The sequence below is a fragment of the Pseudonocardia sp. genome (genome assembly GCF_050250275.1).
GTDB lineage: Bacteria > Actinomycetota > Actinomycetes > Mycobacteriales > Pseudonocardiaceae > Pseudonocardia.
On sequence record NZ_JBFWOY010000011.1, the window covers coordinates 115,344 to 160,753 of the forward strand.

At 69.6% G+C, this 45,410-nt stretch carries 35 protein-coding genes and 3 pseudogenes; 25 read left to right on the forward strand and 13 right to left on the reverse strand.

Annotated elements, in window-relative coordinates; genetic code table 11:
- Positions 1-89: 89 nt before the first annotated feature.
- From AB7F12_RS12605 to AB7F12_RS12625, 5 genes are all read left to right on the forward strand, one after another.
- On the forward strand, positions 90-368 hold the full coding sequence (locus tag AB7F12_RS12605) for a hypothetical protein (RefSeq protein ID WP_428501523.1): 279 nt from the start codon (positions 90-92) through the stop codon (positions 366-368).
- Entirely contained in the window at positions 341-847 is a 507-nt protein-coding gene (locus AB7F12_RS12610; protein ID WP_428501522.1) for a BBE domain-containing protein, read from the forward strand. Before AB7F12_RS12605 ends, AB7F12_RS12610 begins: the two co-directional genes overlap by 28 nt.
- Positions 848-1,007: 160 nt before the next feature.
- Entirely contained in the window at positions 1,008-1,727 is a 720-nt protein-coding gene (locus AB7F12_RS12615; RefSeq protein WP_428501521.1) for a CoA transferase subunit A, read from the forward strand.
- Positions 1,724-2,377, forward strand: coding sequence for a 3-oxoacid CoA-transferase subunit B (locus AB7F12_RS12620; RefSeq protein ID WP_428501520.1), 654 nt, complete (start codon positions 1,724-1,726; stop codon positions 2,375-2,377). The genes AB7F12_RS12615 and AB7F12_RS12620 overlap by 4 nt, the downstream gene beginning before the upstream one ends.
- A 136-nt stretch (positions 2,378-2,513) precedes the next feature.
- Positions 2,514-3,602 (forward strand): substrate-binding domain-containing protein, encoded by a 1,089-nt coding sequence (locus tag AB7F12_RS12625; protein WP_428501519.1) that lies wholly within the window; start codon positions 2,514-2,516, stop codon positions 3,600-3,602.
- A 191-nt stretch (positions 3,603-3,793) separates the two neighbouring features.
- Here the strand turns inward: AB7F12_RS12625 and AB7F12_RS12630 are convergent.
- The 4 genes and pseudogenes from AB7F12_RS12630 to AB7F12_RS12645 all read right to left on the reverse strand — a co-directional run.
- A pseudogene (locus AB7F12_RS12630) lies at positions 3,794-4,138 on the reverse strand (hypothetical protein); the annotation flags it as partial.
- Positions 4,107-4,572 (reverse strand): annotated as a pseudogene (locus AB7F12_RS12635) (IS3 family transposase); the annotation flags it as partial. The pseudogenes AB7F12_RS12630 and AB7F12_RS12635, both read right to left, overlap by 32 nt.
- A 614-nt stretch (positions 4,573-5,186) precedes the next feature.
- Positions 5,187-5,606: a MaoC/PaaZ C-terminal domain-containing protein gene (locus AB7F12_RS12640; RefSeq protein WP_428501820.1), complete on the reverse strand. Its 420-nt coding sequence runs from the start codon at positions 5,604-5,606 to the stop codon at positions 5,187-5,189.
- Positions 5,603-6,064 carry an FAS1-like dehydratase domain-containing protein gene (locus tag AB7F12_RS12645; protein WP_428501821.1) on the reverse strand — a complete coding sequence of 154 codons (462 nt, stop codon included), beginning with the start codon at positions 6,062-6,064 and terminating at the stop codon, positions 5,603-5,605. The genes AB7F12_RS12640 and AB7F12_RS12645 overlap by 4 nt, the downstream gene beginning before the upstream one ends.
- A gap of 1,029 nt (positions 6,065-7,093) precedes the next feature.
- Between AB7F12_RS12645 and AB7F12_RS12650 the strand changes: the two genes are divergently transcribed.
- Complete coding sequence (locus tag AB7F12_RS12650; RefSeq protein WP_428501822.1) at positions 7,094-7,978, forward strand: SDR family NAD(P)-dependent oxidoreductase; 885 nt, start codon at positions 7,094-7,096, stop codon at positions 7,976-7,978.
- 174 nt (positions 7,979-8,152) lie between these two features.
- Here AB7F12_RS12650 and AB7F12_RS12655 read toward each other — a convergent pair whose 3' ends face one another.
- On the reverse strand, positions 8,153-9,688 hold the full coding sequence (locus AB7F12_RS12655; protein WP_428501830.1) for a FadR/GntR family transcriptional regulator: 1,536 nt from the start codon (positions 9,686-9,688) through the stop codon (positions 8,153-8,155).
- Between the two features lie 401 nt (positions 9,689-10,089).
- On the opposite strand from AB7F12_RS12655, the gene AB7F12_RS12660 reads away from it, so the two are divergent.
- The 5 genes from AB7F12_RS12660 (at position 10,090) to AB7F12_RS12680 (ending at position 15,255) form a co-directional block, all read left to right on the forward strand.
- Entirely contained in the window at positions 10,090-10,482 is a 393-nt protein-coding gene (locus AB7F12_RS12660) for a Zn-ribbon domain-containing OB-fold protein (protein ID WP_428501823.1), read from the forward strand.
- Between the two features lie 10 nt (positions 10,483-10,492).
- Positions 10,493-11,692 carry a thiolase family protein gene (locus tag AB7F12_RS12665; protein ID WP_428501824.1) on the forward strand — a complete coding sequence of 400 codons (1,200 nt, stop codon included), beginning with the start codon at positions 10,493-10,495 and terminating at the stop codon, positions 11,690-11,692.
- A 448-nt stretch (positions 11,693-12,140) separates the two neighbouring features.
- Complete coding sequence (locus AB7F12_RS12670; RefSeq protein WP_428501825.1) at positions 12,141-12,956, forward strand: SDR family oxidoreductase; 816 nt, start codon at positions 12,141-12,143, stop codon at positions 12,954-12,956.
- A gap of 590 nt (positions 12,957-13,546) precedes the next feature.
- On the forward strand, positions 13,547-14,746 hold the full coding sequence (locus AB7F12_RS12675) for an acyl-CoA dehydrogenase family protein (protein WP_428501826.1): 1,200 nt from the start codon (positions 13,547-13,549) through the stop codon (positions 14,744-14,746).
- A gap of 59 nt (positions 14,747-14,805) precedes the next feature.
- Positions 14,806-15,255: an AMP-binding protein gene (locus AB7F12_RS12680; protein WP_428501827.1), complete on the forward strand. Its 450-nt coding sequence runs from the start codon at positions 14,806-14,808 to the stop codon at positions 15,253-15,255.
- Positions 15,256-16,254: 999 nt separating this feature from the next.
- Here the strand turns inward: AB7F12_RS12680 and AB7F12_RS12685 are convergent.
- Positions 16,255-17,379: an amidohydrolase family protein gene (locus AB7F12_RS12685; RefSeq protein ID WP_098960321.1), complete on the reverse strand. Its 1,125-nt coding sequence runs from the start codon at positions 17,377-17,379 to the stop codon at positions 16,255-16,257.
- 263 nt (positions 17,380-17,642) lie between these two features.
- The gene (locus tag AB7F12_RS12690) at positions 17,643-18,422 is read right to left on the reverse strand and encodes an enoyl-CoA hydratase/isomerase family protein (RefSeq protein ID WP_428501828.1); all 780 of its coding nucleotides are present in this window, start codon (positions 18,420-18,422) and stop codon (positions 17,643-17,645) included.
- A gap of 1,032 nt (positions 18,423-19,454) precedes the next feature.
- Between AB7F12_RS12690 and AB7F12_RS12695 the strand changes: the two genes are divergently transcribed.
- From AB7F12_RS12695 to AB7F12_RS12720, 6 genes are all read left to right on the forward strand, one after another.
- Positions 19,455-20,255: an MBL fold metallo-hydrolase gene (locus AB7F12_RS12695; protein WP_428516507.1), complete on the forward strand. Its 801-nt coding sequence runs from the start codon at positions 19,455-19,457 to the stop codon at positions 20,253-20,255.
- The gene (locus tag AB7F12_RS12700) at positions 20,248-20,391 is read left to right on the forward strand and encodes a hypothetical protein (protein ID WP_428501909.1); all 144 of its coding nucleotides are present in this window, start codon (positions 20,248-20,250) and stop codon (positions 20,389-20,391) included. Before AB7F12_RS12695 ends, AB7F12_RS12700 begins: the two co-directional genes overlap by 8 nt.
- A 206-nt stretch (positions 20,392-20,597) precedes the next feature.
- Complete coding sequence (locus tag AB7F12_RS12705; protein ID WP_428501910.1) at positions 20,598-21,830, forward strand: CaiB/BaiF CoA transferase family protein; 1,233 nt, start codon at positions 20,598-20,600, stop codon at positions 21,828-21,830.
- A 702-nt stretch (positions 21,831-22,532) separates the two neighbouring features.
- Positions 22,533-23,270: a thiolase C-terminal domain-containing protein gene (locus tag AB7F12_RS12710; protein ID WP_428516505.1), complete on the forward strand. Its 738-nt coding sequence runs from the start codon at positions 22,533-22,535 to the stop codon at positions 23,268-23,270.
- Complete coding sequence (locus AB7F12_RS12715; RefSeq protein ID WP_172457757.1) at positions 23,267-23,662, forward strand: Zn-ribbon domain-containing OB-fold protein; 396 nt, start codon at positions 23,267-23,269, stop codon at positions 23,660-23,662. Before AB7F12_RS12710 ends, AB7F12_RS12715 begins: the two co-directional genes overlap by 4 nt.
- On the forward strand, positions 23,659-26,097 hold the full coding sequence (locus tag AB7F12_RS12720) for a CoA transferase (RefSeq protein WP_428501912.1): 2,439 nt from the start codon (positions 23,659-23,661) through the stop codon (positions 26,095-26,097). The genes AB7F12_RS12715 and AB7F12_RS12720 overlap by 4 nt, the downstream gene beginning before the upstream one ends.
- Positions 26,098-26,261: 164 nt before the next feature.
- Here the strand turns inward: AB7F12_RS12720 and AB7F12_RS12725 are convergent, their stop codons facing one another.
- Together AB7F12_RS12725 and AB7F12_RS12730 are read right to left on the reverse strand one after the other, a co-directional pair.
- Positions 26,262-26,678: a nuclear transport factor 2 family protein gene (locus tag AB7F12_RS12725; RefSeq protein WP_428501913.1), complete on the reverse strand. Its 417-nt coding sequence runs from the start codon at positions 26,676-26,678 to the stop codon at positions 26,262-26,264.
- A 76-nt stretch (positions 26,679-26,754) separates the two neighbouring features.
- Positions 26,755-27,684: an alpha/beta hydrolase gene (locus tag AB7F12_RS12730; RefSeq protein ID WP_428501914.1), complete on the reverse strand. Its 930-nt coding sequence runs from the start codon at positions 27,682-27,684 to the stop codon at positions 26,755-26,757.
- Positions 27,685-28,193: 509 nt separating this feature from the next.
- Here AB7F12_RS12730 and AB7F12_RS12735 point away from each other — a divergent pair.
- From AB7F12_RS12735 to AB7F12_RS12750, 4 genes are all read left to right on the forward strand, one after another.
- Positions 28,194-29,894 carry a flavin-containing monooxygenase gene (locus AB7F12_RS12735; protein ID WP_428501915.1) on the forward strand — a complete coding sequence of 567 codons (1,701 nt, stop codon included), beginning with the start codon at positions 28,194-28,196 and terminating at the stop codon, positions 29,892-29,894.
- 139 nt (positions 29,895-30,033) lie between these two features.
- Positions 30,034-31,146 (forward strand): alcohol dehydrogenase catalytic domain-containing protein, encoded by a 1,113-nt coding sequence (locus AB7F12_RS12740; protein WP_428501916.1) that lies wholly within the window; start codon positions 30,034-30,036, stop codon positions 31,144-31,146.
- 1,115 nt (positions 31,147-32,261) lie between these two features.
- Entirely contained in the window at positions 32,262-33,890 is a 1,629-nt protein-coding gene (locus AB7F12_RS12745; RefSeq protein ID WP_428516503.1) for an acyl-CoA carboxylase subunit beta, read from the forward strand.
- A 91-nt stretch (positions 33,891-33,981) separates the two neighbouring features.
- Positions 33,982-35,052, forward strand: a complete 1,071-nt coding sequence (locus AB7F12_RS12750; protein WP_428501918.1) for an FAS1-like dehydratase domain-containing protein — start codon at positions 33,982-33,984, stop codon at positions 35,050-35,052.
- A 160-nt stretch (positions 35,053-35,212) separates the two neighbouring features.
- Here the strand turns inward: AB7F12_RS12750 and AB7F12_RS12755 are convergent, their stop codons facing one another.
- The 3 genes from AB7F12_RS12755 to AB7F12_RS12765 all read right to left on the reverse strand — a co-directional run bounded on the left by AB7F12_RS12755 (position 35,213) and on the right by AB7F12_RS12765 (position 40,492).
- Entirely contained in the window at positions 35,213-35,989 is a 777-nt protein-coding gene (locus AB7F12_RS12755) for a FadR/GntR family transcriptional regulator (RefSeq protein ID WP_428516501.1), read from the reverse strand.
- A gap of 1,167 nt (positions 35,990-37,156) precedes the next feature.
- Positions 37,157-38,635, reverse strand: a complete 1,479-nt coding sequence (locus AB7F12_RS12760) for an ABC transporter substrate-binding protein (RefSeq protein WP_428502432.1) — start codon at positions 38,633-38,635, stop codon at positions 37,157-37,159.
- Between the two features lie 660 nt (positions 38,636-39,295).
- Positions 39,296-40,492: an acyl-CoA dehydrogenase family protein gene (locus AB7F12_RS12765; RefSeq protein WP_428502431.1), complete on the reverse strand. Its 1,197-nt coding sequence runs from the start codon at positions 40,490-40,492 to the stop codon at positions 39,296-39,298.
- 332 nt (positions 40,493-40,824) lie between these two features.
- Here AB7F12_RS12765 and AB7F12_RS12770 point away from each other — a divergent pair, with 332 nt between their 5' ends.
- The 4 genes from AB7F12_RS12770 (at position 40,825) to AB7F12_RS12785 (ending at position 45,288) form a co-directional block, all read left to right on the forward strand.
- On the forward strand, positions 40,825-41,949 hold the full coding sequence (locus tag AB7F12_RS12770) for an acyl-CoA dehydrogenase family protein (RefSeq protein ID WP_428502430.1): 1,125 nt from the start codon (positions 40,825-40,827) through the stop codon (positions 41,947-41,949).
- A 279-nt stretch (positions 41,950-42,228) separates the two neighbouring features.
- Positions 42,229-43,413 (forward strand): acyl-CoA dehydrogenase family protein, encoded by a 1,185-nt coding sequence (locus tag AB7F12_RS12775; protein ID WP_428502429.1) that lies wholly within the window; start codon positions 42,229-42,231, stop codon positions 43,411-43,413.
- A gap of 58 nt (positions 43,414-43,471) precedes the next feature.
- Positions 43,472-44,245, forward strand: a complete 774-nt coding sequence (locus tag AB7F12_RS12780; RefSeq protein WP_428502428.1) for an SDR family NAD(P)-dependent oxidoreductase — start codon at positions 43,472-43,474, stop codon at positions 44,243-44,245.
- Between the two features lie 65 nt (positions 44,246-44,310).
- On the forward strand, positions 44,311-45,288 hold the full coding sequence (locus AB7F12_RS12785) for a phosphotransferase family protein (RefSeq protein ID WP_428517932.1): 978 nt from the start codon (positions 44,311-44,313) through the stop codon (positions 45,286-45,288).
- Here AB7F12_RS12785 and AB7F12_RS12790 read toward each other — a convergent pair.
- Positions 45,285-45,410 (reverse strand): annotated as a pseudogene (locus AB7F12_RS12790) (IS630 family transposase); the annotation flags it as partial. The gene AB7F12_RS12785 and the pseudogene AB7F12_RS12790 overlap by 4 nt on opposite strands.

Here is a 45,410-nt window from a genome sequence, read left to right on the forward strand (position 1 = left end):
GGGCGCTGCGCGGCGGCGGCGGCAACTTCGGCATCGTCACCGAGTTCGTCTTCCAGCTCCACGAGATCGGCGAGACCGCCGACGTCGGGATGTTCTTCTTCCCGCCGGACCGTGGCGTCGAGGCCATGCAGCTGTTCCGGGACCTGCCCTCGCAGCTGCCCGACGACATGGCGATCATCGCGTTCGGCATGCGGGCGCCCGACACCCCGTTCGTGCCCGACGAGTACAAGCACACCTACGGGTACTTCATCCAGCTCGAGACGGTCGGCCCCACTCCGAGCTCGCCGCCGCCGCCGAGATCGTGCGGGAGCACTCGCCTGCGTTCGAGCTGGTGGAGCCGATGCGCTACGTCGACCTCCAGTCGATGAACGACGCGTTCAACCCGTGGGGTGTGCACGGCTACGAGAAGGCCGACTACCTTCCCGCGATCTCCGACGACGCCATCGACGTCATGCAGAAGTACCTCACCGGCACCCGGGGCGCGTTCTCCTACTTCGGCGCGATGACCCTCGGCGGCGCCTACGCCCGGGTCGCCGACAAGGACGCCGCCTGGGCCGGCCCGCACGACGCGGGCTACCACTTCATCATGACCGGGACCTGTGAGACGGCCGAGGAGCTCGTCCACGACCGCCAGTGGGTCAAGGACTTCTGGGCGGGCCTGCAGCCGCACGGGATGGGCTCGGGCAGCTACATCAACAACATGAACAAGTACGACGAGAACCGTGGCCGGGCGGCGTACGGGGCCGAGAAGTACGAGCGCCTCTCGCGCATCAAGGCGACCTACGACCCGGAGAACGTCTTCCACCACAACCAGAACATCAAGCCGGCCGCACCGGCGCCGGCCTGATCGCCGGGCCGCCCACCCCGCCGGGAGGCGGCCGACGGCACCGTTGCCGGGTGCCGCGCGTCCGACCGACGCGCGGCACCCGGCGTCGCGGTGTCCGGTCCTACTGCGGGCCGGCGGTTCCTGCACCGTTCGGATCGACGTGAAGATCGGAGGACAGCGGATGTCCGCTGTGAACACGACCGCCGCCGAGGCGATGGAAGGCCTGTTGTGCGACGGCATGACGATCGCCGCGGGCGGGTTCGGAATCTGTGGCGTGCCGGTGGACCTCATCGACGTGGTGCGCGACTCCGGGGTACGTGACCTCGTCGTGGTGTCCAACAACATGGGTATCGACGGGAAGGGCCTCGGCCTGCTCCTGGAGAACCGGCAGGTGCGCAAGGTCGTCGCCTCCTACGTGGGGGAGAACCGCACGTTCGCGCGCCAGTACCTCGACGGCGAGGTCGAGGTCGAGTTCGCGCCGCAGGGCACCCTCGCCGAGCGCCTGCGCGCCGGCGGCGCCGGCATCCCGGCCTTCTACACCCGTACCGGCGTCGGTACCCAGGTCGCCCAGGGAAAGCCGACGGCCGAGTTCGACGGGCGGACCTACCTGCTGGAGCGCGGGATCGTGGCCGACCTGGCACTGGTCCGCGCGCACACCTGCGACCGGTGGGGGAACCTGACCTACCGCTACACCGCGCGCAACTTCAACCCGGTCGTCGCGACCGCGGGCCGGGTCACCGTCGCCGAGGTCGAGCACCTGTCCGACGACGCGATCGACCCCGACCACGTGGTCACGCCCGGCGTGTACGTCGACCGGCTCGTCCTCGCCCGCGAACGGGAGAAGGACATCGAGCAGCGCACCGTCCGCGAACGAGGTGTCCCGCAGGAGGTAGCGGTATGAGCTGGACCAGGGACGAGATGGCTGCCGTCGCGGCACGCGAGCTCCGCGACGGCGACCACGTCAACCTCGGGATCGGCATCCCGACGAAGGTCGCCAACCACATCCCGCCCGGCGTCCACGTGACGCTGCAGTCGGAGAACGGCCTGCTCGGGATGGGCCCGTTCCCCTTGGCAGGCGACGAGGACGCCGACCTCGTCAACGCGGGCAAGCAGACCGTCACGGCGCTGCCGGGGGCCAGCTTCTTCGACTCGGCCCAGTCCTTCGCGATGATCCGGGGTGGACACATCGACGTCGCGATCCTGGGTGCGATGCAGGTCGCGGAGAACGGCGACCTGGCGAACTGGGCGGTACCGGGAGCGCTCGTCAAGGGGATGGGTGGCGCGATGGACCTCGTCGCGGGCACGCGCCGCGTCGTCGTGCTCACCGACCTCGTCGCCAAGGACGGCACCGCGAAGATCGTCCCCCGATGCACGTTGCCGCTCACCGGTGTCGGCGTCGTCGACCGGATCATCACCGACCGCGCCGTCCTCGACGTGTGCGACGACGGTCTGCGGGTGGTCGAGCTCGCGCCCGGCACCACGGTCGACGACCTCCGGGCGGTGACCGGGGCACGGATCCTCGGGGGCGAGGACTCTCCGGCCACCCGGTAGCAGCAGGTTCGCCGTCCCATCTCGGGACAACTCGACCGCTGGGCGGGTCCCTACCGTCGATCGCGATCCGATGGACGGATCACGTCCGAGTGTCGAGGAAGATCGAATGCAACCCGCTCGTGTCTCACGTTCCCGCGTGCTCACCGTCGTCGCGGTGGCGGCCGCGGCGCTCACGCTGACCGCCTGTTCCCCGGCACCGTCCGGGGGCGCCTCGCCCGCGGGCGGCGCCACCGCCGGGGCGGCCGCGGCGGCTGCCGGCGACATCACGCCACTGTGCCCGACGGAGCCGACGAAGGTCGTCTACGTCAAGTCCGCAGGCGGCCAGGTCTGGGCCGCGATCTCGCACGCCGAGTTCGCGGCCGAGGCCGCGAAGTGTCCGACGCTGCAGACCAGCTGGTACAACGGCACGACCGGTCAGCAGGGGGCGATCGCGGCCACGAACGCCGCCGTCGCCCAGGGCGCGAAGGTCATGGTGATCAGCCCCGACTTCGGCCCCTCGCAGCTGCCGTCGATGCGCAAGGCGATGGAAGCCGGTGTGAAGGTCGTCAGCACCGTCAACGACGTCACGGGGCTGAAGGGCACCGACTACGTCGAGTCGCTGGTGTGGGACACCGACGCGATCGCCCGGAACCAGGCGCAGTGGCTCGCCAAGAACGTCGGGACCGGCAAGGTGGCGTTCCTCGGCGGCCAGCCGGGCGCGCCCTCGACCGAGAAGACGTTCACCGCCTTCGCCGCGGCTCTCAAGCAGTACGCGCCTCAGATGCAGCTCACCCCGGACACCTGGGTCCCGACCAACTGGGACGCCGCGCAGAAGCGGCGCAGCGTCGCCGGCCTGATCGCCCAGAACGGCGACTACGCCGCCTTCGTGAGCGACTACGGCGCCTCCGACATCGGCGCCGTGCAGGCGATCGTCGACTCCGGCGCGAAGATGCCCGCGTTCCTGAACATCGGCTCGTCGCAGGGCTTCGTGTGCGCCGTCGCGCAGCACAAGATCGCCTGGCTCGGCCAGGACGGGACCACCCAGATGTCCGCGGCGTCGCTGCGGGTCGGGCTGGCGTCCCTCGCGGGCAAGCAGAGCGCCGAGCCGGTGCCCTACGTGCTCCCGGTGTACGCCGACACCGCCGCCGGGAAGGTTCCGGCGTGCGACCCGTCGATCTCACCGGACGCCGACCTGTCGTCGAGCCTGCCCGTCGACAAGCTCAAGGCCGTCCTCAGCGGCGGCTGAGCGGGTTCGGGGCCGGCCCACCCGCGCTGTGACGGGTGCGGCCCCGCCCACGAACCCGACACGTCGCAGGCCGGTCCGTCTCGGGCAGGCCCCGCGACGGTGTGTCCGTGTCGGAGCACCGCCGGGAGCTCGCGCCGCCGGTACCGGCCCGGCGACTCGCCCATGATCCGGCTGAACGCGTGCGAGAACGAACTGTGCGCGGAGTAGCCGAGCTGTCGGCCGATATCGGTCACCCCGACGCTCCAGGACGGCGCAGCAGCGTGACGGCGTGCCGCATCCGCAGCCTCAGCACGTAGTCGGCCGGTGGGCGTCCGACCTGTCGGCGGAAGCGGCGCGAAGGCCGAGGGGGGCGAGGTGTGCGAGAGCGGCGAGCTCGGGGACGCTCCACGGTCGCATCGGGTCGGCGTGCACGGCGTGCAGCGCCGGACCGACGCGGGGGTCGGTGAGCGCCCCGAGCCAGCCCACTGTCTCTTCGTCGTGCGTGGTCCGGAGTCGCTCGACGGGGTACCCGAACTCGGGATCGTCGTGATGGACATCGACGGCGGCGTTGATCAGGTGGGCGTCGTCGTAGTCGCGGTCGGCTAGAGGTTTGGCTTTCCCACTGGTAGAAGGCTTGCTTGCTGAAGCCGAGTACCCGCAGGCCACCGCGACGGGGATCTTGTCGGCGGCGAGGTCGAGGACCAGCGGGTACATCATTTTTGGGAGGACGTCGCGGGCGGAGTAGGCGGTGGCTCGGCGCAGGATCTCGTTCTCCTGCTCTGAGCTGCTTGGCTCGTTCACGCAGCTCGCGGTTCTCCGCTTCCACGTCCGCTGCGGTGGTGCCGGGCCGTGCCTGGGTGGTGTCGGTGGTGAGTCCCGTCGTCGCGGTCGGCAATCTTGAGCCATCGTTGCAGGGAGGCGATGGACTGGTCGCCCTGGCGGGCCACGGCGATCACGTCGCGGAGAACTCCTTCGGGAACGGCTTGGGCACGATGTCGACCCTGGCAGCGAGGAGCGCGTCCTCACAGGCCAGGAGTCAACCGAACCCCTGGGCAGTCCCACCCGTCTGAACACCAGCAGCTGCTGAACGACGGGCGTGGAATCAAACGTGGTGCGAATCAGCGGCGCGGTCTGGCGACAGGGGCACAAGAGGCCGCCCGGGCTGACATAGTCGCTGGTAGAGGCCCCTGTCGGGTGAGTCTTGCCGCCTTACACCCGAGAGGTCGCAGGTTCGAACCCTGCCGCGCCCACCATGTTGACCGGCCGAAACAGCGGTCCAGGCTCCGATCGGTGCGACGCGTGACACGAATGTGACACAGGCAGCCGCAGGCGCATTGTCCGGCAGGTTCTTGGCCCAGGTCGACGAGTAGTGACACCCACGGACGAACGCGACGGTGGCCCGTTCCTCGACGGGTGCCCGGGACTCCTCGATGCCGGCCCCACCACGCTCCGGATGTACACGAAGTACCTGGCGAGTCATGTCCGGCCTTTCACCGGCGGACGCAAGGCCGGCCCGTTCGCCGCCGACGCCCTCGACTCGCTCCACGCCGGGCTGCGTCGCTGCCAGACCCATTGCGAGGTGTCCCGCCGCCGCCGTCGCCTCGGTCACGAGGTGGCGGGGACCACTACCGTCGCCTCCGCGGTCACGGCGACCCCGCCACCTTCCCGGCGGACGGCCAACTCCAGTTCCAGCCGCTGCGTCCCGTTCTGGCTGGTGGTCGCCAACACGACCCGGCCCGAGCAGACCAGGACGTCACCGGGCCACACCTGCTCCGAGAAGCGGACCTTGATGCGCCGGACGCTCTCCGGTCCGTACAGGTCCGTGCAGTAGGTGCCGAGGTAGCCGGCCTGCAACATGCCGACACTGAACGCCCCCGCCATCCCGCCGGCCCGCGCGAACTCGTCGTCGTGGTGGATCGGGTTGAAGTCACCGCTGGCGCCCTGGTAGCGCACGATGTCGGTACGGCTCTGCGGGCCGACGTTCCACTCCGGGAGCGCGGCCGAGACCTCGCGAGGTCCGGTCACGACGCCGCTCCCCGCTCGATCGTCGTCGCCCGGCTCTCCGCCACCACCACGCCGTCGGGGGCGAGATACCGCGTGAGCAGCACTATGAACGTCATGTTGCCGCCGCGGCGCCCCGCCTTCTCGGTCACGGACTCGACGGTCAGGCGCACCGTCAGCCGGTCCCCGGCGCGCGGCAGCCGACCGGGGAAGGAGAACTCCTGTCCGCCGTGCAGGACGCGCGGCAGGTCCAACCCCAGCCGCTGAACCAACGCATCGTCCCCCTCCGGTGCCCAGAACGACGAGGTCACCAGGAAGGTGGGCGGGATCGGTGCGTCGTCGCCGAAGTACTCCGGCGACCGGGATCCGGTCGCTCGCGCGAACTCGGCGATCTTGCCGCGCTCGATCACCATTTCGTACTCGTCGAGCACCGTGCCCACCAGTCGGGCCGCAGGGTGCTGGGACGCGGTCGGCGCGCTCACAGGATCAGCACCGCGGGCTCGCGCACGATCCTGCCGGCCGTCTCGCGGCGGTGGGCGATGAACAGACGCTGCACGTCCACTCCTGTCGGTGTCGGAAGGCGATGCGGTGGTCGGGCCACGTCCCGTGCGGGTCGGCGCCGGTGGCGTCGACCCGCAGCGCGCGTTCGACGACGCCCGGCACTCCGGCCGGGACGGTCCCCGCAGCATCTGCCATGAACCCTCACCGCATCGGTTGTAGCTCGAACTGAACCAGGCCACCTCTGTTGCCGACAAGTGGGGGCAGGGCCTCTGGTCCCTCGCTCCGATAAAGGCTACTCTTATCTGCATGGCGGGCGCGGCCGGCCGCGTCACCGGCGCCAGTCCCCGATCGCCCGCACCCACACGCTCAGGGACCGATGTGGAGCGGTCCTTGCACCCATCAGTCGTAGCTGGAGGACGTCCTGAACAACCCACGGGTGGCCGAGGAGCATGACGGCGCCGCGACGCCGCCCTCACATTCGAAGGCCACGGCCGGGGCCGCTTTCATCGACCCGCCCTTCAGGGACTCCACGGCGGTCGCCCGGTTCCGACCCCTGCCGGCGCAGGCCGATCTCCGTTCCTCCGTGACCGGCCACAGCGCACGCGGCTCCCTCCGCCGAGCCGACGGGGGACGCCGTGGGAGCTCGATCCCCGGGCCTTCGCCGGCCCCGCCCGCTGCTGCGGGACCTTTCCGCCCCAAGCCCTGTTCCGGTGCGAGGCAGGGCTGGTCACACCCGACGCCGGTCATCACCCCGGCTCGACCGGCCGTTGGCGCCGGCGACCGGTCTGCGCACGCTGCTCGCTCTCCGGCCGGCAACCCCGACCCATCCCGCTTCCACCGGGGAATCGGGCACGAACGTCGGGTGCAGGCCAGGCGACGTACTCGGACCAGGACGCCGAGTCGCCGTGCCGGTTCGGCTGCGCTCGTGACGGTCCCGACCGCCGGCAGCAAGGCCGGCGGCACAACGATGTTCAGAAGAGGATGACGTGGAACGAATCTGTGAAGGCCGAGTGGCCATCGTCACGGGAGCCGGGCGGGGGCTGGGCCGCTCCCACGCCCTTGCGCTGGCACAGCACGGCGCGCGGGTCGTGGTGAACGACCTGGGTGGGGAGCGCGACGGGACCGGTAGCGACCCCACCGTCGCGCAGCTCGTGGTCGAGGAGATCCGAGCCGCCGGTGGCGAGGCGGTCGCCAGTGCGCACGACGTGTCGGACTCCGCGAGCGCCCGGGAGATCGTTCGGCTCGCCGTCGACACGTTCGGTGGCCTCGACGTCTTGGTCAACAATGCCGGCATCCTTCGCGACCGCACGCTGGCGGGCATGACCGACGAGGACTGGGACACGGTGGTCCGGGTGCACCTCCGGGGCACGTTCGCGTGCTCGCGGGCGGCTGCGGTGTTCTGGCGGGACCGGTCCAAGGAGACCGGCGCCCCGGTCGACGGCCGGATCATCTGCACGACCTCGCCGAACGGCCTGTACGGCAGCTTCGGCCAGACCAACTACATCGCCGCGAAGGGCGCCATCGCGTCCTTCACGCTCGGTGCGGCCAAGGAGATGACCCGCTACGGGGTCACCGTGAACACCGTGGCGCCGGCCGCCACGACGCGGTTGACGGAGGGCCTCATGCCCGAGGAGCTCGTGGAGAAGTTCGCTCCTGCTTTCGTCTCGCCGATCGTGGTCTGGCTGGCGAGTCCGCAGAGCGCGGCGATCACAGGCCGGACGTTCGACGTCCGCGGCAACAGGATCGCTGTCGTGGAGTCATGGCGCATCGGCTCCGAGATCCTGCACGACGAGCCGTGGGACCCGGCCGCGCTCGGTGATGTGGTGCCCGACCTCGTGGCGAAGGCCGCGCCCACCCCGGACGACAGCGGGTACGTCGCCCCGGCGCAGAACTGAACCGCCCTGCGCCGCCGCGGACTCCGGGTCGGGCGGTGGGCGGCGGCGAGCAGCCGCTCATGATCCGCCGCTACATCGCCTGGCCGAACACCCAGGTCACCGACCCCGAGCTCCGCGTGGTGGTCGAACGGGCCTCGACCATCACACAGGCGACGGTCGGGTGCCGAGCGCGCGCTACTGCCACCACGCGTCGAGGGCCTCGAGGTGGCGGCGCATGCGGTGGCGCGCGAGCGGCAGGTCGCCGGCGAGGATCGCCTCGGCGATTCCCTCGTGGACACGCAGGGCCGCATCAGCGGCCTCCTGAGTCTTCGGTCCCTCCTCGACGAGGTCGTCGGAGTGCCGGGCCCACACAGTGGTGATGATCCGGAGGAACAACGCGAGGACCGGGTTGCCGGACAGTTCCGCGATCTCCGTGTGGAAGTGGTGCGCCCGGCCGACCGTTGCCTCCGAGGCGACCGGGTCCACGGGCTTGATCGCCTCCCGCAGGCGCTCTGCCACCTCTGTGTCCTCGTGCCGCCGCACGACCGACTCCAGGCAGCCGGACTCGATGACGTCCCGCACGGCCCGGAGGTCGGCTAGGCCGATCTCCTCGTAGTCGAGGTAGAGGGCCGTCGCCTGGATGCTCGCCGTGGCGTCGGGCACGGTGATGACCAGGCCGCCGCCAGGACCTCGGCGCATGTACGCGACGGAGTGGTACTCCAGCAGTCGCACAGCCTCCCGTAGTACCGCGCGGCTGACGCCCATCCGCTCGAGCAGATCAGCCTCCGAGCCCACGACGTCACCCACGTGCGCACCTCTGGCGGCCATCTCACCCATGATGCGCCGGGCGACGGTCTCGGCGAGCTTCTGCTTGCCGTTGCCCGTGTCGTCGACGTCTGCGCGCTGGGTGCTGGCGATCGGTCGTTGACCGATGGACAGCATCCAGTCCCGCATGGCCTCGAGGTGGTGGACCGTGCGTTGTTCCGCCCTGCTCGTGTCTCCGGCGATGACGGAGTTCGCGATGGCCCGGTGCGCGAGGTGGGACGCCCGCTTGACCTCGGCGGCCTGCCCGCGCGACGCCCGTGACGGTCGGTACACATAGCGATTGGTCAGCTCCACCAGCACGTCGATGAACAAGCGGAGGGCGGGGTTCCTGCTCAGCTGGCCCAGGGTCTTGTGCAGCAGGTCGCTGCCACCCAGGTCGTCGGGGGATGCCTGGTCCTGCTCGAGCGTGGCGCGAAGGGCCTGGATGCCCTCCTCGTCCATCCGGTCGGCTGCCAGCCGAGCGGCCAGCGGTTCGAGGAGCAGGCGGACGGCGAGCAACTCCTCGACCTGCGCGCCGGTGTGCTCCAGGTAGATGACCATGGCGGCGGCAAGTGGCCCGGCCTGCGGCGCCTTCACGATCAGGCCACCGGAGGGGCCGCGGCGCATGGTGGCCACCTCGTGGTGTTCGACCAGGCGGATGGCCTCTCGGAGGACCGCGCGGCTGACCCCGTAGCGCTCCCGCAGGGCACTCTCGGAACCGAACACCGTGCCGACCTGCCACCCCGAAGCCAAGATGTCGGCCTCGATCCGGCTGGCCACCTGGCTGGCTAGCTTTCGCGCCGTCCCCTCGCCTGGTATTGCGATGGGACCTCTCAGCGCCGTGGGGTCACCGTCGGTCACGCCCGCGCCTCCGTTGGAGAGATCAATGGTCACCCCCAGTCTCCAGCACATCCGGTGCCGGGACATCACCAGGGGAGACACCTGGCCGGCCCGCGAGGACCTCCGGGCAGGTCGGTCGATGGGGACCGACTGGGTGCACTCTAGACCCCGGTGACTCTTGGGGCGGTGGAGCGATCTCGTGGCCGCGCCCGTCGGCCTGGCTGGCGGCGTTCCTGAAGGTGGGCATGGTGCCGGCGCGGGCGTGCTGGTCCTGCCGGGAGCTCCCGCCGCCCGTCATGTCCGGCTTCGAGGGTGAACGGCCAGGGCGGGCAATGCCGCGAGCCGGGCGAACGCCGCGGCAGGATCGCAGGCCCAGGGCCAGTGCGCCGGCCGTTCCTCCGGTGTTCCCGACTCGTCATGACGAGTCCGAGTTGAGTATCCTGTATCTTGAAGCTGTCCTATAAGTCCGGAGCGCCGTGGAGAGTGTCGTGGACCGTGTACCACTCGTGGACTATCTGGTCCTGGACGATGAGCCGCATCTCGTGGCGCACGAGTGCAGGGGCTGTGGCGCTCGGTACTTCGACCGGCGGTGCGCGTGCGCCAACTGCAGCGGGCAGGAGTTCCGCGACGTCGAGGTCCAGCGGGTCGGCACGTTGCGGACCTTCACGATCGTGGCGTTCGCAGCCGAGGGTGTGAAGGTCCCGTACGTGGCGGGGGTCGTCGACTGCGGCGGTACCGCCGTGCGGGGAAACGTGGTGAACGTGCCACCGGATCCGGACCAGGTGCGGTCGGGCATGAAGGTCCGGTTGACGACGGTCTCCGTCGGCGTGGATCCCACCGGCGTGGAGGCCGTTGGTTTCGGCTTCGAGCCGATCGACTGAAGGTGGAAGCATGGCGGAGAACGTCTGGATCCTCGGGATCCACATGACCAGGTTCGGGAAGTATCGGGACAAGGACGCCGTGGACCTCGGCGCCGAGTCGGCGTTGGCGGCGATGGCTGACGCCGGGGTGACGATGCGGGACATCGGCGTGCTGAGTGCGGGCAATCTCCTCGGGACGGTGGGGTTCGGTCAGGCGCTCCAGAAGCAGATCGGCCAGACCGGGATCCCCGTCTACAACGTGGGCAACGCCTGCGCGACGGGGGCGACGGCGCTGCGCGTGGCGGTCATGGCGATCAAGGCGGGCGAGTGCGACATGGGCCTGGCCGTGGGGGTGGAGAAGCTCTCCGGCGCCGGGTTGCTGACCGGCAACGCACGGAAGGAGGAGGGCGGCCCCTGGGTCCGCGAGGGGCGATTCGGTGAGGTTGCCCCGCTCGATGGACTGATCGGCACCGAGACGATGCCGGGAATCTTCGCCCAGATCGGGATGGAGTACGCGCACCGCTACGGCGGTGCGGACTTCGAGCTGTTCGCACGGATCTCCGAGAAGAACCACGTGCACTCGACGCTGAACCCGAAAGCGGCGTACCAGAAGCGGATGTCGCTGGAGGAGATCATGAACGACGTCATGATCGCCTATCCGAACACCCGGGCAATGTGTTCGGCGAACTGCGACGGCGCGGCCGCGGCCGTCCTGGTCGGCGAAGGCAAGCTGCGCACGCTGTCTCAGGACCAGCAGCGTCGAGCGGTGAAAATCAGTGCGTCGGTGCTGACGAGTGACCCGTGGCGTGACGGGTGTCAGGTCCTTCCGGACATCAACACGCTGACCCGGCAGGCTGCGGAGACTGCCTACGAGCAGGCCGGCATCGGGCCGGAGGACCTGGACCTCGTCGAGTTGCACGACTGTTTCGCAAGTGCGGAGCTCGTGCACTACGACAACCTGGGCCTGTGCGAGCCAGGTGGAGCAGTGGATTTCTTCAGGTCCGGGGCGCCCTGGCGTGGCGGGCGGCTGCCGGTGAACGTCTCCGGCGGCCTGCAGTCCAAAGGGCATCCGATCTCGGCCACCGGCATTGCGAACGTGTGGGAGGTCGCGACGCACCTACGCGGCGAGGCGGGGCCTCGTCAGATCGAGGGAGCAAGGGTCGGCCTCGCCCACGTCATCGGTCTGGGTTCGGCCTGCGGCGTGCACATCCTGGAGAAGGCCGCCGTCTGACCGGCCGTCTCGGGCTGCCACCTACGGGTCCGCGGCGAAGGGGCGAGGGGATCGTCGCGGACACATCCGGGTACCGGTCCGGGTGGCGCCCGGTCGGGATCGCGTAGGTGGCTCCCCGTCCGGGGAAGCGCATCGCGACCTGTCGGAGGTCGGCGACGCGCGTGACGGCGGAATCGATCCGGTCGGACCATGTCCGGTGCCGGCGCCGTCGACCCTGCCGAACGCGCTCGGCGATCCCGGGGGCGTCGGCGAGTGCGTCGGACGCTTCCCCCGGCCCGACGTCGGCTTCGTCTGCGTGGTCGAGATGGTGCGCCGGCCCGACGTTTCTGTGTTAGATAGAACCTAGCTAACTATTATGTATCTGTCGGTCGTGCCTCCGAGGCCGCTCCTCGCGCACTCGCAGGCGGGTCCTGGCGACGAGTGATGTCCTACGAGAGAGGGTCCCGCGATGACCGAACCCACAGCGCTGCCGTCGTACCCGGAGACCGCGCTGATCTTCGGAGGGAGTCGTGGCATGGGCGCAGCGACGGCTCTGCGCCTCGCCGCGCGTGGCACCCGGGTTGCCATCGGCTACGTCGCGAACGAGGAGGCGGCCCGCAAGACGGCCGAGGCCGTGGCGGCCGTCGGTCCGGAGCCCGTCCTCGTCCAGGGAGACGTGGCCCGGGCCGCGGTCGAGATGGTCGAGACGGCGCGCGAGGCCCTGGGGCGGATCGACTCCATGGTCTTCACAGCGGTGCCTGTCATGGTCGGGCGAGTGCTCGAGACGACCCGAGAGCAGTACCAGCGCGCGTTCGACGTGCACTACTGGGGCACCTTGGAGGCGGTGCGGGCGGGGCTGCCCGACCTCCAGGACGCGAAGGGTTCCGTCGTGACGGTGTCTGCCATGGGCGCGTTCCGCTACGCCCGCTACTACGGGATCCTGGGCCCGGCCAAGGCGGCGCTCGATGCTCTGGTGATCTACCTCGGCGCCGAGCTGGGGCCGAAGGGGATCCGGGTCAACGGGGTGTCCCCGCAGCTGGTCGCCGGGGACGCCGACCACGCCGACCACAGCACGGGCTCGGGGGTGACCGGGCGCGAGACGGTGACCGTCGAGATCGAGGCACTCGACGAGATCATCGACACGGTCCGCAAGCGCACTCCACTGCGCCGCCTGGCGACCCGGGACGAGCTGGCATCCGTCGTCGTCAGCCTGCTGTCGAGCGACTACCGCTACGTGACGGGGCAGGTCATCCAGGTGGACGGCGGCTACGGTCTGCTGGCCTGATGCTCGGGCCGTGGGCGGAGGGGCGAGGGCATCGCGGGTAGCGGCGGACAGGTCGAGCGGTAGGTCCGTACCCCGCGCCTGAAGGTTCGCCGACTCCGTCCGGGCAGGCGTCGAGCTGCATGGTCGAGGGCGTCGATCGCGGGCGGACGACCACGCGAGAACCTGGGCGTGTGCGGTGTCCTGGTGGTCAGCCGGTTCAGCGATGACCGCGACGATCCGCCGCGACCGCAGGTGCCCGCGGATCGCCTGCGCGCGTCGCGCGGGGGACCTTCGCCTGACTCCGGGAATGGGCCGTCGGCCGCGCCACCACAGGCGTCCCGGGCGCGAACTTTGCACAACATGGTACATGTGGTTAACTAGGTTGAGGCGTAGCGGAGAAGCCGCGAAATGCCGTGCCGGACGGGTGGTCCGCCTCGAGGGTCGCCCGGTCCGACGTAGCGGCAGGTCGGTCTCGTCCGCTGCCGACCGTGCGGTGAGGCGCGGGCCAGAACCTGGAGGGCAGAGCGATGAGCATGGACCGGCGGTTTGGTTCCGGGACCGCGCGCGCCGGCACCGATGCGTGCTCGGCCGGCCGAACCGAGGTCTGAGGAATGGTCGAGCAGGACGAGCTGGAACGCTTCGAGGCCGACGCCGAGACGTTTCTCAGCGCCCACGTTCCGCTGCGGAAGTCCGGCGCCGAATGGAGTGTGGGCTCCGACGCGGTCTCCTCGTTCACCGACGCCACACTCGAGGAGGCGCGGGCCGAGGTGCGGGTGGCCAAGGCCTGGCGGGCCCTCGAGTTCGACGCCGGCTTCGGGTGGATCACCGGTCCGGTCGAATGGGGCGGCCGTGGACTCGACAACGAGTTCCAGTGGTCCTACTGGAAGGTGCGTTCTCGCTACGAGGTACCCGACGAGAACCCGCTCGTTCTCGCGCTCGGGATGGTCGGGCCCACCGTGCTGGCGCACGGCCAGGACGCCCTGCGTCGGGAGATGGTCACCCGGATCTTCCGAGGCGAGATCGCGGCATGTCAGCTCTTCAGCGAGCCGGGGGCCGGGTCCGACCTCGCGGCGGTGCAGACGAGGGCCGTGCCCGTCGAGGGCGGCTGGAAGCTCAACGGCCAGAAGGTGTGGACCTCCGGCGCCCACGTGAGCGACGTCGGTGAGGTGCTCGCCCGCACCGATCCGGAGGCACCGAAGCACCGCGGGATCACCGCGTTCCTGATCGACATGCTGTCCCCTGGGGTGGAAATCCGACCGTTGCGCCAGATGACGGGCGGTGCGCACTTCAACGAGGTCTTCCTCAACGACGTCTTCGTGCCGGACGATCGTCGTCTCGGCGACGTCAACGCGGGCTGGGCGGTCGCGGTCACAACGCTGCTGAACGAACGGGCCAACCTGGGCTCCGGTGGCGCCGACAGCCTGCTCCGCCACGTGCGACTGCTGATCGCGCTGGCCCGGCGTCGAGGGCGGGCCGGCGACCCGGTCGTCCAGCAACGGATCGCCGAGCTGTACGAGCAGGTCACGGCGTCCGAGCTCGTGGGTGAGCGCGCGTTGGCGCAGGTACGCGCAGGGCGGGAGCCGGGCCCGGAGCTGTCGGTGTCGAAGCTGCTGCGCAGCGACTCCATGAAGCGGCTCAACGATCTGGCGTCCTTGCTGCTCGGGAGCGATCTGATCGCCGACAGCGGCGAGTGGGGCACGTTCGCATGGGCAAAGCACCTGCTCGGCACGCCGGGTGCCGCTCTCGCGGGCGGCACCGACGAGGTCCAGCGCAACATCATCGCCGAGCGCGTCCTAGGCCTGCCCCGGTAGTCGCAGACGCGGCGATGCGTCCGGCGGCCGCCGATGTCTCGACCGATAGGAGACCGTTGATGTCCGCACCGGCCCACCGGGCGCTCGTCGATCCGGGACGCCCCGCCGTCGTCGGGGCCGGTTCGAGTCGTCAGCCCACCTGCGGCCAGCTCGACGAGCGGAGCCGGTCCCTGGCCGCCTGGTTCGCCGAGGTGGGTCTCCGTCACGGCGACCACATCGCACTCGTCCTGCCCGACCGAGTCGACTACCTCGTCGCGGCGTGGGCGGCACGGCGCGCGGGCCTGCACTACACGCCGGTCGACGTGCACCTGACCGCCACCGAGCTCCGCTACGTGATCGAGGAGTGCGGCGCCGCCGTCGTCGTCGGCTCCGCAGGTCTGATCGCTCTGTTCGACGTCTCCACGGGTCGTGTGCTGTGGTGGACCTTCGACGACCCGGCGACCACGGGCTGGGAACGACCGACGGGAGCCGCCTGCGGGGACCTCGGGCCCGGAGCTCGAAGGGTGTGATGGTCCACCCGTCCGGCACCACGGCCAGGCCGGCCGGGTCACGTCGACAGCAGCTCGCGCGAGCGTCTCGCGGAGGGCCGGCGTCCGCGTAGGTGCGGGGGCTATCTCGATCAGCTGCTGGCGGCAACGCTGCTGCAGCCACGGTCGCCCAACGAGACCGCGTCCACCGTCGCCGGCGATTTGAACCTCGATGTGGCGGGCACCGGATCGGCGGCTGCTCGATGTAGACGATGCAGCTCCCGAACGCGGCCCGTGCGTCCGACGCACGGCCGTCCGCGGGTGCGGCGAGCCGGCTTCGGCCAGGGCCGCATGGGTCCGCGCCCACCGCCTGCCGTTGCCTCGACCATCACCGCGGAGTCGGGGCTGAGATTCGCCGAGTCCATCGGCAGGCACCGGCACCGCGACACCCACGAACTCGGCACGGGTGTGTGCGCGCACCTGGTCAGACGAACGTCAGGGCCGGCATCAGCGCGGCGCCGGGCCGGCACGGCAGTCTCGGAGAGAATCCGTAACCGGGGTGGGTGGCGTCCACGCCGGCCGAGGCCGCCGCCCTGACGGGTCGAGATGGGCGGCGAGCCCGGCACCTGGCAGGCGCACCACGTCGTCGGCCCGGCGTGCGTGCAGGGAGCCGGCGTCGTTCGCGGAACCGAGCTCCCGAGCGCGCAGCGGCAACCCGCCGGCCGCCCGATCAGCTGTGGCGTTCGTGCTCCGTGGTCGGCGCGGGCTTCGGTGCAGCGTCCGCCGGATCGTGGGGATGCGGGGACGAGCGCGATCCACTACGCCCGGGAACCGGCCGGCCCCCGGGCGATGGCGCGTGGCGGACCCCCGCGCCGGTCGGCACGGCGAACCGCATCTGCTGAGTCCTCGTGTCGTCGTGTCGGAGGGTCCCCGACAACGCCGGAGCAGGGGATCGCCGACCTGGCCGGCACCGGACGTCGGTGCGACCGGAGTTACCCCCATGGTCGGGGGCCCCTCCGGTCGCCCGGCGTCAGCAGGGCATCAGGTCCAACGGAACAGCCGCATGGCGTTGCCCGAGGCCATCGCCTCGACCTCGTCCTGGGGGACGCCCGCGAACAGCTTCTCCACCTGCGGCTGGGTGTTCGGGTAGGTGGTCTCGGCGTGCGGGAAGTCGGTCTCGAACGTGATGCGGTCGATGCCGACCCGGTGCCGGAGTTCGACCGCCACCGGCTCCACCACCATGCAGGCGGTGAAGTTGCGCTGGAAGATCTCCGTCGGCGTGTGCTCGATCCTCGCCCCGTCGTCCCACCGGGTGTGGATCTCGAGCATGCGGTCCGCGCGCTCGAGCAGCGCCGGGACCCAGGAGATGCCGCCCTCGGACAGGACGAACTGGATCTTGGGGAACTTGCGCAGGATCGGGCTGAACAGGAGGTTGATGAAGCAGGATGCCGCGTTGGCCTGGACGAGGATGATCGCCGCGCTCCACGGGATCTCCGGCGAGGGAAACGTCAGCTGGCCGCTCGTGGCGACGTGCATGCAGACGACCGTGTCGGTCTCCTCGATCGCCCGCCACATCGGGTCCCACGACTCGGAGAAGAAGGACGGGAGGCCGAGTGGGACCGGGTTCTCCGGCAGGGACACCGCGCGGCCACCGCGGGCGGCGTTGGTACGGATCTCCTGGGCTGCCCGCTCCGGATCCCACAGCGACACCAGCGTCATGGGGACGTAGAAGCTGGGTTCCGCCGCGCACCACTCGTCGAACACGAAGTCGTTCCAGGCGCCGACGCACTCGCCGGCGAGTTCCTTGTCCTTGAAGTCCAGGAACAGGGTGCCGGAGAACTTGGGCAGCGTCGGGAAGCAGATGCTCCCGATGAGCCCGTCCTTTCGCAGCACCTCTGCGCGGGCGCTGGCGTCGTAGTACTCCGGCAGGAGGTCCTCGCGGCGGAGGGGCTGCTCCTGCATGCCCATGGGTGCGTCGTCCTGGCGGCCGCCGACGAACTCGTTCCGCAACGGCATGCTCACCTGGCGGTCCTCGACCAGCCACTTGAGCCCGTCCTCGTCCTCGATCAGCCGGGGACAGACGTCCTGGTACTTCGCCGGGAGCCGGGTCTGCCACAGCTCCGGCGGCTCGAGCAGGTGGTCGTCGGTGCTGAACAGCTTGATCATGATGACTCCCGTGGTGTCTGCACAGTGGGTCGAGCCCACAGCATAGGGACGAATTGAGGCGCCTTAAAGGGCATTCGTGGTCCGATCTGATCGGTGACCTGACGCCACGTGCGAGAGCTCTCCGTCCGGCGGAGACGAACATCGGCCCCTTGCGTCGGTTCAGGTGAGGGACGCGGTGCCTGTCGGTGGTAGGTCACCCCGCTCGGGCGGCCCGGCACGTCGATCACGGTGAACGCCCACGAGTGCGGGTGAATAGAGGAGCTCTATTCACCCGCCTCAGCGACCGTCGCGGGTCGTGTCGGGCTCGCGAAACGGCTGGTCCGTTCGAGGAAGTCGGGTGAGGCGACGAGGTCGACCTGGAGTCGCAGACAGGCTTCGAGGTGTCCGGGCAGCCGCTCGCGCAGTTCGGCGCGACTGAGCTCCACGTAGCCGGTGAGCGTGGCCCGGGGGAGCCGTCCGAGTCGGTCGGCGTCGACATGTGCGGCACTCAGCGCACCGCCGGAGGAGGCCACGGCGAGACCGAGCCGCTCGGCCCCGCTGGGCGTCATGCGCTCCGACGAGCCGAGCGTGGTCCACAAGGCACCGGGGGCCACGTGTTGCATGAGGGAGACGCCGCCGGTCCCCGGGATGAGGCCCAGCGCGGCCCAGCCCTGGGCGAGCCAGCCGTCCGGGCCGATGATGCGGTGGTCGCAGGCCAGCGCCACATCGAGGCCGATGCCGATGGCGGGACCGTCGATGGCGGCGATCGTCGGCACGGGCAGGCCGACGAGCGTGGTGATGAGCTTCTGGAAGACGCCGTAGATGTTGTCGCGGACGACGGCGGGGCCGCGGGCGGCGAGCTCGCGCAGCGCGGTGAGGTCGCCGCCCGCGCTGAAAGCGCCGTTCCCGGTCAGGATGACGACCTTGACGTCCGGGTCGTGACCGACCTCGACAAGGGCGTCGGTGAGCTCTCGGCCCTGGGGAGGGCCGAGAACGTTGCGCTTCTGTGGCCAGTCGAGCGTGACGACCGCCGCGGGACCTTGCCGTGAGATCCGTACTGGCACGAGTCCTCCTGATGTCGACGTGTGGTCGGGTGGGGCGTGCGGTAGCGCACGTCGCGAGCTCTTCGATGCCTTCGACGGGGCGTGCATGCGGTCGGCCGTGAGGTGATCGCCCGCGCGACGAGCCCACCTGCACCACGGCCCGGCGACGCCCGCCGACGACGCCGGAGCCGGGACCGGGTAGGCGGCTGCCCGTCTCCCGGTGCCGGATGGTGACACTTCCGTGGTTCCCCGCCCCGCGACTCGGCGCGAGGGGAACCTCCTCCGCCGCCGAGCGCGCTCAAGGGGCCCGTTGTTCATGACACGAGCGGGAGATTAGCGTACTCATCCTGTTTCTGCGTAGACGATCTCAGCAGGTTTGCCTCCGGGGATCCGGGCGGGTGCGGGTCGCAGCGGCGCCCGGTGGCGTGACGACCATCCGTCGGATGCAAGCGCTCCGCGCACGCGCTCATCCGAACTTGCCTGGTGTCAGGGGGGTTCTCGACGAGGGCGGGGCGGCTGGTCAGCGGCAAAGGGGCGTCGGCGGCCGGCCCCGCAGCGCCGTGTGATACATGGCCAAGCATTGATCGTTTGACAGGGCAGTGACCTAATAGGTACACTTATTCCGGTTGTGACGGCGCCGGCGGCATCGCGCGTCGAGTTGCATCACCGAGCGGTACACGCTCGAAGAGCTGAAAGAGGGTTCCGCGCGCACGCCGCGGGCGAAACGATCCGCGGCCTCGTCGTCCAGGTGGATCGGGGTCGGGCTTCGCCGACGTCACCGTCGAGCCCGAGGCGAGGCGCCGGCCTCGGCGCCCTACCGCAGCCGGCCACGGCGTTCGAGGACGGTCGTGGAGCTCACCGAGGTGTCGCGATGGCGCGGCGCCCGACGAAGTCTGGGAGGAGTGCGCCTGTGACAACTGACATGACCGGTCGCCGCGAGGAGGTCGTGGCTCGCTTCCGGCCTGGCTCCGGGGCCGTGGCACGCTCGGCGGACGCCGCCGGGCGGGTGGTCCCCGCCGGGTGGCGACTGTCGTGGGACCGGGGTGACCGGTCGTGACGTCGCCCCTGTCGATCGGCCGCTACCGCCTTCTCCCCGTGAAGGACGGGGCCTTCCGCATGCCGCGCAACTTCCTCGGTGACGGCCGCGAGCACCCCGAACTGCTCTCGGACGACGGCAAGGTGTGGCTGCCGATCGGCGCCTTCCTCATGCCGGGCGACGAGCCGCTGCTCATCGACGCGGGGCTGGCCCACGGATTCCCCAAGCCCGAGATCATGACCGGGGGCGCGCTGCTCGACGAGCTGGCCACCCTGGGGACTCGTCCGGAGGACGTGCGGCACCTTGCCCTCAGCCACCTGCACCCCGACCACGTCGGCTGGGTGGCCACCAAGCGCGGCGGCGTGACCTTCCCGAACGCCCAGGTGTACATCGCCCAGGGCGACTGGGACCACTTCATCGACGCGGCCAACTACGGACCGCCACCCTGGGTTCGGCAGGCGCTCTGCGACCTGGCCGAGCGGGGGCGGGTCACGATCATCGAGGGGGAGCGGCAGATCGTTCCGGGCCTGACCGCGCTGCCCGCCCCGGGACACACCCCCGGCCACACCGTGTTCGTGGTCCACGACGGACGCGAGCGAGCCATGCTGCTCGGGGACGCGATCTATTGCCCTCAGCAGCTCACCGCGGTGGACTGGAGCGCGGCCACCGACGTGGATCCGGTGCTGGCCCGGCAGACCCGCGAGTGGCTGTGGCGGGAGATCGACAGCTCGGGAGCCGCCGCGGTGGGCCCCCATTTCCCCGGACTGCAGGCGGGTCGGGTGCTCGGTCGCAGGTGGCAGGCGGTACCGCATGCCTGACCAGACGGCCGGGACCGCAACGCCGACGGTCGCCGGCGTCCTCGCCCGCGAGCACCATGAGGCGGAGATGTTCCGCGGGTACGGCCGCCACGGAGGGACCGGCGGCGCGTCGGCGGCGAGGTCGCGGTGGAACTGATCGCCGGCCGGCGGGCACGTTGTCGCGACGGGTGGCCCGGCGCGAACCACTGCAGCCCACGGTGACGAGTCGTCTCGTCGCGACCGTCACGCAGCAGGTTGCCCGGGCACGGCCCCCGACGACGGCCCGGGCCGTGCCGAAGCGGGGCCGTTCGCGGGCCGGAGTCCTCCGCGCGCCCATTGTGGACCCGATCACCTGGAGGCGCTGTGCGCACGTTGCTAGAAGGAGTCCGGGTCCTGGATTCAGGGATCCTCCTGGGCGGCTCGACAGGGATGCATCTCGCGGACCTGGGCGCCGACGTCATCAAGATCGAATCACCCACGGTGGGCGACTACTTGCGGGACTTCCTCGGGCAGGTCACACCGCATCACAGCCCCGCATTCATGGAGTGCAACAGGAACAAGCGCAGCGTTGCGCTGAACCTGAAGCAGGAGAGGGGCCGGGAGGTCTTCTACGAGCTCCTCGCGACCGCCGACGTCTTCATCGACGGCTTCGTCGCCGGACAGGCGGAGAAGCTGGGGATCGGCTACGAGGCTCAGCGGCGGGCGAAACCGGACATCGTCTACCTCCAGTTCACCGGGTTCGGCTCCAACGGCCCGTACGCGACCGTCCCGACGCACGGCCTGCTCATGAACGCGCTCGCCGGTGCGATCCCGGTGGCCGTGGACGAGCGTGGATGGGTGGTGGACGCGCCGAACGAGGACGTGTGGGAGGGGACGACGAGCGGTGGCGACGCCAGCGCGTCGGCGGCCGCCTATGCCGCCATGTACATCCTCGCCGCGCTCGTGCACCGGGCCCGCACCGGTGAGGGATGTCGTCTCGATGCGGCGGGATCGGATGCGGTGATCGCCGCCGGCCACGTCGCGGCAGTGACCAACCTGAACTTCGAACGGATCGCCGACCGGGGTCAGCTGGAGGGGACGAAGCTGATCGATCCCGACCTGACGTCCAAGTACACGCACTATCGCACCAAGGACGATCGCGTCGTCCTGTTCGCGGGTATCGAGCACAAGTTCTGGGACAACTTCTGCCGAGCCGTGGCCCGGGAGGACCTGTTGGTGCACAAGGACTCGTCGCGTCCCGCCGACTGGGGCCTGGTGCCGGGTCTCCGCCAGGAGGTCAGTGACATCTTCGCCTCGAGGACCCTCGACGAGTGGATGGACCTCGCAGTCAGCCACGACATCCCGATGGGGCCCACGAACCGCATCACGGACCTGTTGTCGGACGCGCAGCTCCGGGCCCGCGAGATCCTGGTCGAGTCGGAGCACCCCGGCGCGGGACCGTTCACCTTCGTGGGGTCGCCGGTGATGGTGCAGGGGCAGCCCTTCGAGATCCTGCGACACTCGCCGGAGCGGGGCCAACAGACCGAAGAGATTCTGGGCGAGCTCGGCTACGAGAGCCGGCAGATCCAGGAACTACGTGACAGCGGCACCATCTGACGCAGAGCGGAGTGTCGCGCTGCGAGCGGTGCGGCGTGCACCGGCTCGCACCAACGGCTCGCGCAGCCGGTCCTCCGTCGCGCCGCTACCGGGTTCCGGGGCCGGACCTCCGAGAGCCATGGCCGGTCCGCGTCCTGCGCGGACCCGGAAAGTCCGTCAGTAGTTTACCAGGTTGACCTGATACGTTCGGTTCGGTAACGCTCATCCCGTGGCGCTGCAGCTCGGTTCGGCTGCCAGACGCGCGCCCGAGCGCAAACTCGGACCCTGGAAGAAAGACTTGCTGCAGTGACATCTGAACGAAGGCGGAACGTCCTCGTGGCCGGGGTGTATGCGACCCGGCAGGCGCGCTCCCTCGCGCCGGCGACGTCGCTCGAGCTGATCCTGGAGGCGGTCCGAGGCGCTGTCGCCGATGCCGGACTGGAGCTCGGTGACGTCGACGGGGTCGCGGTGGACTGGCCGGGGCCAGGGGGGCTGGTCGGCGACTGCGCTTCCTGGGCGCCGGTGATCGGTCACGAACTCGCGTGGGTCGGCTCCGCACAGCTGGACAACGCAGGAGCCCGCGGAGTCCTCAAGGCGGCAGCGGCGATCCAAGCCGGCCTGTGCGATGTCGCCGTCGTCGGAGGCGGTCAGTCGGGGGCCTACACCTCGAACGTCGATCCGGGCGCGGTCACGGAGTTCGTGACGTGGACCGGGGCCTCCGTCATGGCGCAGTTCGCGTTGGTGGCCCAGCGGCACATGCACGAGTTCGGAACAACTCCCGAGCAGCTCGCGACGGTTGCTGCGACCATCCGCAACAACGGGTCGGTCAACCCCGAAGCGATCATGTTCGAGCGTGGGCCGTACGGGGTGAGGGATGTCCTGGCCTCTCGCTTCGTCGCCGAACCGCTGCATCTCCTCGACTGCTGTCTGGTGGGGGAGGGCGCGGCTGCAGTCGTGCTCGTGGCCGCGGACCGGCGGCCGGACCTGCGGCAACCAGCTGTGGAGCTGCTCGGCGGAGGGATGGGGTTCGGAGACGGAGGTTATGTCGCGCCGCCCAGCCTGACGAAAGCGCGCGCGGTCGGCACGAGTGCAGCGCGCCGGATGTTCGGGCTCGCGGGCGTCCGGCCGTCCGACGTCGACGTGTTCTGCTTGTACGACGCCACGTCGTTCGAAGTGATCCACCATCTCGAGACGCTCGGTGTCTGCGAGTTCGGGGAGGGCGGCCCGTTCGTCGAGAGTGGCGCGATCGGCCGCGACGGCTCGGCCCCGGTCAACCCGGACGGTGGATGCCTGGCCTTCGCCTGGAACGGCACGCAGCAGATGACCCTGAAGGTCATCGAGTGCATCCGGCAGTTGCGGGGGACCGCGGTCAACCCGGTCGACCGCGACGTCGACGTCGCCGTGGCGACGAACGCCGGATCGGGCGCGAACCACATCGAGATGGCGGTGTTCGGGAAGTGAGCGAGCAGGCGAACGCTGTGACCGCGCCGTTCTGGGCCGCTCTGTCCGCGGGCGTCCTCACCGTGCCGACCTGCGACGAGTGTGGACGCACCTTCTTCCCTCCGGTCATCGTGTGTACGCACTGCGCCGGGTCGTGGAAGTGGGGTGAGGCGACCGGGAGGGGAGTGGTCTACAGCTTCAGCGTCGTGCACCGTCACGACGCGCTTCCGACGCCGTGGGTCCTGGCCGTGGTTCGCCTCGAATGCGGGCCGCTCTTCCTGACGCGGCTGGTCGGCATCGAGCCCGGCGCGGTAGAGGTCGGCCTGGAGGTTGTTCTGCAGCCGACGAGTGACGGCGACGGCACGCTCGTCCCGACCTTCGGCCCTGCGACTCCGGAGGTCGTCTCCCGATGACGGGCCGAGCCACGTTCGACCCACTGAGCTCGCCCTTCGCCGACCGACGGGTCATCGACCTGTCCGAGGGCATCGCCGGTGGATACTGCACCAAGTTGCTCGCCGACGCCGGTGCCGAAGTGATCAAGGTCGAGAGCGGTACCGGGGACTTCCTGCGGCATCGGAACCACGGACGCGATGACGCGGGCGACTCACCGCTCTTCCGGTTGCTCGCCGCGTCGAAGTCGAGCGTCCTGGTGGATCCGCAGCTACCCACGGACGTCGAGTTCGTGAGGTCGCTGATCGCTGCCGCGGACGTCGTGGTGTGGTCCTCGGACTCGGCGCTGGCGAAGGTGGAGGCCCTGCATCCGGAGACGATCCGCGCCGGGTTCCCGGCGACGTCGGTGGTGGCGATCAGTCCGTTCGGCCTGCACGGTCCCTGGGCGCACCGGGCAGCGACGGATCTGACCATCCAGGCATGGGCGGGCGGGCTCGGGCAGCGCGGGAACCCGGGGCAGCCTCCGGTCGCGGTCGGCGGAGAGGTCGACGCGTGGTCCGCGGGCACCTACGCCGCCTCGGCGGCGCTCGCCACGCTCCTCGGGGACGACCCGTTCGGTGCCCTGATCGACGTCTCGATCCTGGAGACCAGTGCGACGACGCATGCCCTGCATCCGGTCACCTATCGCTCGATGGCGGGCAAGCCGTTCCAGTCGGTTCCCTACGTCAACATCCCGGGCATCGAGCGGACGAAGGACGGCCTCGTCGGGTTCATGATCATCACCGGGCAGCAGTGGCAGGACTTCTGTGTCCTCGTCGAGCGGTTCGACTGGCTCGAGGACGAGTCCTTGATGTACTTGACCAAGCGCAACGCGCGCGCGGACGAGGTGCATGCGGGCATCGAGGCGTGGTGCGCGGCGCGTACGACCGATGAGATCGTCGAGCTGGCCTCGACGTTGCGCATCCCGGTGGCGCCGATCGGCAACGGCCGGACGGTGACGACGATCGAGCACTTCTCGGCGATCAATGCGTTCGTGCGCAGTGCGGACGGCACGTTCGTCCAGCCGAGCCGGAGTTTCCGCATCGATGGTGATTCGGCATACGAACCGGGGCCGGCGCCGCGCCTGGGTCAGCACACGGAGCAGGTGCGCGCGGCGGAGACGACACCTCGGACGACGGGGGACGCGGAGCCGCACGCGCCGTCGCTACCTTTCGAGGGTCTCCGTGTCGCCGATCTGACGCAGTTCTGGGCGGGGCCGTCCATGTCTCACTTCCTGGGGATGCTCGGGGCCGAGGTCATTCACCTGGAATCGACCCGCCGGCCCGACCAGATCCGCAACAACTCGGTCCGCGCACTGACGGAGGCCGATTGGTGGGAATGGTCGCCGATGTACCAGGGCCTGAACACCAACAAGCTCGACGTGACCCTCGACATTTCGAACGCCCGGGGCCGCGAACTCGCGCTGAAATTGTTTGCGCAGTGCGACGTCCTGGTGGAGAACTTCAGCCCGCGTGTTCTGGACAATCTGGATCTGACGTTCGAGGACTTGCACGAGGTCAACCCTCGTCTCATCGTCGTGCGGATGCCCGGGTTCGGACTGTCCGGCCCATGGCGTGACTTCACCGGTTATGCCCAGACCTTGGAACAGGCCTCGGGCATGGCATGGCTGACGGGACATCCGGATTCTCCGCCCATCGTGCCGAATGGTCTGTGCGATCCCCTGTCGGGTGCGCACGCCGTGGTCGGTCTGATCGAGGCGTTGGTACGCCGTCGCACGACGGGCCTGGGCGGCCTGGTCGAGGCCCCCATGATCCTGACGGCGCTGAACCTCGCCGCCGAACAGGTGGCGGAGTACACCGCCCACGGACATCTCCTTCGCCGGACCGGGAACAAGAGCTCCGTCATCGCGCCGCAGAACCTGTACCTCGCGGCTGACGAGGAGGACGGCACACGCCGCCGGTGGGTGGCCATCGCGGTCTCCGACGACGCACAGTGGACGTCGCTGTGCCGCGTCCTCGACCGGCCGGACTGGCTGGAGGATGCGCGTTTCCACACGGCGGGCGGCCGTTGCGCGCATCAGCCCGAGCTGGACGAGGCCATCGCGGCCTGGTGCGCGGTGCGCGCGAGCGATGACATCGTCGGCACGTTGTGGGAGAGCGACGTCCCCGTGGCCAAGGTGCTGATGCCCCACGAGCTGGACGACATCCCCCAACTGGACGCGCGGCGTTTCTGGCAGGACCTCGACCACCCGCTGGTGGGGCGCATCAAGGTCGGTGGACATCCGGCAGCGATGTCGAACGTGCCACTGCCGCTCCACCGTTCGCCTGCGCCGGTGCTCGGACAGCACAACGAGCAGGTCCTGTGCGGCCTGCTCGGGATCAGTGAGGCCGAGTTCGCCGCGCTGGAGGACGGCGGGCTGGTCGGGACGATTCCGGCGGGTGCCACGATCCAGTGGTAGCGGCCGCGAGGTGATTCGCCTGTCGTCGAATCACGGGCCTGGCCGCACGTCCGACCGTGCGAGGACGTCGCTGTGCCTCTGCTGACACGACGGCCCGCCCACGAGGTGTGCACCTCGCAGGCGGGCCCTCGCAGGTGGAATGGTCGAGGCGCCGTCCTACCCCGTCATCCAGTCACCTGTCGGGCCTCGTGCCCGCCAAGGGTGGGGTCGTCGTAGAAGGCGGTCATCGATACGATCCTGCCGTCGCGGATGACGTACTTCTCCAGGACCGCGACGTCGACCGCGGTGCTCTCACCGGTCGGGACAAGGCTCATTCGTACCTCGAGGACGGCGATGTCGTCGTCGGCATAGAGCCCGACCGTCTCCGCGGAGCGAACGGACCATGCGGCCGCCTGTGCGGCAATGAGCTCGTCCATTCCTGACAAGCCGACCCAGGTGCTCGGGTACGGTAGGGCCGACGGATAATTGAATGTGACGGCCTCGACGTCCACCAGCTTTTCCAGGGCCGCGCGATCGCGTGCCCTTCTCGCCTGGATGTAGTCCTCGACAACCTTGCGACTCTGTTCCCGTGTGTTGCTCACGCCTGAACCGTATCGCGGAATGCGCGTGCTGAGCGACTTCTCGGCGCATCTCGAGGAATGAATCGCCTCGCCCTTCTCACAATGCGTTTCGCAGCATCGCGTCGACTTCGCGTTCGATGAAATCGAACCCGGCTGCACTTCCGGGTAGCACTCCGACCATCGACAAGAACGAATGCATCTGCCCCTCGAACCGTCGATGAGTGACACGGACCCCTGCGTCACGCAGCCGGTCGGCGTAGGCCTCGCCCTCCTCCGCCAGCACGTCGTGTTCCGCGGTGATCACCACCGTCGGCGGGAGGCCGCTCAGGTCGGGTGCCCGCCCAGGTGAAGCCTCGGGATCGCGGCGAAGGGCCACGTCGGGCAGGTACATGCTCCAGAACCACTCCATGCTCGCTCGATCCAGCAGTAGCTGGTTGGCGGGATCCAGGTATCCGTCCCGGTCCAGGTCGCAGTCCGTCACGGGGTAGCAGAGCAGCTGCCCGGCCAGCGGCGGCGCGCCACGTCGGGTCGCGCGTTGGGCGACGACGGCGGCCAGGTTGCCGCCGGCGCTGTCACCGGAGACCAGCAGCGGGAGGCGCTGTCCGGAGTCGACCGTCAGATGCTCCGCAGCCCAGCGCAGTGCGGTCCACGCGTCCTCCACGGGAACCGGGAAGGCGTGTTCGGGCGCGAGGCGGTAGTCCACGAGTGCGACGAGGCAGTTGGTCCGCGCCGCCACTTCGGTGCCGAATGCGGTGAAGGCGGCGGCGGAGCTGAGGGCCCAGCCACCTCCGTGGTAGTGGACGATCACGGCACGGGACCGGCCGTGCGGACGGAGCACCCGGATGCCGAATCCCCCGTCCGGCCCGTCGATCGTCACGTCGCTGACCTCGGCCACCGATCGCTCCGTTCGCGCCATCGACACCCCGGCGGCCGCACGCGCCTGGTCGAGCGGCAACTCGTACAGCCTGGGCGCAGCACGCGCGGCAATCTGGTCGATCAGGGCCTGGGAGGCGGCGTCCAAGGTCATCTTCGGCGTCCCCTTCTGTCCGGTTCGGGAAGGAGATGTCGGCCCGGACACACGGCCGGTCATCAGGAAGCGCCGTCGCCGGCGGCGGTGATCTGCGGCAGCCCGGAGGGGGCGCTCGCACACTCGGGCGGGGCACGTGCCCAGGGAACCTAGCGGCTGCGCAAGAACTCCGCCAGCACGATGTCCCATCGACAGATGACACTCAGATCCGCTCCGGGGCGGCGCCCGCACTCTGCGCGGGGTTGACAACCAGGTCCACCTCGTTACGTTAGTCATGGCGGCAGGGACCGCGTGCCGGAGCGGTGGCCACCGTTCGAGCCGCAGTCCCGAAGGATCTTCGCCGGCGCGCGGGCCGGTGAGGACCCGCGTGGCCGGGTTCGCCAGGAATGTGCGGGCTCGATCACCGCGCCGGCGACGGACCTGTCCGCTGATGTGGGCCCGCGTGCTCCCGAGGGTGGGCGGGGTTCGCCACGGCGACTGAACACCTACGGCAATGAAGGCGGATGGACATGGCCAGCTCAACTGCAACGAGGGACGCTCCGGATGGGGACAGCGCCCTGGTCAAGGACCTCGTGATCGTGGGGGCCGGTCCTGCGGGCCTGTACCAGCTCTACAAGGCCCGGGAGATCGGGCTGGATGCGGTCGTGGTGGAGCGGGGCGGCGGTGTGGGCGGGACCTGGTACTGGAACAGGTACCCGGGCCTGGTGGTGGACGCGCCGAGCTTCGACTACTCCTACTCGTTCTCGCCGGAGCTGGAGCAGGAGTGGGAGTGGAGCACGTGGTATCCGTCGCAGCCTGAGGTGCTGTCCTACCTGGAGCACGTGGCGGAGCGGTTCGACCTCCTGAAGGACATCCGGCTCAACACGGCGGTCGTGGGCGCGCAGTGGCAGGCGGATGAGGGCCGGTGGGTCGTCGAGCTCGCCGACGGCGGAACGATCAGTACCCGGTTCTGCGTCATGGCCACGGGGTGTCTGTCCGAACCGCGAGCGCCGGAGATCGACGGTGTGGACACGTTCGCCGGTCGCGTGCTGCACACCGGGACCTGGCCGCACGAGGCGGTGGACTTCGCCGGGAAGCGAGTGGGCATCGTCGGCACCGGGTCCTCGGGTGTGCAGACGTTGCCGGTCGTCGCCCAGACCGCGGCCAGTGTCACGCTGTTCCAGCGCACGCCCGGCTTCTCCGTGCCGGCTCGGAACCGGCCGTTGACGGAGGAGGAGACCGCCGAGGTCAAGGCGACCTATCGGGCGCGGCGCGAGCAGACGCGGCACTCTCCGGGCGGACTGCTGTTCCCGCCGGCCGAGAAGTCGGTCTTCGAGGCTACGCCGGAGGAGCGGCAGGCGAGGTTCGAGAGGTACTGGGAACTCGGCTGGCCGGTGACCCTGACCTACACCGATGTCTCCACGGACAAGGCGGCCAACGACATCGTCGCCGACTTCGTCCGGGGCAAGATCCGGGAGATCGTGCAGGATCCGGAGCGCGCGGACCTGCTGACCCGCCAGGACTACCCCATCGGCACCAAGCGGATCATCCTGGACACCAACTACTACGACACGTTCAACCGGGACAACGTCGACCTCGTCGATGTGCGGACGACGCCGATCGTCAGCATCGACGCCGACGGTGTCAACACCACCGACGCACACTACGACCTGGACATCCTGATCTTCGCGACCGGCTTCGACGCCATCACCGGTGCGCTGCTCGCGATGGACATCGTCGGAGAGCAGGGGGTGCGCCTGCGCGACGAGTGGGCTGCGGGGCCGCGGACCTACCTGGGGCTGTCGGTCGCGCACTTCCCGAACCTCTTCCTTGCAACCGGCCCGGGCAGTCCCTCCGTCATCAGCAACGTGTTCGTCTCGATCGAGCAGCACATCGAGTGGTTCAGCGACCTGTTCGCCCATATGCGCGACCACAACCTGGCCACGGTCGTCGCCACCGTGGATGCGCAGGACGACTGGGTGTCGAAGGTGAACGCGGTCGCGGCGCGGACGCTCTACCCGACGGCGGCGTCGTGGTACATGGGCGCCAACGTCCCCGGCAAGCCGCGGGTGTTCATGCCGTTCCTGGGTGGAGTGGGGAACTACCGCAAGATCTGTGACGAGGTGGTGACCGACGGCTACCGGGGCTTCGTGTTCGAGCCGCTCGATGCGCAGGTACCGGACGAGGCGACCGCGCGGGTCGCCGACGCCACCACTGCGGCCGCCCGCTGATCGGTGTGTCGCCACTGCGCGCAGCCCCACGCCGAGGGCACGCCGACGGACGGTCGGGCACGAAACCAGCTTCGTACGGGAACTTCATCATCGGGCCGCTCGGGCGGCACATCGTCAACGAACCTCAGGGGTGAACGCAGTGCCTCGATCTGTCAAGGCGGCCGTGCAGTGGGAAATCGGCCAGAAGTGGACGGTCGAGGAGGTGGAACTGGCTGACCCGATCGGCGACGAGGTGCTCGTCGAGGTCAAGGCGTGCGGGCTGTGTCACTCCGATGACCACAACATCACCGGTGACGCCCCCTCGGCCGTGCCGGTCGTCGGCGGGCACGAGGCTTCCGGGATCGTGCGGGCCATCGGCCCGGCGGTGAACCGGGTGCAGGTCGGCGACCGGGTCGTTCTGGTGGCGACGCCGTTCTGCGGCAAGTGTGCCTACTGCGCGACCGGCAGGGGCGCGCTGTGCGACCAGAACGCCTTCGTCATGAAGGGCCACGCCCCCGAGGGCCACTACCGGTTCACCAAGGACGGCACCGGGATCGGCAGCTACGCCCAGGTGGGCGGATTCGCCGAGTGGACCGTGATGTCCCAGACCCAGGTCATCAAGATCGACGACGACATCCCGTTCGAGGTGGCGGCGATCGTGGCGTGCGGAATCGCCACCGGCTACGGCAGTTCCGTGAACGTCGCCGCCGTGCGACCCGGCGACACCGTCGTCGTCGTGGGGGTCGGCGGTGTCGGGGTCGGTGCGGTGCAGGGCGCGGTCATCGCCGGCGCCGCCTCCGTGATCGCGGTGGATCCCTTGGCTCCGCGACGCGATGCCGTGATGCGGTTCGGCGCCACCCACGCGGTGGCCACCCTCGAGGAGGCCAGGGCGATCCTGGCGACGGAGACGCGAGGCGTGATGGCCGAGTCCGTCATCCTCACGGCGAGCGTGGTGCCCGGCACCCTCATCGGTATGGCCAGCGATCTGGTGGCCAAGGGTGGCAAGTTGGTGGTCACCGGTGTCGTGCCGTGGAAGGAACGCAACATCCCGATCAACGTCAGCGCCTTCCTCATGTACGGCCGCACCCTCGGCGGGAACGTCTGGGGCTTCACGCACACCTACGACGACCTGCCCCGCATCTTCAAGCTCTACCGGGCCGGTCGCCTCAAGATCGACGAGATGGTCACCAGGACCTACCCCCTCCACGAGGTGAACGAGGGCTACGCCGACATGCACGCCGGCGTGAACACTCGCGGGGTGCTCGTCTTCTAGGTCCTGGCCCGGCGGCACCTCGGGAGCGGCCGGCGGCGGTTCGCCGGCGGCCGCTCCCTGGCCGTGGGCACGGACGTGCCTGTGCAGGATTCGCGGGAACGCAGCCCGCTCGGTGTCGTGGACTGCCCTGCTCACCGACGCCGAGTGGGCGGTGATCGCCTCATCACTGCCCTCGTCGACGGGTCGCCGTGGCCGCCGGTTCCGCGATGACCGCCGGGTGGCCACAGGAGTCCGCGCCGATGGCGGTAGCTGATCGGCACGAGCCTCACCTCGGGCACAGGGGAAGGTCGAGCTACACGAACCCGCCGGCCGAACCCGCTGATCACGCCCTCGGCCCGGGGGCGGGCTGTCGCCGAAGACCCGTCAGCTCGTCGACGGCCACGGCTACCCGCTGGTCGTACTCGTCGGCCCGGCCAGGCCGGTGACGCCCCTGATGTTCGCGCACCTGAGCATCGCCCGCCCCGGTGCCGGGCGGCCCCGGACTCGACGGGATGCGCGCGGACAGGACCTGCTCCTCGCGGGCACCTGCGGTCGCGGCGGATCGTCGCTGGACCGCCTGGCCACCGAGGACACCGCACACGCCCAGGTTCTCGCGGTGGTCGTCCGCCCGCGTTCGGCGCCCTCGACCGCCGCAAGCGCAACGTCGTCGAGCGCGGGTTCTGCTCGGTCGAGCAGTGGCGTGGCCCGGCCACCCGCCAGGACAAGCGGTCGATCAGTGACGCGGAGGCAGATCAGCGCGGTTGAGTGTTCTGTGTCGCGGCCGCGGCTCCATCGCTGCCGCCCGACGGCACACGATTCTGCGGTCGGTGAGGGTCGACACTCCGAGCCGCTCGCTGTTGATCCGACATCCTGCCGGGGAGCCTGGGGGCGCCGCTCCGACCCGTCCGCGTGCAGCCCGGACCCCGCCTGTAACCCATTGCAGCACAACGTGATCCGGGCCAGTGGGAACGGGGACCTCGCCCGGCACGCGGCCGGGACGCCTGATACCGGACTCGCACCCTGCAGCGGAACCCCCCACCCCGTGGGAGCCGGCGAAATCTTGACTGCAGCGACGCACGGTGGAAGCCTTCGGCCCTGAGAGCATTACAGGTCACTCAATTACTGATCGAGGTGTCGTGAGCCGGGTCGACGACGGACAACGAACACTGGGCGGAGCTCGCTCGGGTGATGAGGATCCGGCCATCACGGACTGGTCTCCGGAGGTCGCCGAGATCGACCGTCGACGCGCCCTCGCGATGCAGATGGGTGGTCCCGAACGCGTCGCCAGGCAGCACGCGGCCGGACGCCTCACCATTCGTGAGCGCATCGATGGTCTCGTCGATCCCGGCTCGTTCCACGAGTTCGGCGCCCTGGTCGGGTCGGCCACGTACGAGAACGGTGTCATGTCCGGGTTCACGCCCGAGCCCTACGTGGGAGGCCTGGCGAAGATCGACGGGCGTCCCGTCGTGGTGGCGGGGGAGGACTTCACCGTCCGCGGCGGATCGGCTCAGGGGGGAGTGCCGGGCCAGCGCAGCAAGCGCCACTTCGCCGTTCAGATGGCCGAGGAATACCGGGTGCCGTTCGTGCAGATGCTCGACGGCGTAGGCGCGAACGTGGCGGCGATGGATCAGCTCGGTCGCTCCTACATCCCGAACAGCGGGGACTGGTCGAGGAACCTCGGGCTGCTGGCCAAGGTCCCGGTCATCGCAGGCATCGCGGGCGCGGTCGCGGGTGGCGTCGCTGCGTACGCGTTGCTCACCCATTGGAACTGCATGATCGAGGGGAGTGAGCTGTTCTCGGCCGGCCCCCCGGTCGTGAAGCGGGCGATCGGGCTGGACATCTCGAAGTCCGACCTCGGCGGCACGGACGTCCACGTCCGGCAGAGCGGCGTGGCGGACAACCTCGCCACGGACGAGCTGGACTGCTTCGCGCAGATGCGGCGATTCCTGTCGTACCTGCCGCAGAACGTCTGGGAGCTTCCTCCGTACGAGGAGCCGAACGACAGGCCGGACCGGCGCGAGGAGGCGTTGCTGTCGATCATCCCGCGCCAGCGCAAGCGCGCGTACAGCATGCACAAGCTCATCGGCCTCGTCGTCGATGAAGGATCCTTCTTCGAGATCAAGCCGTTGTATGCGCGGTCGCTGATCGTCGGCCTGGCGCGGATGCATGGCCACGTCGTGGGGGTCGTCGCGAACAACCCCATGGTCCAGGGCGGCGCGTTGGACGTTCCCGGGTCGGAGAAGATGACCCACTTCATCGAGATGTGCGACTACTTCCGCATCCCTCTGATCAACTTCGCAGATGTACCCGGGTTCATGGTGGGTCCGCAGGCGGAGGCCGCCGGAGTCCTGCGCTCAGGCATGCGGGCCCTGTGGATCGCCCATCAGATCACCGTTCCTCTGGTGACCGTTCAGGTCCGACGTTGCTACGGCATGGCCGGCGTCGCGACCAGCACACCGGCCCGCCTCGGACTACGCATCGGCTGGCCCTCGGGCGAATGGGGCTCGATCCCGATCGAGGGTGGGGTCGAGGCCGCCTACCGTCGGGTCATCAACGACGCGGCAGATCCGGATGCGAAGCGGGCCGAGATCGAGGACAGGCTCCGCTTGATGAAGAGCGTCTTCCCGATCGCGGAGGCTTTCGGGGTCGAGGAGCTGATCGACCCACGGGACACCAGGCACGTCATCATCCGCTACCTGGAGACCGCGATCCCCCGCCTGTCGCATGACCTGGGTCCCAAGCCGCGCTACGGCGTGCGGCCGTAGCGCAGGGGACATCGCGGCGCTTCCTCGATCGAGGGGCGCTCCTCCCCGCCAGGTCGTGACCTGCGCCTCTGAAGGAGAGACGAGTAGCTCGATGGAAGACGATTGGCGCCGCGACTGGCAGGCCGTCGCCGACACAGTGGGAACGGACTTCGACACCGACCCGCCGGTGGAGGGCGCTGACCGGATCGAGAGCGGGCTCATCCGTCGCTTCGTCGAGCCGTTGGAGTTCTCCTGCCCGCTGCATTTCGACGCCGCCGTGGCACGGAAGCACGGCTACCGCGACGTGGTCGCTCCGCTGACCAGCCTGATCACCTTCTCGATGCCGCCGATCTGGCGCCCTGGCGAGCCGCCTGTGTTCACGGTCGCGGCACGAGACGCGCAACCGGACCGATCTCCGGTGAGCGGCCGCAAGACCGGGTTGGAACCGGAGTGCTCCGGGTTCTTCGCGACCGACATCGCGATGGACTGGCTACGTCCTGCCTACGTCGGTGATCGCCTGCACCGTCGAGGAGCGACACTGGTCAGCTGCGTTCCCAAGGAAACGAGCGTCGGACGCGGCGCCTTCATGACCTGGGAGAGCGATATCCGGAACCAGCGTGACGAACAGGTGGCCCGGGTCCGCACCGGCACCTATTCGTATGTTCCGAACGACGCGGACAGGGCGCAGCCCGCCTCGCCCGCAACCCGGTCCCGCAGCGACCGGCCACGGCTGCGCGAGTCTGACGTCGACTGGAGCCGTCAGCGCACGTGGAACGAGGTGGCGGAGGGCGATCGGCTGCCGTCGCTGGCGTTCCCGATCAGCGTCTATCGCCTCGTGGTCGAGGCGGGCGCGAATCGCGACTTCAATTCGATCCACCACAACAGTGACTACGCACGTGCCACCGGGGCGCCCGAGATGTACGCGAATACCCTGTTCCTCCAGGGTATGTGGGAACGAGCGGTCCGTGAGTACGTCGGACTCGCCGGCCGGATCCGCGCCCTCTCGAACTTTCGGATGGGGCGATTCAACGTCGCGGGCGACACCGTCGAGGTGCACGGGACCGTGGTCAGGCGTTGGCGTGAGGACGGCGTGGGTCACGTGGCCATCGAGATGCTGTCGGAGAACTCTTCCGGCGTGACCGTCGGACCTGGTCTGGTCACGGCCACGCTGCCGGACTCCTGACCGGACGAGGCGGTCGCCCCCTTCCAACGGCCGCCTGCCCTCCGCGTCGAGCCGAGCCGCCGCGTCGGGCCATCCGAGGGGTCGCCCCGGACGGTCGACCGGTGGTGCGTGCGGTTGCGTCGGGGGCGGGCGAGTTGTCCGGGTGGCTGGCCGGCTCGGTTCAGGGGATGAGTTCGATGGGGGTGTTCGAGCGCTTCTCGTAGTACTTGCCGATGGCTTGCAGGTGGTCGCGCCAGTACGTCTGGGCGTCCTCGGCGGTGTCGGTGTCGGTGTCGAGGATTTCCAGGAAGCGTTCGTGGGCATGGTGGGAGCGACGCATGCGGTTCTTCAGCGCGCTGCTGGAGGGCGTCTCGGAGATCTGGCTGTGCTGGCGTCGCATGAGTTCGGTGGCCATCTCGGCGAAGACGGTGAGGGGGGTGAGTCCGGCGAGTTCGATGACGAGTTCGTGGAAGTGGGCGGAGCGGCGGAAGTATTCGTCGGTGTCGTCGAGGGCGGCGCCTTCGGCGTCGTAGGCCTCGCGGAGGCGGGTGAGGGCGTCGTGGTTGTTCGCGGTGGCGAGCATGGCGGCGGCGGGGGGTTCGAGGATGAGTCGTAGTTGGTAGAGGTCGCCGTAGGTGGCGCCGCGGTACTGCAGCAGGTGGGAGGTGTATCGGGCGGCGACGTCGATGCTGGGGGCGCGGACGCGGGCTCCTTCGCGGGAGCCGCGGCGGGGGACGATGAGGGCTTCGGACTCCAGGACGCGCATGGCTTCGCGCAGGGTGGGCCGAGAGACCTGGTAGTGCTCGGTGAGCTCGGACTCGAGCGGGAGGGTGGCGCCGTCGGGAAGTTCGCCCCGGGCGATCCGGGCTCGGATGTCGGCGGCGACCAGTTCTGCCATCTTCGGCAGGTGCGGTCGGGCCTGTGGCTCGAACACGGTCGGGCTCGTCTTGCTCGTCACTGAGGACTCCTGGTGACGGAGGGATGGGCTGCAGCCCACGAATCATCTCAGATAAGTTAGGCAGGTGCACTATCTGGTGCGGTAGAAGGCGGAGGGGACGGAAACTCGGTCGCCGGCGGTCCGAGGGCCGCCGCCGTGAGCCCCTCCAACCTGGTGAGAGCAGGTTGGGCACCCTGCGGCACCACGTCACCGGAATGAGTGACGCTCCTGGTGGACGGGCGATTGACCAGATCAGTAACACCCGGCCAGGAGCTTCGGTTGGCTTCCTGTCCTGTAGGGACCAGGCGATCCGCGTGATCGCACACCTGCGCGAGAGCGACATCTACGCCGGGCTCGCCGCCGGACACGGATCGGAACGACCACTGCGTTCCGCTGCGCCACCGAGGCGGTCGAGCTACTCGCCGCGGTGGCGCGCCCCTCTGCCGCCAAGGCCGTAGCGGTGATCGAGGCCGAGGCGTTCGTCATCCTCGACGGCACTCTGCTGCGGATCGACCGGGTCCGGATGGGCCCCGGGCGTGACCGCCCCTCCTGCTGGGTCGGCACCGGGGGGACTGCCCAGCGTTGCCCCGATCGAGGTGATCGCCGCGGCGGCGAGGGTGTCCCGGTGGGTGTCGACGCCGATGACGTCCTCGAGCGCTCCGGCGACATGGTTACGCGGCTCGTTCGCCGTCGTAGCAGGCGCAGCTGGTCGGGTCGGCGAGACCGGCGAACGCCGACAAGAACAGTCAGGGCATGGTTGCCACGCTGGGAGCGTGTCTCGCCCTCGACGGAGCTGCAGGTAGGCCACCTCGATGCCCGGCGAGCGTGCGACCGCGGCGGTCCGCGGGCCGATCGGGGCCGGTCGGTCGACCACGACGAGTACCCGGCAGCAAGCCCTCATCGGGCTTGATCACGAAGCTGACGGGGCTTCCGCCCGCGCGGTCCGCGTATGCGCCCGACTCGACATCGCGGCCATCGCTCTCGTCTTCGGCGTTGCGTGAGAGGAACCCGAAGAGGATCGAGCGAGGCCGTCCCACGTCGCGCCGGCACGCCGCACGACATACACGGACTCGTCGGTCCCGGCGCATCAAGGTCAAGGATCAAGCCGGGCGTCGTCGACACGGGAGACGGGGACTGCGCCGATGCGCAGCCCCCGTCTCTACAGTGCGTTGTCGACTACCCGGCAGATCAGCCTGTCAGACCCAGGTCAGACAGGAAGACACCTCCCGGGTAGGCGTCCGTGAGACCGGTGGCGCCGTCGGCGATGAGCCAGCCATTGCTGTCGGGCAGGGTCACCCCGGACCAGAGCGCGGGCAGTTCCTTGGCCAGGATTGCCTGCACGGCCCGCATGGCGTTCGCGCGTTCCTCCTGGTTGGTGGCCGACTGGGCCTTGTTCAGGACGACGTCGAGTTCCGGGTCGCTGAAGCCGGTGATGTTCGACGGCGACGTGCTGAGGAAGCAGTCGATGTACTGCAGCACGCTCTGCCCGGCGACATCACGCCCACACGTCCACAGCGCGATGTCGTACTCGCGGGCGATCATCTTCGCCGGATAGTCACCGGACTGCACCTGTTCGATCTTGTAGTCCAGGTTGGAGTACCGGCTGTATGCGGTCTGCAGCGCCACTGCATCGCGAAGGCTGGCGGCGCTCACCAGGTGCCGGATGACGATGGGCCCCCCGTTCTCCGCCGCGACCTCGTCGATCAGCTTCTGCGCCGCGTCCGGGTCGAAGGCCGGCACAGTGGCCGACACGTCGTAGTACGGCGAGGCATTCGGCAGGAGGGTGCGGGGATCCAGGATCGTGCCGGCGCCCCGGTAGAGGACGTCGTTCAGGGTCGTCGAGTCCAGGCCCATCTGCAGGGCCTCCCGGACGCGGAAGTCGGCGAGCGGTCCGGTCCCCGAGTTGACCACCCAGATCCACGGGGAGTCGGGCGACAACCGGGGGACGGCAGTGAGCCCGGTCTCGACCGCGGCCACGATGTCCGACGGCTGGAACATGTACGCGGCCTGCACCTGCCCGGCGCTGACCGCGTTCGTGATCGCCGCGGGATCGGAGTTGATCTGGACCTCCAGCGTGTCCAGGTAGGGCCGGGGCGCATCCCAGTAGTCGGGGTTGCGGGTGAAGGAGTAGCTGGCGTTGGGCACGATCTCGGTCAGCAGGAACGGGCCCGCTCCCACCGAGGTCTCCGGCGACGTGCCGAAGTTCGCGCCGTGCTGCTGGAGTGCGGTCGGCGAGGCGATCACGCTCAAGCTCGTCGCGACGGTACGGGGGAAGATGCTGTTGGGCGCGGCCAGCGTGAGCCGCAGCGTGACCTCGTCCACGACCTCGGTCGAGGCGATCTGCGCAGCGGCGCCCGCGGCCGGGGAGGTGAGCGCCGGATCGGCGAACCGCGCCCAGTTGAAGCGCACCGCCTCGGCGTTCAGCGGCGTTCCGTCGGAGAACTTCAGGTTCGGCTTCAGCGTCACCGTCCAGGTGATCGAGTCCTCGGACTTGATCGACTCACCCAGCCGGCCCTCCACCTGCCCGCTCTCGAAGGACTCGTAGAAGAGCAGGTCGTAGATCGCCGACTCCACCGGACCCACGGAGGGGTTCATCTTGATGAAGGTCGCCGGGTCCAGGGAGCGGAAGTTGAAGTTCGTGATGACCGTGGCCGAACCCCCCTGCACCGGCTTGGCTGCAACACCCGGCTCGGCGGGATCGCCACCATCAGCGCCGCCGCACCCGGCTATCAGAAGCAGCGGCAGTACCAAGGCAGCCAACCGCCGCCGGTACCCGTGTCTCATCGGTTCTCCTGTCGAGTGATCTTCAGAGCTGGGCGCCGAGTGCGGCCGACCACTCGGGGTGGACGCGGCCCCATCGGCTCGGTCGTCGCACGGACGTGCCGCTGCGAATGCTCCGCCCGTTCTGCTCCGCTCCGTGCCGTCGAGGCCCTTGTGACCGAGTTCTCACGGAGTGCAAAAAAGCTAACCGTCTAGACCTAGAAATACAACTACTCTTTCAACATCTTCTGAGAAGGCTCCGGCTACCTCGGCAGCGCGCAACTCCGCCACCTGCCTCGGGCGGTCGGGCGCACGTTCCTGCTCGACGAGCTCTGCCTGTCGTCCTGCCGGACAGCGCCAGGTGCGGGCTCCGCGGGGTGACCACGGCCGCCCGGCCGCAGCAGACCGCTCCGGGCGTCGAGGTGGACCTACGAGGCCACCGGGTCATCGGCGCGGCGGTCTGCCACCGGAGCCGTCCCGCCCCGGGTTCTGCGGAGGCTCGTCGAACTGTCAGAGCAGGCTCCTCTGCCGGCAGAGCGGGGTGTCGCACGTCATCGCGCTACGTCCTCACGCCCGGTCGCGCTTCTCCTTGGGCAGCCCCAGCACGCGCTCGCTGAGGATGTTCTTCTGGATCTGGTCGGTCCCCCCGCCGATGGAGACCTTGTGCGCCGACAGCGCCATGAGCTCGATCTCGCCGCCCATGGCCGCGTCCGGTCCGGACAGGAGTGCGGCTGAACCCAGGATGTCCAGATCGATGTCACGGGCGTTGCGGGCGAGGTCGGCCGCAGCGAGCTTGACGATGCTCGGGGCACCCGCGATCCGGGTGACGCCCAGGCGTCTCGTGAGTGCCCGGTTCGCCTCGCTGAGTACGTGGAGCTGCATGACCCGGTCACGTACGACCTGGTCGTCCCACTTGCCCACCTGTTGTGCCAGCCGGCGGGCCGCATTCCCGCTGCGGGGGTAGAGCTCCTTGGCCTTCGAGCCAGTGGCCTGGAGCTCCCGGTAGACCTCGCAGGCCACTCGGTCGAGCCAGCCGGGGCGCTCTCCTGCCGGCGGTGTGAGTGCTCGCGCGGGCAACGCCGAGCGTTCGGAACCCAGCGTGGTCTGGGTGACCCGCCAGCCGGCGTCGACCTCTCCGAGGACGTTGTCCCGGGGCACGTGCGCGTCGGTGAGGAACACCTCGTTGAACTCGACCTCGTCGTTCATCTGCCGCAGCGGTCGCACGTCGACCCCGGCCTGGACCATCGGGATCAGCAAGAAGCTGATCCCGTCGTGCTTGGGGGCGGTGGGGTTGGTGCGGGCGAGGAGCATGCCGAGATCACTGTCATGAGCGTGGGAGTTCCACACCTTCTGACCGTTGACCACCCACTCGCCGTCCACCAGCCTCGCCGAGGTCTGCAGTCCGGCGAGGTCGGACCCGGCGCCGGGCTCGCTGAAGAGCTGGCACGACGTGAGCTCGCCGCGGACGATTCTCGGGAGGATGTTCTGCTTCTGCTCCAGGGTGCCGTGCCGCAGAACGGTAGGCGCGAGCATGGTGACGGCGATCCCGTGCGGGGGTCCGATCAGCTGCCGCCGCAGAAGGACGTCCTGAACCAGCAGCGCCACCGCCGATGACTCGGCACGTCCGCCGTAACCTGCCGGCCAGGTCGGGAACGCCCAGCCGGCCTCGGCCAGGAGTCGCCACCACTGTCGAACGGTCAGCTCGTCGGACCAGTTCTCGTCGAGCCACGCGTTGAGTTCGGCGGCGATGTCGGAGGAGCCCATACGTCACGGTCCTTCAGTCGTGAGCCGCTCGTGCGGCGCCTACTGACTCCGTACAGGAAGTGCACCTGGTTATCAAGCCGTCGGCGAGTTGTTCCTGCTCCGGGCGGGAGTCGTCGCGGCGAGAGATCGGGACACCCTTGTCAGAAGCTGAACCTGGTGAGATAAATACGCGGTGGCCGTGCGAGCGCCCACCCCAGCGACCTGAGGAGAGCTAGTGGACGGCGAGGCGCGAGTGCAGTCTGTGGTGGTCGGTTCCGGGGACCGCATCAGTGCGACCCTGGATCGACAGCTCGGTCAGGCCGTCCCTTTCGCCGGCTCCTGCTGACCCCGCCGTGGCTCTCGTATTCACGGAGGAGCAGGAGCAGCTCCGGTCCGTCGTCCGTGACCTCTTGAGCGACCGCTCGCCGGAGGAGCAGGTGCGCCGGCTCATGGAGACGGACGCCGGATTCGATGAGGGTGTCTGGCGGACGATGGCCGACATCGGCCTGCTCGGACTTGCGGTCGAGGAAGAGTACGGCGGCGCAGGTGGCGGCTTCGGCGAGATCTGCGCGGTCATGGAGGAGATGGGCCGGGCGCTCCTGCCGGCGCCGTACCTGTCCTCCGTCGTGCTGGCCACCACGGCACTGCAGCTGAGCGGCGACGCCGACGCGAAGGCGCGCTGGCTGCCCGACCTCGTCTCCGGCAACCTCCGTGCCACGCTTGCCTTCGTCGACGACGACGGCGACTGGGATCTCGAGCGGACCACGACGGTCGCCGAGCAGGTCGGGGACCAGTGGCGCGTACGCGGCGTCAAGAACTACGTGCTCGACGGGCATACCGCCGACCTCGTGTTCGTCCTCGCCGACACCCCCGAAGGGCTGTCGCTGTTCGCGGTGGACAGCGCGTCGGCGGAACTGACGTCGCGGCGGCTGACCACGCTCGACCAGACCCGCCGGCTCGCCCGCGTGGAACTCGACGCGGCGCCCGCGACCCTGATCGGTCGACCGGGGGATGCGCGGGACCACCTGTGCGCAGTCCGGGACCTCGCCCTGGTGGCGCTCTCGGCAGAGAACGTCGGCGGAGCGCAGCGCGTGCTCGACATGTCCGTCGAGTACGCGAAGCTCCGCGAACAGTTCGGGCGGCCGATCGGGTCGTTCCAGGCGATCAAGCACAAGTGCGCAGACATGCTCACGCAACTCGAGCTGGCCCGCTCGCTGATGCTGTCGGGGCAGGACGTAGCGGTGGCGAAGCCGGACGACCTGCCCAAGGCGGCGGCGATGGCGAAGGCCCTCAGTGGCGATGCGTACTTCACCTGCACGACCGAGAACATCCAGATCCACGGCGGTATCGGGTTCACCTGGGAACACCCGGCGCACCTGTACTTCCGTCGGGCCAAGTCCAACCAGCTCCTCTTCGGTGACGCGACAGGGCACCGAGCGCGGCTTGCCGCGATGCTGGATGCGGAGCAGGGCGCCTGACCGCGCCGGCCGACGGGACGAGCTCGCCGGCCTCACACCCCTGCGGCCGCCGTCCGTTTCCGAGGGACGACGGCGTTTCCGCGACCAGAACACACGCAGCTCGCGCTGATCGGCCAGGTTCCCCCGGTGCCGGAACCGAGGTGGTGGTCGGCACGCGTCCACCCCGGTCCGGGGTATCGCCGGTGACAGCGGCGATCGCTCTGTCCGCGGCCGCGGAACGCGGCGCGGCCACTGCTGAGGGGCGATCGTGCGCGCAGTCAGTTCCCGAGGAGACCGTCCATGTTCGAAGTGCCCGAGTCGGTCCGCGACCTGCGCACGAAGGTGCTGCGTTTCGTCGAGGACGAGTGCTATCCCACGGAGGCGGCGTTCCAGAGGCTCCCGGCGGGCCCGACAGACCTCATGCGCGGGCTCGCGGAGAAGGCGAAGGAACGCGGCCTCTGGGCGTTGGGGCATCCCGTGGAGTACGGCGGCGGCGGGCTCTCGTTCGTCGACTACAGCTTCATCTGCGAGGTCGTCGGGCGCTCGGAAGTAGCCAACTTCGCGCTGGGAACGGCGACGCTGCAGACGGCGAAGCTCCTCGAGCTGCGGGCCGGTCCCGAGTGGAAGCAGCGACTCCTGCCCGGCCTGGTTGCAGGCGAGTTCGAGGTCGCGTTCGCGGTGACCGAGCCCGATGTCGCGAGCAGTGATCCGACCCAGCTCGCGACGCGGGCGGCGCTCGAGGGGGACGAGTGGGTCCTCAACGGGCGCAAGTGGTGCATCAGCCTGCTGAACTGGTCCAGGTATGTGATCGTGATGGCCAGGTCGGAGGACGAGTCCGCAGCGGCGCACCGCCGGTTCAGCATGTTCCTCGTGCCCATGGGCACCCCGGGGCTCAGGTTGGTCCGCGAGGTCATCACCGACCACGCGCTGAGCGACCACTGGGAGATCGAGCTCGACGACTGCAGGATCCCGGCCGACCACATCCTGGGTGAGCGCGGTGAGGGCTTCGTCCAGTCGCAGGAGCGGCTCGGACCGGGCCGCATCTACCACTGCATGCGCACCCTGGGTATGGCGCAACGGGCGTTCGACATGATGTGCGCCCGCGCGAACGCGCGCATCCTGTCGGGCCGGCCCCTCGCGGACAAGCAGCTCACCCGTCTCGCTGCCTACCGGTCGTACCAGGAGATCCAGGCGTGTCGGCTGATGGTCCTCGACGCGGCGGAGAAGCTCGACCGGGGCGAGCAGGCCCGAGTGGAGCTGAGCGCGATCAAGGTCGAGTGCACGCGCATGGTCGGGCGCGTCGTCGACAGAGCGGTGCAGATCCACGGTGCCTACGGCCTCTTCGATGAGAACCCTCTGTCCCGCATGGGTGGTCGCGAGCTCCGCATCGCGGACGGCCCGGACGAGGCGCACATCGACCGGGTGGGGCGGCTGCTCCTGAAGGCGTACGCCGGGGGCGGTCCGGGCTGGGACTTCGCCCGCTAGCAGCGAGGACCTCCGGCGGTCGAGCGACAGGGAGCGAGTACTTGTGATGGCTGGTGCAGTGGACGGACGGTTCTCCGTCGAGGGCAAGAACGTGATCATCACGGGGGGCACGCGAGGGCTCGGTCGTGCGTTCGTGTTCGGCCTGGCCGCAGCCGGCGCCAACGTCGTCGTCTCGAGCCGGACGGCCGGGGCATGCGAGGCGGTTGCCGCGGAAGCGCGACGCTTCGGCGTCCGGGCCATAGCCGTGCCGTGCCACGTCGGGCGCTGGGAACAGGTCGAAGAGCTGGTGCGCCGTTCCTACGACGAGTTCGGCACCATCGACGGCCTCGTGAACAACGCGGGCAAGGCCCCGGTAGCGCCGCGAATGATCGACATCTCGGAGCCGCTGTTCGATGCGACCGTCGCGGTCAACCTGAAGGGGCCCTTCCGTCTGGCCTGTCTCGTGGGCGACCGGATGAAGCGCGCCGGCGCAGGGGTCATCGTCAACATCTCCAGCGGTTCCGCGCGAGCTCCCGGGACCCTCGCCCCGATCTACGGCGCCGCCAAAGCCGGACTGAACACGTTGACCATGGCTCTCGCCATCGAGTACGGACCTGAGGTGCGCGTCAACGCGATCGGTCTGGGGCCGACGGACACGGACGCCTCCGCGGGCTGGTTCCACACGGACGAGTTCCGCGACGCGGCGCGTCGCGGGATCGCGTTGAAGAGGGGCGCGGCCGCCGACGAGATCGTCGGAACGGTGGTCTATCTGCTCAGCGACGCGTCGAGCTTCACCAGCGGCGCGGTGCTCGACGTGGACGGTGGCATCTACGGCGCGCTGGGCGGCGGGTGATGGCCCGCAACGGCTCCCCATCGGAAGCGGAGATCCGCGCCAGGCTCCAGCTGCTCGCCACCTGGATGCATGACGCCGGACTCGGGTCGGGACCGGTCGTGCTCATCAGGAGGCTGACCGGCGGTTCGCAGAACGTACTCCTGCACCTGCAGCAGGGGGATCGAGAGTTCGTGCTCCGCCGACCGTCGTGGCACAGCCGCTCGGACAGCGACCGGTCGATCCTGCGTGAAGCGCGCGTCCTGGCCGGCTTGAGCTCGAGTGACGTCCCGCACCCGCGGTTCATCGGCGCCTGCTCGGACGTGGAGGTCTTCGGCGCCGCGTTCCTGCTGATGGCGCGGGTGCCCGGAGTCGACGCCGACCGTGCGCTCGCAGGAGCGGCCAACGCGAGGCATGGCGGTGAATCTCTGGGCCTGGCGGTCGTCGACAGCCTTGCGGCACTGGCGAGGATCGGCGTCCCGGCTGCGCTGTCGGACCTCGGGAAACCGGAGGGTTGGGTGGCCCGGTTGGCGCCGAGATGGCGTGCCCAGCTCCACTCCTACTCCCAGCTCCCGGGTTACCGCGGCGTGGATTCGCTGGGCGACGTGGACCGCATCGGATCGTGGCTCGCTGCGAACTGCCCGTCGTCCTTCCGGCCGGGCGTGGTGCACGGGGACTTCCACATCGACAATCTCGTCTTCGACCCCGCGCGCCTGCAGGTGGCGGCGATCGTCGACTGGGAGCTCGCGACCATCGGCGACCCCCTGCTCGACCTGGCGCACCTGCTGGCGACCTGGCCGGACGGACGCGACGCGGTGGCGCCCCGGCGCCGGCTCGAGCACCTTCCCACCGCTGCCGAGATCATCGAGCGTTACGCCGACGTCCTCGGCAGAGACCTGACGGATCTCCCGTGGTACCGGGTCGTGGCCTGCTACCGACTGGGAGTCCTGCTGGAGGGGTCGAAGGCGCGGGCGGACGCCGGCCAGGGGCCTGTCGACATCGGCGCGCGACTGCACGATCTTGCGGTGACACTGTTCGACCGCGCCCGCACCCTCATCGACAGCTAGTGTCGTGAGTCGTTAATCTTGGTGCAGTATCGGGCGATGCTGGCGAGGATGTCGTCAGCGGTCTTGGTCCAGACGTAGGGGCGGGGATTGTCGTTCCAGGTCGCGATCCAGGCTCGGATGTC

Coding starts and splice junctions, on each gene's coding strand:
- AB7F12_RS12610 (WP_428501522.1), top strand. CDS start 341: ATGCGCTACGTCGACCTCCAGTCGATGAACGACGCGTTCAACCCGTGG.
- AB7F12_RS12785 (WP_428517932.1), top strand. CDS start 44,311: ATGCATGACGCCGGACTCGGGTCGGGACCGGTCGTGCTCATCAGGAGG.
- AB7F12_RS12605 (WP_428501523.1), top strand. CDS start 90: ATGTTCTTCTTCCCGCCGGACCGTGGCGTCGAGGCCATGCAGCTGTTC.
- AB7F12_RS12655 (WP_428501830.1), bottom strand. CDS start 9,688: ATGTCCCGGCACCGGATGTGCTGGAGACTGGGGGTGACCATTGATCTC.
- AB7F12_RS12765 (WP_428502431.1), bottom strand. CDS start 40,492: ATGGGCTCCTCCGACATCGCCGCCGAACTCAACGCGTGGCTCGACGAG.
- AB7F12_RS12615 (WP_428501521.1), top strand. CDS start 1,008: ATGTCCGCTGTGAACACGACCGCCGCCGAGGCGATGGAAGGCCTGTTG.
- AB7F12_RS12700 (WP_428501909.1), top strand. CDS start 20,248: ATGCCTGACCAGACGGCCGGGACCGCAACGCCGACGGTCGCCGGCGTC.
- AB7F12_RS12680 (WP_428501827.1), top strand. CDS start 14,806: ATGTCCGCACCGGCCCACCGGGCGCTCGTCGATCCGGGACGCCCCGCC.
- AB7F12_RS12730 (WP_428501914.1), bottom strand. CDS start 27,684: ATGACCTTGGACGCCGCCTCCCAGGCCCTGATCGACCAGATTGCCGCG.
- AB7F12_RS12720 (WP_428501912.1), top strand. CDS start 23,659: ATGACGGGCCGAGCCACGTTCGACCCACTGAGCTCGCCCTTCGCCGAC.
- AB7F12_RS12675 (WP_428501826.1), top strand. CDS start 13,547: ATGGTCGAGCAGGACGAGCTGGAACGCTTCGAGGCCGACGCCGAGACG.
- AB7F12_RS12665 (WP_428501824.1), top strand. CDS start 10,493: ATGGCGGAGAACGTCTGGATCCTCGGGATCCACATGACCAGGTTCGGG.
- AB7F12_RS12775 (WP_428502429.1), top strand. CDS start 42,229: ATGTTCGAAGTGCCCGAGTCGGTCCGCGACCTGCGCACGAAGGTGCTG.
- AB7F12_RS12750 (WP_428501918.1), top strand. CDS start 33,982: ATGGAAGACGATTGGCGCCGCGACTGGCAGGCCGTCGCCGACACAGTG.
- AB7F12_RS12685 (WP_098960321.1), bottom strand. CDS start 17,379: ATGATCAAGCTGTTCAGCACCGACGACCACCTGCTCGAGCCGCCGGAG.
- AB7F12_RS12735 (WP_428501915.1), top strand. CDS start 28,194: ATGGCCAGCTCAACTGCAACGAGGGACGCTCCGGATGGGGACAGCGCC.
- AB7F12_RS12670 (WP_428501825.1), top strand. CDS start 12,141: ATGACCGAACCCACAGCGCTGCCGTCGTACCCGGAGACCGCGCTGATC.
- AB7F12_RS12620 (WP_428501520.1), top strand. CDS start 1,724: ATGAGCTGGACCAGGGACGAGATGGCTGCCGTCGCGGCACGCGAGCTC.
- AB7F12_RS12710 (WP_428516505.1), top strand. CDS start 22,533: ATGGCGCAGTTCGCGTTGGTGGCCCAGCGGCACATGCACGAGTTCGGA.